Raw genomic sequence first — 55,324 nt, forward strand, 5'->3', positions numbered from 1 at the left:
CCGGCTGCGGCAAGACCACGGTGCTCAACATCCTCGCCGGCCTCGATGCGCCGAGCGAGGGCGCGGTGATCGTCGACGGGCAGGCCATTTCAGGGACGAGCCTCGACCGCGCCGTGATCTTCCAGAGCCATGCGTTGCTTCCCTGGCGCACCGTGCTCGGCAACGTCGCCTACGCCGTGAGCTCGAAATGGCGGAGCTGGGATCGCGCCAGGGTGAAGGCGCATGCGCAGACGTTTATCGATCTCGTCGGTCTGACGGGTTCGGAACACAAGCGACCTTCCGAGCTTTCCGGCGGCATGAAGCAGCGCGTCGGCATCGCGCGTGCGCTCTCCATCACGCCAAAGATGATGCTGATGGACGAGCCGTTCTCGGCACTCGACGCGCTGACGCGGGGCACGCTGCAGGACGAGGTGCGGCGCATCTGTCTCGAGACCGGGCAGACCGCATTCATGATCACCCATGACGTCGACGAGGCGATCTATCTCGCCGACAAGATCTTCCTGATGACCAACGGTCCCGGCGCGGTGCTCGCGGAAGTGGTCGAGAACCCGCTGCCGCGGGACCGCGGCCGCATCGATTTGCACCGCCATCCGCTTTACTACGCGCTGCGCAACCACATCGTTGATTTCCTGGTGATGCGCAGCAAGACTTTCGCCGCCGAGACGCCTGGTCACGATCCGCGCAATGTGCCGGTGGTGCGTATCGGCAAGCCCGGATTGACGATCGCGTCTGACGCCAAGTCGGAGCCGCTCAATGAGACGTCGTGGCCGGGCTTGGCCCGGCCATCCACGTCTTCCTAGTACAGCCAAGAACGTGGATGCCCGGGACAAGGCCGGGCATGACGACAGCCAAGGAGACCCTGACATGAAACGCGAAGACCTCACCGAGAAGCTGCTCGACATCAAGCGCGAGAAGGGCTGGACCTGGAAATACATCTGCGAGCAGATCGGCGGCTATTCCGAGGTGCTGATAACAGGTGCGATCCTCGGCCAAATGAAATTGACCAAGCCGCAGGCCGCCAACGCCGCTGAACTATTCGGCCTGACGAAGGCCGAAACCACGATGCTGAACGAGACGCCGATGCGCGGCATGCCGATGCCGCCGACCGATCCCTTGATCTATCGCTTCTACGAGCTGGTCATGGTCAACGGTCCGGCCTGGAAGGCGCTGATCGAGGAGGAGTACGGCGACGGCATCATGTCGGCGATCGATTTCGACATGGTGATGGAGCGCCTGCCCAATCCGAAGGGCGACCGCGTCAAGATCACCATGAGCGGCAAATTCCTGCCGTACAAATATTACGGCGCCAGCGGCAATGTGCCGGAATATGGCTTCAAGGAGGGATAGCGATCCCTCCGTCATTCCGGACGCCGCGATAGCGGCGATCCGGAATCTCGAGATTCCGGGTTCGGTCCTGTGGACCGCCCCGGAATGACAGTGTGGGCGGATGCCTCTTTCGCCTTATTTCCCGGCCTTCACCTCGGCCGCCGCCACCGCGATCAGCTCGTTCATCTTGGCGCGAATCGCCTGTTCGGTGACGGCCACGTTCTTGGCGGCGAAATCGGCCATGACCTTGCGCAGGACGTCGGCGTCACCGGCTTCCTCGAAATCGGCCGCGACCACCTCCTTGGCATAGGCCGTGGCGGCATCGCCGGTGATGCCGAGCTTTTCGGCCGCCCACAGACCGAGCAGCCGGTTGCGGCGGGCTTCCGCCTTGAATTTCTGCTCCTCGTCGAGGGCGAACTTCTTCTCGAAGCCTTCCTCGCGCTTGTCCAACGTGCTCATGCCTTTTCCAATTCCCTGCTGACTGGACCCGGCTGGCCCTCGTTGCGAGAGCCCCGGTGCATGCCTAGATAGGGGGCACGAATCGGCAAAACAACGAGCCGTTAAGCCGCAGGCAAGGCGGTATAAGTTTGATGCCGGACGGCTGGATCGATTGTGCTGGGGGAGCCAATCGGATAGGTTGCCTCAGGCTGGGTTCCCGTTCTGTTTTCTCGGGTTCCAGGCTGTTCACGGCAGCTCCGCTGTGGGTCGTAGTCTCGTCAACCGGAGCACACCAAATACATGGATTTCAACAAAACACGGTACATCCCCATGAGCCGTCGGCGTCGCATTTATGAAGGCAAGGCAAAGGTTCTTTACGAAGGCCCGGAGCCCGGTACCCTGATCCAGCACTTCAAGGATGACGCCACCGCGTTCAATGCGAAAAAGCATCAGGTGATCGAGGGCAAGGGTGTCCTCAACAACCGGATCTCGGAGTACCTGTTTCAGCACCTCAACGACATCGGGGTGCCGACCCATTTCATCCGCCGCCTCAACATGCGCGAGCAGTTGATTCGCGAAGTCGAGATCGTGCCGCTGGAAGTGGTGGTGCGGAACGTTGCCGCCGGCTCGCTGTCGCAGCGCCTCGGCATCGAGGAGGGCACGCAGCTGCCCCGCTCGATCATCGAGTTCTACTACAAGAACGACCAGCTCAACGACCCCATGGTGTCGGAAGAGCACATCACCGCTTTCGGCTGGGCGACGCCGCAGGAGATCGACGACATCATGGCGCTTGCCATCCGTGTCAACGACTTCCTCACCGGTCTCTTCCTCGGCATCGGCATCCGCCTCGTCGACTTCAAGATGGAGTGCGGCCGGCTGTTCGAGAACGATATGATGCGGATCATCGTCGCCGACGAGATCTCGCCGGATAGCTGCCGCCTGTGGGACATCAAGTCGAACGAGAAGCTCGACAAGGACCGTTTCCGTAGGGATCTCGGTGGGCTGCTCGAGGCCTATACCGAAGTCGCCAAGCGTCTCGGCATTCTCATGGAGAACGAGCGTCCGGCGGGCTCCGGCCCGGTGCTCGTGAAGAGCTAAGAGGGATCTGACGTGAAGGCACGTGTTACCGTTACGTTGAAAACGGGCATCCTCGATCCGCAGGGCAAGGCGATCGAGGGTGCGTTGAAGTCGCTCGGCGTCGACGGCGTCGCCAGCGTTCGCCAGGGCAAGGTGTTCGACATCGAGCTCGCCGGCGCGGACAAGGCGAAGGCGGAGGCGGCGTTGAAGGACGCCGCCGACAAGCTTTTGGCGAACACCGTGATCGAGAATTATCGGGTCGAGCTGATCGGGTGACCGGGATGGCTCACAGCCACCCGACCCGACGAAAACGCCAGTACAGCGAGCCGCAGGCCGTCAGCATCACGCCGAGCAGCGTGTAATAGCCGTACTCCCAGTCCAGCTCCGGCATGTGCTTGAAGTTCATGCCGTAGATGCCGGCCAGCGCGGTCGGGATCGCGATGATCGCGAGCCAGGAGGCAAGCTTCTTGGAGACCGCCGTCTCCTGGGCCTGGCCGACCAGCAGGCTCGCTTCAAAGGCGAAGGCCAGCACCTCGCGCATCGAATCGATCCGTTCCTGGATATTCCTGACATGGTCGGTGACGTCGCGGAACAGCGGCTGCATCGTCGCGCGCACCATCGCCAGCTCGTCATGCTCGAGCCGGCGGCAGACCTCGACCAGAGGGCCGATCGCGGTCCGGAGCCGCAAGAGGTCGCGGCGCAGCATATAGAGCCGTTCGATCTGCGCCTTGCTGATCGCCTTGGAGAGCACGTCATCCTCAATGCTCTCGACTTCTTCGTGAATGCTCTCGAGCACGGGCGAGTAGTTGTCGACGATAAAATCGAGGATGGCGTAGAGGATGTAGTCCTCGCCGCGCGCGAGCGCTCGCGGGCAGCTTTCGCAGCGTTCGCGCACCGGCGTGTAGGACGTCGACGCGCCGTGGCGCACCGAGACCAGATAGCCTTCGCCGACGAAGATGTGCGTCTCGCCGAAGGCGATCCGGCCCTCGATCAGTTGCGCGGTCCGCGCCACGATGAACAGGGCCTCGCCATATTGCTCGATCTTCGGTCGCTGATGGGCGTGGTTGGCGTCCTCGATGGCGAGCTCGTGCAGGTCGAACTGCTTCTGCACCGCGCTGAGCAGCGCCATATCGGGCTCGTGCAGCCCGATCCAGACCACGTGGCCGGGCTTCGCCCGCCAGCTCGAGGCTTCGCTGATGGCGATATTGGCGACGCGCCGGCCATCGACATAGGCACCGGCGGCGATGACGCCCTCGGTGGACACCGGCTCGGAGGGGAATGTGGGCAGCGACGGGACATTCATGGCTTTAATCCCGGGCGAATCGATCGGCCGAATGGCGGGCTATGGCCTGTGCACAACGCTCGCTGCCGAGGCTAGCACTGGTAAAATCCCCGTCAAATGGATATGTCTGCTGGCGATTTGGCAGCCGTGCCAGCCCCATCCAATCCTCGTTCGGAACCTCTGCCATGAAAGCCGCCATCCTCGTCTTTCCCGGAATCAACCGTGAGCGCGACATGGCGCGCGCCTTGAGGCTGATCTCGGGCAGCGAGCCCGCGATGGTCTGGCACGCCGAGACGTCGCTGCCTGATGGCACCGACCTCGTGGTGGTGCCCGGTGGGTTCTCCTATGGCGATTATCTGCGCTGCGGCGCGATTGCGGCGCGGGCACCGGTGATGGACGCGGTGCGCGACTATGCGGCCAAGGGCGGCCTTGTGCTCGGCGTCTGCAACGGCTTTCAGATCCTCTGCGAGTCCGGCCTCTTGCCCGGCGTCCTGATGCGCAATGCGCGGCTGAAATTCATCTGCCACGACGTGCATCTCCGCGTCGAGCGCTCCGACACGCCGTTCACCCGCGGCTACAATGCCGGGCAGGTGATCCGCGTGCCCATCGCGCACGGCGAGGGCAATTATGCGGCGGACGCGGAGACCATCAAGCGGCTCGAAGGTGACGGTCGCGTGCTTTACCGCTATTGCTCGGCCGACGGTGCGATCGACGATATCAGCAACATCAATGGCGCCGCGCAATCCATCGCCGGCATCGTCAACGACAAGGGCAACGTGCTCGGCATGATGCCGCATCCGGAAAACCACGTCGAAGACATTATGGGCTGCACCGACGGCCGCGGCCTGTTCGCCGGCCTCACCGCGCATCTGGAAAAGGCCGCGTGATTAGGTCCGTGCTGAAGCGGCTGTCGGCCGCTGTCGCCGTCGTTACGCTCTCGACGGCCGCGTTCGCGCAGGACTTCCCCAAGCGTCCGGTCACCATGATCGTGCCGTTCGCGGCCGGCGGCACGTCCGACGTGATCGCGCGCACGGTTGCCGAGCAGATGGGCATCGCGCTCGGCCAGACGATCGTGATCGAGAACGTCGCCGGCGCCGGCGGCTCGACCGCACTGGCGCGCGCCTCCCGTGCCGAGCCTGACGGCTACACCATTGCAATCGGCAATGCAGGCACCAACGCCGCGACCTATACGATCTATCCAAAACTGCCGTTCACGCCGGACTCCTTCGTGCCGATCGCCATGGTGGCGAAGACGTTCGGCATCATCGCCGTGCGCAAGGATTTTCCGGCAAAGGACCTGAAAGAGTTCATCGCCTACGCCAAGGCCAACCCGGGCAAGATCAATCTCGGCCATGCCGGCGTCGGCTCTTCGAATTACCTGATCTGCAAGAGCTTCATCACGGCCGCCGGCATCGACGCGACGCTGGTCGGCTATCGCGGCGCCGCGCCCGCGCTCACCGATGCGATCGGCGGCCAGATCGACGGCGTCTGCGATGCGGCAGCCTCGGTCTCGCAGTCGATCAACGAGAAGCTGGCGCGCGGGCTCGTGGTCGGCTCGACCGTCCGGCTCGCCACAGTGCCCGACCTGCCGACGTCAGCCGAAGCCGGCCTGCCCGAATTCGAAGCGCAGGGCTGGAACGGCCTGTTCGCGCCCAAGGGCACGCCTCCGGCAATCATCGCCAAGCTGAATGCAGCTGCACGCACGGCGGTGGAAACCGACGCGGTGAAGAAGCGCTTTGCCGACCTCTCGACCGTGGCCCCCGATGCCGACGAGCACACGCCCGAGGTGCTCCAGAAGCTCGTGACGCGCGACGTCGAGAAGTACCGCAAGATGCTGGCGGACGACGCCAAGCCATAGCTAGCGCCTCTTCAGCCGCTCCGCCGGCACCGTCATCGCGGCGACGCCCGCCATGACCAGCACCAGTCCCAGCGCCAGGTTCGAGGGCACGCTCTCGCCGAGCAGCAGCACGGAGAGGCCCACGCCGATCGGAATGCGCAGATAGCCCTGCGCATTCGTCGTCAGCGTGCCGAGCCGTCCCAGGCACATGTAGAACAGCATGAGCCCCAGGGCGCTGGAGACGATGCCCATGACGATGGTGGCTGTGATCGCGGTCGGCGTCGGGTGCAGCGTCCAGGGCTGGTCGATGATCAGCGAGGGCGGCAGCAGCACGAGGCCGCCGAATAGGAGTGAGCCGGCCGCCACCACCATCGGGTCGTATTCGGACAGCCGCAGGCCGAAGATCGTGGCGCAGGCGAACGAGATGGTGGCGAGCAGGATGGCGATCTCGGCCACGATCTCGCTGCCGAAGCCGCGCAGCGCATCCAGGCCCACGATGACGATGGTGCCGGCAAGGCCGAGGAGCGCGCCCGCGAACTTCAGCAGCGTTGCCGGCTCGTGACGCGTGATCAGCGAGGTGATCAGAAAGGCGAAGATCGGCGTGGTCGAAGCCAACACCACCGTGTTCGACGCCGGCACATATTGCTGCGACCAGGTGATGATCAGGAACGGAAAGGTCGAGTTGATCAATTGCTGGGTTGCGAACAGCTTCCAAGCCTTCCCGTCGGTCGGGATCCTGACGCCGCGCATCCACAGGATCGCGAACAGGAACGCGGCCGCGATCAGCGACCGCGCTGAGATGAAGGTGATGGGCGGGATCGTGTCCAGCGCGAGCTTGGCCAGCGGATAGGTTGAGCTCCAGCAGCAGGCGAGCGCGACGAGCAGCGCATAGTCGCGCCAGTTGCGCGCGCCGGCGGCGGGCATGGATGGCAATGGCGAGGCCGTGGCGCGAGCCGTCGGTGGTGTGCTCTGCGGCACCTTGATGTTGCTCCCCGGCGCGACAGCGCTGGACACAAGTCTGGGCGAGGGGGCACCAAAAGGGAAGGCGGCGAGCTATGCGTTTGGCTGCAGTGCCGGCTTCCGCTTCACCCGCTTGATCGTGCCGGAGAATGTGAACAGGGGCCGCCCGCCTGACGTCAGCTTGCCGCGCAGGAAGATCAGCGAGCCGCCGGCGCGGGAAACTTCGCCGACACACTCGATCAGTTCGCCCTCGCGTGCCGCGTCGAGGAAGTCGCAGGCGAAATTCGTGGTCACGGCTGGTCCATCCAGCTCGTGAGTCGCGATCGCGAACAGGCAATAGTCGGAAAATGCCATGAAGCAGCCGCCATGGACGTTTCCGGAGCCGTTGAGGTGCTTCTTCTCGACCCGGAACGCCGAGCGGACGCTGCCGTCGTCCTCGATCTTGTGCCAGAACGGGCCGATATGGCTCTCAAAACTGTCGCGAATCCAGGTCCGCCAGCCCTGGAATTCTCCATCGGTGGCGACGTGGAGGTCGGGGCGGCGAGGCGGGGGCGCTTTGGTCAATTCATGCAAGGAAATGGGCCTTCAATTGCGGGTCTTTTGCCCTTAAATCCGATCTGTCCGCGCTGTGCAATTCCTGTTCCCGCAGCCCCCGGCCGCAAAACGTGGGACAGCGGGAAAATGCGCCATAAAGGGCTTTTCCAAGCCGTCCGATGTTCCTAAGAACGGCCAACCGCCGTCGAAAGCCTCGAATCCATGAAGAACGAACCCAAGATCACCCCCGAGCTGATTGCCGCCCACGGGCTCAAGCCCGATGAATATGAGCGCATCCTGAAACTGATCGGGCGGGAGCCGACCTTCACCGAACTCGGCATCTTCTCGGCGATGTGGAACGAGCACTGCTCGTACAAATCCTCGCGCCTCCATCTGAAGGGCTTGCCGACCAAGGCGCCCTGGGTGATCCAGGGCCCGGGCGAGAATGCCGGCGTGATCGACATCGGTGACGGCCAGGCCGTGGTCTTCAAGATGGAGAGCCACAACCACCCAAGCTATATCGAGCCGTACCAGGGTGCGACCACCGGCGTCGGCGGCATCTTGCGCGACGTCTTCACGATGGGCGCGCGGCCGATCGCCTGCCTCAACGCGCTGAGCTTCGGCTCGCCCGAGCATGCCAGGACGCGACACCTCGTTTCGGGTGTCGTCGCCGGCGTCGGCGGCTATGGCAATTCCTTCGGCGTGCCGACGGTCGGCGGCCAGGTCCGCTTCCACACCCGCTATGACGGCAACATCCTCGTCAACGCGATGGCGGTCGGCCTCGCCGATACCGACAAGATATTCTATGCGGCCGCCTCCGGCGTGAACATGCCGATCGTCTATCTCGGCTCCAAGACCGGGCGCGACGGCATCCACGGCGCCTCGATGGCCTCGGCCGAGTTCGACGACAAATCCGAAGAGAAGCGTCCGACCGTCCAGGTCGGCGATCCCTTTGCCGAAAAGCTGCTGCTGGAGGCCTGTCTCGAGATCATGGAGAAGGGCTGCGTCATCGCGATCCAGGACATGGGCGCGGCGGGGCTGACCTGTTCGGCGGTCGAGATGGGCGCCAAGGGCGACCTCGGCGTCGATCTCGATCTCGATGCGGTGCCGACGCGCGAGATCGGCATGAGCGCTTACGAGATGATGCTCTCTGAGAGCCAGGAGCGCATGCTCATGGTGCTCAAGCCCGAGAAGGAGAAAGAGGCCGAGGCGATCTTCAAGAAGTGGGGCCTGGATTTCGCCGTGGTCGGCTACACCACGCCGAGCAAGCGCTTTGTGGTCAAGCATGGCGGTGACGTCATGGCCGATTTGCCGATCAAGGAGCTCGGCGACGAGGCGCCGCTCTATGACCGTCCGCATGTCCCCTCCGCCGCCTTGGCGGTCGTGCATGCGCGCGAGGTGCCGGCGCCGATGGGTCTCGGTGCCGCGCTCGAAAAGCTGATCGGCACGCCCGACATGTGCAGCAAGCGCTGGGTCTGGGAGCAGTACGACCACGTCATTCTCGGCAACACCATGCAGCGCCCCGGCGGCGATGCCGCCGTGGTGCGCGTGCAGGACGGCCCGAAGGGCCTGGCGCTGACCGTCGACGTGACGCCGCGCTATTGCGAGGCCGATCCCTATCAGGGCGGCATGCAGGCCGTGGCGGAAGCCTGGCGCAACATCACCGCGGTCGGCGGCAAGCCGCTTGCGATCACCGACAATCTCAATTTCGGCAATCCTGAACGGCCCGAGATCATGGGCCAGTTCGTCGGCTGCCTGAAGGGCATCTCGGAAGCCTGCCGCACGCTCGACTTCCCGGTCGTGTCCGGCAACGTCTCGCTCTACAACGAGACCAATGGCCGCGCGATCCTGCCGACGCCCTCGATCGGCGGCGTCGGCCTGCTCGACGATTTCACCAAGTCAGCCTCGCTCGCCTTCAAGGCGGAGGGCGAGGCGATCCTCCTGATCGGCGAGACTCACGGCTGGCTCGGCCAGTCCGTTTACTTGCGCGACATCTGCGGTCGCGAGGAGGGTGCGCCCCCGCCGGTCGACCTCGCGGCGGAGAAGCGAAACGGCGACTGCGTGCGCGGCATGATCCATGCGGGCACCGCGACCGCCGTGCACGATCTCTCCGACGGCGGCCTGCTGATCGCGCTTGCCGAGATGGCGATGGCGAGCGGCATCGGCGCAAAACTGCTCGCGGCGCCGACCGCGCTGGTGCCGCAGGCCTATTGGTTCGGCGAGGACCAGGCGCGCTATCTCGTCACTGTGCCCGAAACGGAAGCCGGCCGCGTGCTCGCCAAGATGCGCGGCTGCGAGGTGCCCTGTGTGCGGATCGGCACCACTGGCGGCACCGCCGTCGCAATCGCGGGCGAAGCGCCGGTGTCGATCGACACGCTGCGGACCTCGTTCGAGCGCTGGCTGCCGGAATATATGGGCGGCAAGGCGGCGTAGGGCGCTGCCGCACAGTCCGTCATTGCGAGCGCAGCGAAGCAATCCAGAGTCTCACCGCGGACGCAGTCTGGATTGCTTCGTCGCGAGAGCTCCTCGCAATGACGAATGGAAAGAGCTTGGCCTCACAACACGTGCGAGGCCCCCGGAATTTTCCGCAGGGCCGCAGTCAGTCCCCAGCTCAGGATCACCGTGAGCACGAAACCGATCGTGGCTTTCACGATTGCCGGCCAGCTGTAATCGAACAGCGCGTACTGGATCCACAACGCGATCGGGTAGTGCACCAGGAAGATGCCGTAGGCATCCGCCTGCATGCGGTCGAGCAGGTTCGGGCCCGGCGACTTCTGGTGCAGGAAGAAGGCGAGGATCGCGAGCAGGATCCCGGCCGAAAACAGCACGAAGAACGTGCCGTAGATCGCCTGGTACCAGTGCGGCTGCGGGTCTGGATTGCCCAGAACTTCGCGCTTGATGTAGATCATGCCCCACATCAGGCAGTAGGGGATCAGCGTGGCGAGCACCCACAGCCAGCGCCGCTTCGGCAACTGGCCGCCGGCGCTGAGGATACCGCGATCGAAATTCGCAGCTCCAACACTGACGCCGATGAAGAAATAGGCGAAGTAGAGCAGGACGCGGCTCGCCTGCACCGAAAACGGCCCGAACTCGAACCATTTGCTGCCGCCGAAATAGAGCAGCGCCGGCACGTAGGCGATTGTCGCGACGACCACGAGCAGCAGCCAGAATACGGCCGGCTGGTCGAATCCGCGCAGCGACACGCGGTTGCCGGGATCGACCAGATGCGCGGAGACCCGGTAGAGCAGGCTCGCGGTCAGGTCGAACGCCAGCAGCACCCACACGAACCAGATCGGGCCGCTGGGCCACGGGCCGACCGTGATCGTCTTCCACCAGAACGCCGCGAAGCCCAGGCCCGGATCGTGCCGCAGCGCGATTGCGTAATAGGCGAGCGGGATGACCGTGAACGCCGCGATCGCGAACGGCAGCCCGAGCCGCAACAGGCGATCGCGGAGAAAGACTGACGGCGCCTTGCGCGCGATGCCCGGCCAGGTGAACAGGCCTGACAGGAAGAAGAACATCGCCATGAAGAAGCTGTCGGTGGCCAGCACGACGATGTCGAAACCGGCCCAGAAGGCCGGATCGGTGTGCCCGAAATAGGTGTAGGGAATGACGGCGTGGTGCAGCAGCACCACCAGCGTGAGGAAGGTGCGGGCACGATCGAGCGACAGATTGCGCGCCTTGGCCTTCGGCGCCGCGTGCACCTCTGCGCCGATCGTCGCTGAATGTGACATCGTCATCGTGGCCGCCCCGGTCGCGCTTCTATCCCGGCCGGACTTTGCCGCCGGGAACCGGATTCAGCAAGGGTCGTTTGACACGTCTGCAGGTCCCGACACCCCTAGGAACCAGTTCCCTGCGACGAAGTTAGCGTTCGCCAAAACGGCTTGAGGGCCGTGGCAAGGCGGTACAATTTCGGAGCTGGCGATGACGATCCTGAAATGGGCGCTGATCTTCTTACTGGTCTCGATCGTGGCCGGCGTGCTCGGCTTCACCGGCATCTCGGCCGCCTCCGCCGACATCGCCCGCTTCCTGTTCTACGTGTTCGTCGTGATTTTCCTGGTGCTGCTGATCCTGGGGCTCACGATCTTCAGGGCGTAGCGGGGCTCGCGTCAGCCATCGCTGCCGTCATGGCCGGGCTCGTCCCGGCCATCCAGGCCATCCGCGCATGACCAAGAACGTGGATGCCCGGGCCTTCGCCTCGCCGAAGCGGCTTCGGCCGCGCAGGCGGGACAAGCCCGGGCATGACGAACTCTCAGCGGCTACCCCACTTCCTCGATCTTCACCTTATCCGGATAGAAGGCGAGATGACCGGAAATCTCGGTCATGGCGGGGAAGGGCGCCTCATAGGTCCAGATCGCGTTGTCCAGCGTCTGGCCGTCGGCCTTGACGCTGTAATAGCTGGCATCGCCCTTGTAAGGGCAATGGGTGACCCGGTCGGTGCGCTCCAGCAGCGCCATGTTGGCGTCCTGTCGCGGCACATATTGTACCGCCGGATATTTCGCCTCTTTCAGCGTCAGCGCCTTGGTGGTCTCGGCGATCACGATATCGCCGGCCGTGACGCGGACGCGTCGGGGATTTGGGGTGATGGTGATGGGGTGGTCGGGCCCTGGAAGCTTCATGATTTCATGCCTTTTCGATCAGTCTGCCGCGCGCGGCACTTTGTCGTGGCTTTATCGCAATGGGATCACGGATATAGTGCCTCAAGGCGTGACGTAGAAGGCCGTTCACGCTAAGTTTGGCCCCGCCGGCAAGATTGGCTTTGCGGATCCGGACCCCGGCAGCGATTCGACGACAAGGCTGATTGCAGCCGAGACAGGAGCACGACCCGAATGCCAATGGACGCCCACGATATCGAGGCGATGATCAAGGCGGCGATCCCCGATGCCGAGGTGACCATCCGTGACCTCGCCGGGGACGGCGATCACTATGCCGCGACCGTGATCTCGGAATCCTTCCGCGGCAAGTCCCGCGTCCAGCAGCACCAGATCGTCTATCAGTCCCTGCGCGGCCAGATGGGCGGCGTGCTGCATGCGCTGGCGCTACAAACCGGTGTCCCGGGCGCTTAATCTGATCGTGACGAGGGGATGACGATGGCTGCGGACAATCCGCGCGGCGCGATGTTTCGCGTCATCCTGCCGAACCAGCACAGCCGCGTCACCAATGCCGAGCTGTTCTTCGACCTGGTTTTCGTTTTCGCGATCACGCAGGTCTCGCACACGCTGCTGCACCATTTCACGCCGCTCGGTGCGGTGCACGTCGCGGTGCTGTTTCTCGCGGTATGGTGGGTGTGGGTCTACACCGCCTGGGTCACCAACTGGCTCGATCCCGAGCTGACGCCGGTCCGGATCCTCATCTTCCTGATGATGCTGGGCGGCCTCGTGCTGTCGACGACGATCCCGACCGCTTTCGAGGGGCGGGGCCTGTGGTTTGCGATCGCCTACGCAACGATGCAGGTCGGGCGCACCGCCTTCTGGATGTTTGCAACGCCGCGGCATCGAATGGCGGTCCGGCACAATGCGATCCGCATCCTGACGTGGCTCTCGGTCTCCGCGATCTTCTGGATCCTCGGCGGCCTCGCCCATGACGAGGCGCGGCTATGGTTCTGGATCGGGGCGTTGTCGATCGAATACGTCTCGCCGGCGGTGCGCTTCTGGGTCCCGAAGCTGGGCTTCTCGTCGGTCGAGGCCTGGGCCGTCGAGGGCGGCCACATGGCCGAGCGCTGCTCGCTCTTCGTCATCATCGCGCTTGGCGAGGCCGTCGTCGTCAACGGCGCGACCTTTGCCGAGCTGGACTGGACCGCGGACAACATTTCGGCCTTCGTCTCCGCGCTGGTCGGCAGCATCGCGATGTGGTGGGTCTATTTCCACAAGGGCGCCGAGGCCGGCGCCGAGCGCATCTCGAAATCCGCCGAATCCGGCCGTTTGGCGCGGCTCGCCTACACCTATCTGCACATGCCGATCGTCGCCGGCATCATCCTGACCGCGGTCTCCGACGAGCTGGTGCTGAAGCATCCGGTCGGGCATTCCGATATCAGGACCATCGTGAGCACGATCGGCGGTCCCTTGCTGTTCCTGGTCGGTACCATCCTATTCAAGCACGCGATCCGCGGCTTCCTCCAGCTCTCGCACGGGATTGGCATCAGCTTGCTTCTGGTTCTGTCGTGGTTCGCCGCGGAGCTCTCGCCGCTATGGCTGTCGGTCGCCGCGACAGTGATCATGATCGTTGTCGCGGTATGGGAGTCGGTCTCGCTGGGATCGACGCCGGAAGAGGCCGAAGAGCATTGAGCCGGCGCCAATTGGCCCGGAGCCTTTACTCCGCCGCCTCCAGCGCGTGCACCGAGAACATCTTCGCCGCATCCGTCCAGCTCTCGCGCACTCGCCAGCCCGCGCCTTGCGCCAGCGCGGCAAAACGCTCGAGGCTGTATTTGTAGCTGTTCTCGGTGTGGATGCTCTCCCCCGCGCGGAACGAGAAGCTGGTGCCGAGCAGGCGCACGGTCTGGCTCTTTTTGCTGATCAGGTGCATCTCGATGCGGTGCCGCTCGCGATTGTAGATCGCGCGGTGGGTGAAGGCGGAGAGGTCGAAATTGCCGCCGAGCTCGCGGTTGATCCGCACCAGCACATTGAGGTTGAAACGTGCGGTGACGCCGGCGGCATCATTATAGGCGTCGTGGAGCAGGCGCTCCTCCTTCTCGAGGTCGGCGCCGATGATCATCTGCGCGCCGCGGCCCAGGATGGCGCGCGCGCTCTTCAGGAAGGCCTGCGCTTCATGCGGCTCGAAATTGCCGATGGTCGAGCCCGGGAAGAACCCGACCTTGGGCATGGTCGCCACTGCCTTGGGCAGCTCGAAGGGCGTGGTGAAGTCGGCCGCCACCGGGTAGATGCCGAGTGACGGAAAATCCCGCTTCAGGCCGTTCGCCTGCGCCGTCAGGAAGTCGCCGGAGATATCGACGGGCACATAGGCCGCGAACTTGCAGTGGTTGAGCAGCAGCCGGACCTTTGTGGTCGCGCCCGCGCCGAATTCGACGAGGGCCGCGTGCTCCGGAATGATCTTTGCGATCTCGCTGCCGCGCTCCTTCAGGATCGCAAGCTCCGTGCGTGTCGGATAATATTCCGGCAGCCGTGTGATCGCTTCGAACAATTCCGATCCGGCCGCATCGTAGAAATATTTCGGCGACAGCTTTTTCGGCTGCTGCGAGAGGTCCCCGATGGCCTCCCGGGCAAAGGCGGTGGTCTGCTCGTCGGGAAGATGGGCTTCGGCCAAGGCGCTGGCGTGCACATTCATGATACTCTCCTGAACGCGCTGTCCGGCGCGCATTTGTCGTCGGATGAGAATTTTACTCGTAGTCGGCGAGCCGCAGTCCCGTGAATTGCCAGCGGTGGTGCGGATAAAAGAAGTTGCGATAGGTGATACGGCTGTGCCCTTCCGGGGTTGCAAGCGAAGAGCCGCGCAGCACCAGCTGGTTGACCATGAACTTCCCGTTGTATTCGCCGAGGGCGCCTTCGATGGCGCGATAGCCGGGGTAGGGCGAATACGAGCTGCGGGTCCACTGCCAGACGATGCCGAAGGCATCGTTGAGCTGGCCGGCGCGAGCCGCGACCTCCCACTCCATCTCGGTCGGCAGATGTTTTCCCGTCCAGCGCGCGAAGGCGTCGGCCTCGTAATAGCTGACGTGGCAGACCGGCGCGTCGGGATCGACCGGCTTGAGGCCGGCCAGCGTCATCACATGCCATTGGCCGTCGATCTCGCGCCAATGGCCCGGTGCCTGCCAGTCGTCCTTGCTGGCGGCGGCAAAACCGTCCATCAGCCACAGCGTTGCGGTCCGGTAGCCGCCGTCGCGCATGAAGGCGAGCCATTCGCCATTGGTGACGAGATTGCGTGCGAGCTTGACCGGGCCAACGAGGGCACGATGGGCCGGCTTCTCGTTGTCGAAATGAAAACTGTCGTCGACATGACCGACGGTGTGGATGCCTTCGTTCAGCGTCAGCCAATCGTCGCCGGCCGGCGCCGCGGTCGGGAAGCGCCAGTCCGGATCATAGGCCGGCGGGATCGGATTCTGCGCGAAGGCGTGCAGGATGTCGGTGAACATCAATTCCTGATGCTGCTGCTCGTGATTGAGGCCGACCTCGACCAGTGGCGCGATCTCGCGAAGCTTGTCCTCGCCGGCGTCGCCGAAGAATTTCACGACGGCAGCGTCGACATGTTTTCGATAGGCGCCGACCTGATCGGCGCTCGGACGGGTGATATCGCCGCGGTGATTGCGGGAATGGCGCGGGCCGGCGCTGACGTAATAGGAATTGAACAGGAAGGCGAAGTCGGGATGAAAGGGCTGGTAGCCCGCACAGTGCTCGCCGAGCACGAACTGCTCCCAGAACCAGGTGGTGTGCGCCCGGTGCCATTTCGTCGGGCTCGCGTCCGGCATGGACTGGATCTGCTGGTCCTCCGGCGACAGCGGCGCGGCCCGGCGCTCGGTCTCGTGGCGGACGGCGAGAAACGCGTCTTCCAGCCTCTGGGCAAGGCCGCCCAAATCGGCCGACGGTGACGGGGCGGGGGCCGTAGCGGAGACTTGTTTCGTCACGTTTTTCTCCAGACAGGACAAGAGAACGTTGTTGGCGTTGTCGGGTTCCAAAACGCCGGGTTCGTCCTAGATAGGAGCTCCGTGACGGTATGAAAGTCCTCCTCGGCGATGATATTCGTGCCATCATGCAATGGGCCGCTGCTGCCGAGAGCGGTCCGCCCAGGGGCCGCTCGCCGCCATTTTACTTTGGATGCACAACGGTTTGGGCTACATATATGGGGAGGGATCGGGTTAAATCGGCTGAGCCAGCCCGAAGCAATTGGAGTGGGCTCCGCCCCATAAGGACACGGATATGAGCATCGAGGAATTCATCGCTAACGAAGTGAAGTCGAACGACGTGGTTCTGTTCATGAAGGGTACGCCGCAATTTCCGCAGTGCGGGTTCTCCGGCCAGGTCGTCCAGATCCTCGACCACATCGGCGTCGGTTATAAGGGCCTCAATGTTCTCGAATCCGCCGAACTGCGCAACGGCATCAAGGACTTTTCGAACTGGCCGACCATTCCGCAGCTCTATGTGAAGGGCGAGTTCGTCGGCGGCTGCGACATTGTCCGCGAGATGTTCCAGGCCGGTGAGTTGCAGCAGCTCTTCTCCGAAAAGGGCGTCGCTGTCGCGGCCTGATACGTGACCCGGCTGACGCGCCGGATCGGAGGCGCGGAGCTCAAGGTCATCGTTGCTGACATCACCACGCTGAGCGTTGACGCCATCGTCAACGCGGCCAACACGTCGCTCCTTGGTGGGGGCGGCGTCGATGGTGCGATCCATGACGCTGCCGGTCTCGAGCTTCTAGCCGAGTGCCGGAAGCTTGGAGGATGCCCGACCGGCGATGCCAAGATCACGCCGGGCTACCTTCTCCCTGCGCGTCATGTGATCCATGCGGTCGGTCCGGTCTGGCACGGCGGCACTCGTGGTGAGGCTGAGGCGCTGCGCTCCTGCTATCGCCGTGCGCTTGAGCTCTGTGAGGCTAATCAGCTGACCTCCGTGGCGTTCTCCGCGATTTCGACCGGGGTTTACGGCTTTCCCGCCGACCAGGCCGCGACGATTGCGGTCCATGCGGCCATTGAAGCCCTGCCGGCCGCGCCGCTGGTGGTCGAGGTCATATTTTGTTGTTTCTCGGAAAAGAGCGCGGTTCTGCACGCGGACGCTTTGGCGCGGCACAGCAGCCCTTGTGCCGACTGACGTGGTCAGTACACTCCGCCGGGCCATGTTCCGGGGAGGGGATATGATTTCACAGTCTGGACTGCGTGCGCTGGTCTGCGCCGCGCTTGTGTCGTTGGGTACGACGTCGTTCGCGCGGGCGGAGGGCACCTACGAGATTCCGGCCGGCGCGCATTTCAACAAGGACAAGCTCGCCAGGATCACCGAGTTCTTCAAGAACGAGGTCGCGACCGGCAAGATCGCCGGCGCAAACGTGCTCATCAAGCAACATGGCAAGCCGGTCTACCACGAAGTCTTCGGCGTGCAGGACGTGGTCAGTAAGGCGCCGATCACCGACAAGACGATCTTCCGCCTGTTCTCGATGAGCAAGGCGATCACGTCCGTGGTCGCAGTGAAGTTGATCGAGGAAGGTACGATCAAGCTCGACGATCCCGTCTCGAAATACATTCCGTCCTTCGCCAACGTGAAAGTCGGCGTCGAGAAGAAGGCCGAGGACGGCACCAAATCGCTCGAGCTCGTGCCGCCGAACCGGCCGATGACGGTGCACGATTTGATGACGCACACCTCGGGCGTCACCTACGGCTTCTACGGCGACAGTCTGGTCCGCAAGGCCTATCGCGAGGCCAACATCTATGCCGGCGATTTCGACCTCGCGGAGTTCGCCGAGCGCATCGCAAGACTGCCGCTGCACAACCAGCCGGGCGCGCTGTGGCAATACGGCCATTCCACCGATATCCTGGCCCGGGTCATGGAAGTCGCGGCCGGCAAGCCGCTCATCGAGATCGAACGGGAGAAGCTGCTCGATCCGCTCGGCATGGTCGATACCGGCTTCTTCGTCACCGATCCCGAGAAGCAGAAGCTGCTGGCGCAGCCGGTGCCGAACGACAGCGATTTCCGGGTCGGACGGATCAACGATCCGACGGTCGCCAAGAAAATCCAGTTTGCCAGCGGCGGTATGGTTACGACCATGGCGGATTATGAGCGCTTTACGCAGATGCTGCTCAACGGCGGCAGCCTCGACGGCAAGACGATTCTCAAGCCCGAGACGTTCAAGCTGATGGCGACCGACCAGATCGGACCCAAGTCGGGTGTCGATCGCGATTATTTCTACTTCCCCGGCGATGGTTTCGGCTTCGGTCTCGGACTTGCGGTCCGCACCGATCCCGGCAACGCAAAACCGCCGCCGCCCGGCGATCTCGGCGAATTGAAATGGGACGGCGCCTCCGGCTGCTATTTCGTGATCGACCCCAAGCAGGACATGTTCTTCGTGCTGCTGGAGCAGACCCCGACCGAGCGCCAGCGCGTGCAGCGAACATTGAAGCAGCTGGTTTATGAAGCAATGGAGAATTGACATGGTCGGGCGCCGCGCATTGATCGCGGCGCTCGTCCTTCTCGCCGGCGGCATCGTTGCGGAGGCAGGCTCGGAGAGACCTGTCGTCCGCACGCTCTCGCCCGCGGGGCTGGCGAAGGTTTCCGACTACATCCGCAACGAGGTCGCCACCGGCAAGATCCCCGGCGCCATCCTGCTGCTTCAGCAGCACGGCAAGCCGGTGTATTCCCAGAATTTCGGCGTCCGCGACGTCGCGACCGAACTCTCGATGAGCGCGGACACGATCTTCCGCCTCTACTCGATGTCGAAACCGATCACCTCCGTGATGGCGATGATGCTGGTCGAGGAGGGCAGGCTTTCGCTCGACGATCCCGTCTCGAAATACATTCCGGCTTTTTCCGGCATGAAGGTCGGTATCGAGAAAAAGGCCGAGGACGGCAAAGTCGCCCTGGCGCTGGAGCCGCTGGAGCGACCCATCACGATCAAGGATCTGCTGCGCCACACCTCAGGGCTGCCTTACGGCTATTACGGCGGCGGTATGGTGCGCGAGCTCTATGCGGACGCCAATCTCTTCAACAGCAATCTGACCAACGCCGAATTCGCCGCCAAGATCGCCACGCTGCCGCTGGTCGAGCAGCCCGGCACGGTGTGGGATTACGGCTATTCCACCGACGTGCTTGGCCGCGTCGTCGAAATCATCACGGGAAAGACGCTGCTGCAGTTCGAGAAGGAGCGGCTGCTCGATCCGCTCGGCATGACCGAGACGGCTTTCTTCGTCGCCGATCCCGCCAAATTCCCGCGCATCGCCGAGCCGATACCGGAGGATCGCTACATCAATCCATCGACGCAGCTCCGCGACATCAGGCGGCCGGCGACATGGGAATCGGGCGGCGGCGGCATGGTCGGTACCGTCGGCGACTACGCCCGCTTCGCCCAGATGCTGCTCAACGGCGGCACGTATGAGGGCCGGCGCTATCTCAAGCCAGAGACCATCGCGCTGATGGCCTCGGATCATATCGGGTCGGAGACGAAGATCGCGCGCGACCAGAACTATTATCCGGGCGGATCTTCCGGCTTCGGTCTTGGCTTCGCCGTGCGCACCTCGGTTCCCCCTGGAACGGCGTGGCCGCTCGGCGAATATCGCTGGGACGGCGTTGGCGGCACGTTCTTCTTCATCGATCCCGAGGACGATCTGTTCGGGATCTTCATGGTGCAGACCCCGACGCAGCGCGGCCGGATTCAACTGGCGCTGAAGACGCTGATCTACCAGGCGATGGGGCGGTAGCCTTTTCGTCTAGCCCCGCTGTCGTAGCCGAATGGAGCGAAGCGCAATCCGGGACCGCTGCCGATGTCGCCCCGGATTTCGCTGCGCTCCATGCGGGCTACGGGAGTTACGCTCCGCGCACGATCTCGCGGATATATCCGATCGTCTCCTCGATCTGGCTCGCATTGACGTCGAGATGCGTGCAGGCGCGAATGCGGCCGTCCATCATCGCAAGCGTCACGCCGCGCTGGCGCAGCGCCGCGACCATCTTGTCGCCGGGAATGCCGGCACCATCGGGCTTGAAGAACACCAGGTTGGTTTCGGGCTCCTGCACCTCGACGCCTGGGATCTGCGACAGTCCGCGAGCGAGCGCGCGCGCATTGGCATGATCGTCGGCAAGCCGCTCGACATGATGGTCGAGCGCGTAGATGCAAGCCGCCGCGCAGATTCCGGCCTGTCGCATCGAGCCGCCGAGCCGCTGCTTCCACTGCCAGACCGCATCGATGAAGGCGCGCGAGCCCGCCAGCACGCCGCCGATCGGCGCGCCCAAGCCCTTCGAGAAGTCGATCCAGGCCGAATCCCAGCCCGCGGTCATGTCGCGCGGAGAGATGCCGCTCGCGACAGTGGCGTTGAGCAGGCGCGCGCCGTCCATGTGAGTGACGAGGCCATGTTGTTTCGCGATCGCGACGATTTCGTCGAGCGCGGCCTTCTTCCAGATCGTACCGCCGCCGATATTGGCGGTCTGCTCGACGCTGACCACCGTCTGCGGCGGCTGATAGCGGGTGCGTGGATGCAGCGCTTTGCGGAACGTCTCCGGCGTGAACTGGCCGTCGGGTCCCTTCAGCTGCGTGACCTGGAAGCCGCCGATCGCGGCATGCGCGCCGCCTTCGCGCGCGATAATGTGGGCGCTCTCGTGCGCGAGGATCTCGTCCCCGGGACGGCAATGCACCAGCGTCGCGGTGACGTTGCACATCGTGCCCGACGGCATGTACACGGCGGCTTCCTTGCCGAGCAGCTCGGCGACGCGCTCGCGCAGGGCGTTCACGGTCGGATCGTCGCCGACCTGCTCGTCGCCGACCTCCGCCCGCGCCATCGCCTCGCGCATCGCAGGTGTCGGCTTTGTCTGCGTGTCCGAGAGCAGATTGATGCGCACCGGCGGCGCCTTGGGGTCGATCGGGGGAGGGGTGTAGAGCATGGTTGGTCTCGTCATTTCATCTAGTCGAATCGTTGCGACGTATTGCGTGCGTTTCTCAAGGACCTGAACTAGCCACGAGAACGTTGAGTGAAGCGCTGTCGCGCGGCGAGAAGGATTTCGTCTGGCGTGTCGGCCGTAAAGATATTGCAATCAGGCAGAGCGAGCAGCCCCTGATATCGGCAGATCTGCTCGTCGCGGGAGAGGGCATCCCATGCTCGAAGCGCCGCTTTAGTCGGCGCTGCCGAAGGCAGAGTGTTGGCGAACTGGTCGGCCGTGCGAGACATCGAAGGCATGCTATCAAACAAAAAGGCCCCGGAAAACCGGGGCCTTTGAGCGATTGATCTGCCGAACTATCAGCGCGAATAGAATTCGACGACCAGATGCGGCTCCATCTGCACCGGGAACGGCACGTCGGAGAGGTGCGGGATGCGAATGTATTTCGCGATCATCTTGCCGTGGTCGACTTCGAGATAATCGGGGGTGTCACGCTCGGAGAGCTGGCTGGCTTCGAGGACGTGGGCGAGCTGCTTGGAGGCTTCCTTGACCTCGATCACGTCGCCGATCTTGACCAGATAGCTGGAGATGTTGACCTTGCGGCCGTTCACCTTGACGTGGCCGTGGTTGATGAACTGGCGCGCGGCGAAGATCGTCGAGACGAACTTGGCGCGGTACACGACCGCGTCGAGACGGCGCTCGAGCAGGCCGATCAGGTTCTCGCCGGTATCGCCCTTGAGGCGGCTGGCCTCGACATAGATGCTGTGGAACTGACGCTCGGAGATGTTGGCGTAGTAACCCTTCAGCTTCTGCTTGGCGCGCAACTGCACGCCGAAGTCGGAGAGCTTGCCCTTGCGGCGCTGGCCGTGCTGGCCGGGGCCGTATTCGCGGCGGTTCACGGGGCTCTTCGGGCGGCCCCAGATGTTCTGGCCCATACGGCGATCGAGCTTGTACTTCGCCTCACTGCGCTTAGTCATCGCGTCCTCTTCAGGTACATGGTTTGAGGAAACGCGCCCTCCTGTGTGACGGGCTAGCCCGGCACTGACAGGTCCGATCCCAAAGCTTAAGGGACAGGACCACGGGTCGCGAAACGCTTCGCGGGCCGAAATCGGCCCGCGAGCAAGCGGCTTTTAGGGGGATTTGGGGCTCGCTGTCAATGCGAATGGCCCGGAATTACGTCCCGACTGCCCGGATCGGCTTCGACCCGGCCGCCCGTAATTCGGCAGCAATTTCAGTGTTCAGGACCTGTTCCAGCTGGGTCAGGACCCGGGCGATCGGGGCGGCGTCGGTCACCCGGTGATCCCAGCGAATCACGACATGGATGGTCTGGTCGGGCCCGACCACCCCATAGCTGACGATGAAGGGGCCGGGCGTGATGGGGTGAAGCTCGCCGCCGCCATAGGCTGCCACCGAGCTCACCGCGAAGCTGCCGAACCAATTGCCGCGCTGCCGGCCGAATTTCAGCCCGATAGCCCAGGACAGCCGCCGCAGCGGCAGCGGCAGACGGGTCACCCGCATGATCTTGCGGAACATGGGAATTTCGTCGATCGGGGCGGTCTTGGCGCGCCGGATCTCGGCGTCGACCGCAGCCAGCGTCATGGCCTCGGGAGCCACGATTCGCTGTGGGATCACGCATTCCTCGCCGCCCTCGACCCGGGCAATGGCCACCGACGCCACGCTCTTCGGCAGCTCGTAGAGCGACGGCCAGGGCCATTTGGCATAGACGGTACGCAGGACCGGCTCGTCCCTGGCGACGAGGGCAAAAGCCTTGACGAACATGGCCGCCCAGCCGGCTGGCGCGATCGCGCCCGCGCGGGCCGCCAGCAGGGGGCCGACATCGAGCGAACGGGACAGGGACACGAAGGGCACGCCCATCGAGGCGTGCATGAGGTCGACAATCAGGCGACGCGGCAGCGAAATGGTCTTGGGCGTCCCGCGCATCGCTCTTTTGTTTCCCCTGAATAAAGTTTGTGCAGCGAGCGGGGTTCCCGCCCGCCGCCTGCTCTAGCACGAACCAACCCGCGTGGGGCCGGTCGGTTCGCCGCATCAGGGTGCCGGCGAGGCCAGCGGCTTGGTCTTGTCGACGATGTAAACTCCAAGCACTTTCATAGCCTTGTCGCCGTGGGCTTTGGCGTCATGCACGACGCCTGCCGGGATCTGGTAGGAATCGCCGGCTTTCAGCGTCTTTTCCGGCTGCCCGTCGATGAGGAGATTGAGCTCGCCTTCGAGCACGTAGCCGGTCTCGATACCCGGATGGGTATGGCGACCGGCCGCGCCGCCCGCCGGGACCTCCGCGATGGCCGTGATGGTGTTGTAGCCATCCGGAAATTCGACCTTCTGGAGCGGGGTGCGTTTGATGCCGGGCTGCTGGGCGTAGGCCGCAACGGCGAGGCCGGTGAAGGCAAGAGCGAGCAAAGTCTTTTTGAACATGGTTTTTCCTCCCTGGAACGACCGACCCTAGCAGCGCGGTGGTTCCCGGCAAGACTCAATGGCTAGCGCTTGATCCCCTCGAACGCCGCCATGATGCCGCGCTGGAACAACGACCAGTCGAAGCCGAGCGCGATCGCGCGGTAGCCGCGGTCGACCAGAGCGTTGGCCTGGTCTGCGGTCCGCGCCACGCCGCCGATCGGCACGCCGCTTCTGAGGATGCCGGCCTCGGCCCGCGCCACCAGCTCAAGCAATTTCGGATCGTCCATCTGGCCGCGCTTGTTGATGGAAGTGGCGAGATCGCCGGGGCCGATCACGGCTACGTCGATGCCGGGCGTGGCCATGATCTCGTCGATGCGGTTGACGGCGTCGACGTGCTCGATGGTGATCATGCAGATCATTTCGTCGTCGGCGCTGGCCATGTAGTCCGGCATCGACTGGCCCCAGCGGAATGGCGCATGGAACGGACCCCAGAGCCGATCGCCGCGTGGCGGATAGCGCACGCTGCGCACCGCTTTCTCGGCCTCCGCGCGATTAGTGATCATCGGGAAATTGATGCCGAAGGCACCGATGTCCATCGGTGCCTTCGCAAGCCATGGCTCGTTCGCCGCGATCCGCACCAGCGGTGTGCACGGTGTGCCGGTGGTGGCCGCGATCATGGCATGTGCTTCGGTCAGTCCAATCGGACCATGCTCGAGATCGACGATGATCCAGTCGAGTGAGCGCGCCATGATCTGCACGGTCTGCACGCTCGGGATCGTCGCGATCGCGCCGAAGGCGGGGCGACCCTCGCGCCAAAGCTGGCGGAGACGGTTGAGCGGCGTTGCGGAGACCGACATGGGGAGAACCTGCAGGAAAGCGACGACGGGAGCGTAGCAGCGCGCCGTCGAGGCGCAAGGTCAGGCTGGAATGCGGCCGCCGAAGAACGGCGTCAGCATGGCCGAAAGACCATGCACGCGGTTCGAGGTGAAGATCATCTCGGCGCCGGATTGCGCGATGCCATCGGTGTGCGGGCCGAGCAGATCCGAGACGCGGCGGGCGATCGCGGGCGCCGGATCGATCCAGTCGACCGGCCAGGGGGCCAGCTTTCTCAGCCGATCGAGCAGCAGCGGGTAATGCGTGCAGGCGAGTACCACGGTGTCGGTGCGTGCGCCCGCGTCCCCGGCATCACCGACGAAACACGGGGCGAGCTCGGCGAGGATGGCGTCGTCGCTGACGGGAGAGCCGCTGAGCTCTGCTTCGGCCAGCGCGGCCAGCTCGGGCGAGCCGACCAGCGTCACCTCGCAGCCTTGCGCGAAATCGCGGATCAGCGCCTTGGTGTATTCGCGCTTCACCGTGCCCTTGGTGCCGAGCACCGACACCCGCCGGCTCCTCGACTGCGCGCAGGCCGGCTTGATCGCGGGCACCGTGCCGACGAAGGGCAGTGAATAAGCGGCGCGCAGATGCGATAGGACCAGGGTGGACGCCGTGTTGCAGGCGATGACGACGAGGTCAGGATCGTGCGTGCCGATCAATTCCCCCATCAGCGGCACCACGCGGGCGATGATCGCGTCCTCGCTGTGGTGGCCATAGGGGAAGAAGGCGTCGTCCGCGACGTAGACATAATGCGCATCGGAGCGCGCGGCCACGACCTCACGCAGGACCGTGAGCCCGCCAAGGCCGGAATCGAACACCAGAATCGTCGGGGAATTGGTCACGTGATCACTCTAGCCCGACATGGTTACCATTCGGTTTTTGGGGCGGTTTTGCGGCAGGGGCGCTTAGGGCTAATTTGGAGCGATTCGATTTCGCGATTGCCGCATGGTCCCGGTCAGCTGCCGTACTGCGGTGCGGATACGGACAGGCCCGCAAAACTCCGGAGAGCCGACATGATCAGAAATACCAGTCACGGCTGGGGCATCATTTCCCGATGGCTGCACGGGAGTCTGGCGCTGACCATCATCGGCATGATCGGCTTCGGGTGGTGGATGAACCACATCCCGGCGCGTCCCGACCGGTTTTTCTACCGTTCGATCCACGCCGATATCGGCTATGTGATCCTGCTGCTCACCGTGCTGCGCCTGGTGTGGCGCCTCGTCAACCCGACACCGACCATGCCGGCCGAGACCTCGCGCTGGCAGAAGGTCGCGGCCCATGTCAGTCATGGCGCGCGCTATCTCGCCGTCATCGTGGTCACCATGCTCGGCTGGGCGCATTCCGGTGCACACGCACCCGATTATTCGGACTTCTTCGGCATGTTTCACGTGCCGCAATTCACCGCTCCCGACCGCGCGGCGGCGGGCGCCTATGAAGACCGCCACATTCTCTTTGCCTATGTGCTGCTCGCCTTGATCGCGGTTCACGTGATCGCCGCCCTCTGGCACCATTTCATCCGCCGCGACCGCGTCGTGGCGCGGATGGTGACGGACGAGGCGTAGTCGCAACCGCACCTGTGCGTTCTCGTGGCACATCCTACGTTCTGCTTCATGTCTTCAGGAGGCCTCATGCTCACCGTCCATCATCTCGGCAAGTCGCAGTCCGAGCGTATCGTCTGGCTGTGCGAGGAGCTGGGGATTCCCTACGTGCTGAAGCGCTATACGCGCGATCCCGTCACGATGCTGGCTCCGGCCGAGTACAAGGCGCTGCATCCGGCGGGTACGGCGCCTGTGATCACCGACGGCGAGCTGGTGCTCGCGGAATCCGGCGCTGTCGTCGACTACATCGTTGCAAAATATGGCAACGGACGACTCGTGCTCGGTCCCACTGATCCTGCCTTCGCGCAGTTTCTGTATTGGCTTCATTTCGCCAATGGCACCCTGCAACCCGGCATGGGACGGATGATGATCCTGAGCCGGCTCGATCTCGCCAAGGACAATCCGACCCTGCTCGCGATGAAGGGCCGTCTCGATCGGGCCTACGATCTTCTCGACGCAAGGCTTCGCGAGGCTGAATATCTCGCGGGCAGCGCCTTCACGACCGCCGACATCATGACGGTGTTCTCACTCACCACCATGCGCTACTTCCAGCCCTATGACCTCCAGCGCTGTCCCAACGTGGCCAAATATCTCGGCCGCATCAGCGCGCGGGCGGGCTATCGGCGTGCGATGGAGAAGGGTGATCCGGGCATGGCGTTGCTGCTGAGCTGAGCGGCGACGCGCACTCGATCACGCGATCCTGTTCGTGGTCGCCGCGCGCTCCGACGCCAGCTGATTCTGCAATCGATCGATGTTCTGCAGCAGCCGCTGGCTGGTCAGCACCAGGAAGTAATAGCCGAACTGCGGATCCTGGAAGTAGATCTCGAGCAACCGATCATAGGTAATCGTCAGCACCTGCCCGTCTTCGATGCATTCGATCGTTCCGGTGCGCCGGTTGCCCGGCGTGAGGAAGCCGAGCTCGCCCATCAGCGCGCCCGGCATGATCTCGATATTGATCTCCTTGACCAGGAACTTGCCGGTGACCGTGAGGAGCATCTCCTTGGCTGGATCGCCGAGTTTGAAGAGCGTGTCGCCGCGGCGATATTTGCGTTCGGTCATGAACGGCTTGAGCCATTCGATCGACATGTCGCCTTCGGCCGCATGACGCGCCTTCTTGACGAGTTTGAGCATCTGCCGCAGGCGCAAGGCGTTGATGGGTAGCAGCAGGAGATAGAGCAGGAAGGTCGAGACGTTGGCGGAGAGCGCGCCGAAGACGGCGAAGAACGCGCAGCCGATCATGTTGGCGACGCGCAGCGGCACCATCGTCCGCATCAGGAGGGTGGCGACGAAGAAGCCGGCGCCCACCGCGGCGAACATATTGGCCAGTGTGATGTTCTGGACGAAGATCTCCAGCATCCGATTGAAGATCGAATCGTAGGTGACGTTGTTCGGATCGAGGCCCATCTGGACCAGGATCTTCGCGATCCTGAGGTTATCCGTCGCCGCCTCGAGAATGCGGTCGAGGATCGACGAAATGTCTGCGCTGCCGGACGGCATGGTACTATCCCCGGGTAAGGCCTTCAGTCACGGTCGTATTCTCGACACCTATAGCCGAAATCGAACGACGACCGCTTGGATGAAGCTTTCGGCCGCCGTGCCGCAAGAGGCAAATTTTAACCTGATCGGGCGTTTCGGCAATTGCCTGTTTGACGGTGCGTATGGCCGTGGCGCGCCCGCGATTCGGGGCCCACCGGGTACGAGCCTCTGTGTGGTGGATCTCGGCTGCCGACGGGGCGGGGCAGGACCAGGCGTGGGCGTGGGGCGATCCCCCGCCTTAGGGCTTGGCGGGCGGCACGACCTGCTGCTCGACCAGGCCGAGGTGCCCGGGCAGCGAACCGGCGCGCAGCAGCATGGCGACGCTGTTTGCTTCCTCCAGGGTGAAATTGCCGGAGATCTGGCCCGAGCCGCCGGTGATGGGCTCGCGGATCACGGGAGCGGAGATCACCTTGCCGTCGAGCACGATGGCGAAGGGCTTTGCGATATTCTCTTCGGTGATGTGGGCAAATCGTCGCGTGCCGCGGCCGTTGAAGCGGAACGAGGCGATCGGCTCTTTCGTGGCGCTCGCAAACCCCGGGCCCGCATAGCTGATGTCGTCGCCGTCGAGCGCGCTGTCCTTGGCGACCAGATAAAGGCTCTTGTCCTTGAAGCCGGGCAGGACTTCGGTGCCTGCCGGCGGCGTGCCGGATTGCGCCTGCTCAGGCTGCATCGAGAGGTCGATCAGGCGGAAGCCGACCTTGACCCTTCGGGCGAAGACTGTGGTGACGCGCTCGGGCTCCATCACACCGGGCAGGAAGATGCGGATGCGGTCGGTCCCATCCGGCTGGACGCTGGCGAGCTGGACGCCGGCCTCCTTCAGACGCTGCTCGATCATGGCGATGGCATCTTCGACGAGTTCGTGCAGCCGCGCGGCGGATGCTGCATCGGTCGGCGTGAGCCTGACCATTCCGTCGCCGCCGTCGGTCACGGCGAGCGCATGCGACGGCAATCCTTCCGCGGCCGACGCGAGCTTGCGTGCAAGCTGCTCGCGGCCCTTGACGTCGGCGATCTTCAACTCGACGCCGCCGTCGCGGATCGCAAGACCGGAGAAGGCGATCTTGCCCTCGCGCAGGGTCTTGTAGACGTCGTCGCGCAAATCCGTGACGACGCTCTCGCGCAGGCCATCGGTGTCCACCTTGTAGACGATGCGCGATCCGCCAAGCTTCTCCATCTTGTCGCTGATGAAGGCCGAGATCTTGGCGCGCATCTTGTCGATCTGGCCGTCCTCGGCGTGGGCCGCGCGGGGCAGAGCGAACGCCGGTGTCAAGATCGCCGCTGTCACGGCGAACGCGATGAACAGCCGGGTGGCGCAATCCCGCGGGGGCGTAGTCATGATCACCTCAAGTCTTGCGGCAGGACGCTGGCAACGGCTGGCAAGCATGCTGGCATGTGAGTCCGATGCCAGTTCTTGGTCCCCGGATCGGCCGCACAGGTTCAAAGGCTTTGCCGGAGCCCCATCGTCGCCGACGTTAGGTCATGGACGAACGCCAAATCATCGATCATTCTGCCCGTGCTCGGCCGGCTATCGGTCGAGGCCCGCGGGCCCAAAAAGGCAAAAGACAGGGCGCGGGGACATGCATCTGAGGGAGAACGGAATTCCATGGCGGGCATCCATGCGCTCGATCGGTTCATCGGCAACGACTATCCGGAGCTGGCAACGGACGCGGAGGTTCGAGCTTTCGAGCAAGTCCCTTACGCCGATCGCGTCGCGGCCGAGAGCACTTACGATGCCATCAGGCTGGGTGCGGCCCTTAACCCCGACGGGCCGGCGCTCCAGTTCCTGCAAAACGCCGATCCGGCCGACACGCCGGTCGTGGTCACGTACCGCGACTTCATCGCGCGCGTCACGCAGGCCGCCAACATGTTTCACGCGCTTGGCGTCGAGAAGGGCGACGTCGTCAGCTTCATGCTGCCGCTGGTGCCGGACGCCTTTGTAACGCTGTTCGGCGCGGAGGCCGCCGGCATCGCCAATCCCGTCAATCCGCTCCTGGAGCCGCACCAGATCGCGGAGATTCTGGAAGCGGCGAACACAAAAGTCCTGGTGGCGCTCGGGCCGATGCCGGGCACAGACATCTGGCAGAAAGTCGAGCAGATCAGGCCGCAACTCAAGCACCTCAAGGCGATCATACAGGTGTTCGGTGGCGGTGACCCGGGGAAGGGAGTCTTTGCCTTCAGCGACCTGATCAAGCTGCAGCCTTCGGACCGCCTTATCAGCGGGCGCAAGATTCTGGGCAACGACATCGCCGCCTATTTCCACACCGGCGGCACCACCGGCACGCCAAAGCTGGTGCGGCACACCCATGCCAACCAGGTCTATCAGGCCTGGGCGCTCAATCTGCTGCTGAAGTCGAAGCCGGGCGCCAACATGCTGTTCGGCATGCCGCTGTTTCACGTCGGAGGCTCGTTGACGCAGGTGCTAACGACGCTGTCGGCCGGCGGTTCGCTGGTCGTGCTGTCGCCGAGCGGATGGCGCAATCCGAATGCGGTGAAGAACATCTGGCAACTGGTCGAGCGCTTCAAGCCGGAGGCGCTGTCGAGCGTGCCGACGGTACTCGCCGCAACGCTCGCGGTGCCGCCTGGCAATGCCGACATCTCCAGCCTGAAATACGCGGCCGGTGGCGGCTCGGCGATCCCGGTCGCGGTGGGGTCTGCAATTCAGGACAAGCTCAAATTGCCTGTCGTCGAGGTCTACGGCATGACCGAGACCTCGAGCGTGCACACGCTGGCCTATCGGTCGCGGCCGATCCGGCTCGGTTCGGTCGGCCTTCCGATGCCCTACGCGCGGGTCCGCATCGTCCAGCTCGATGGCGAGGGCAAGCTGATCCGCGACTGCGCGCCTGACGAGATTGGCGTCGTCATCATGGCCGGCCCAGGCGTGTTCGGCGGCTATCTCAACGACGAGCACAACAAGGGTGCCTTCGTCGACGAGGTCTGGGTCAATTCCGGCGATCTCGGCCGGCTCGATGCCGACGGCTATCTCTGGATTACCGGCCGCGCCAAGGATCTCGTGATCCGCGGCGGCCACAACATCGATCCGGCGCCGATCGAGGAGATCATGTTCCGCCATCCTGCCGTCGGCTTTGCCGCAGTGGTCGGTCAACCCGACGCCTATGCCGGCGAGCTGCCGGTGGGCTACGTGCAGTTGAAGCCGGGGGCGATTGTCGAACCGGGCGAGCTGGAGACATGGGTGCGCGAGCGTACGCCGGAGCGCGCGGCTGTCCCGGTGCAGGTCATCCCGATCGACCCGATGCCGGTGACGGGCGTCGGCAAAGTGTTCAAGCCGCAGCTGCGCTGGGACGCAGCCCAGCGCGTGTTCACGAAGGTGCTGACACCGCTCGCCGCGCGTGGCATCGACTGCAAGGTCAGGGTCGGCGCTCACGGCAGCCACGGTTCGATCGCCACCGTGACGCTGGCGGGCCTGCCGGCGGATCAGCGCGAGGCGGTTGCGAGCGAGGTGCACGCACTGCTTGCACCGTTCGTGATGCGCCATGAGGTGGTGCAAATGTAACGGACCCAACGGGCGGCTTTGGCGTCAGCCGAAAGCAGAGCGACGCTTCGCCGCATTATCCATACCCCCGATAGAGCCCCTTATGTGACAAGCATCACATAGGAAGCATTGGTAATTGAGCGATGGTCCGAATAGTCTCGTGGAATTGCATCCGGGGGGACGCAAGTGATTCCGTTTCGGATATTTGCTTTGTTGATTTTGGCCATTGGCCTCGCCTGCGGACCGGCCCATGCGGACCGGCGGGTCGCGCTTGTCATCGGCAATTCCGCCTACAAGAGCGCGCCCAAGCTCGGCAATCCCGTCAACGACGCCACTCTGGTCGGCGGTATGTTCAAGAAGGCGGGCTTTGATTCCGTCGATGTCAGGCTGGATCTCAGTGCCAGCGAGATGCGGCGCACGTTGCGTGAGTTCGCCGGCAGGACCCGCGATGCGGACATGGCGGTGATCTATTACGCCGGCCACGGCATCGAGCTGGAAGGCACCAACTATCTCGTTCCGATTGACGCGACGCTGGAGACGGACGGCGACGTGCTCGACGAGACCATCCCGGTGGAACGTGCGCTGTTCGCGGTCGAGCCGGCCAAGCAGCTGCGCCTGATCATCCTGGACGCCTGCCGCGACAATCCGTTTTCCAAGACCATGAAGCGGACGCTGGCCTCGCGCGCGATCGGACGGGGGCTTGCCAAGGTCGAGCCGACCAGCCCCAACACCATGATTGCGTTCGCGGCAAAGGCCGGTTCGACCGCGTCTGACGGCGACTCCAGGAACAGCCCGTTCGCCGTCGCTTTGGTCGAGCACCTGCCGAAGCCGGGACTCGACCTGCGCAAGGCGTTCGGCTTCGTGCGCGACGACGTGCTCAAGAGCACCGGCTACAAGCAGGAGCCCTATGTCTATGGCTCCCTCGGCGGCGACGATGTGCCGCTGGTCGCGACCAAGCCGGCCGCGACCGGTCCGCAGGCCAATCCGCAGGATTCTATTCGCAGGGATTACGAACTCGCGCTGCAGCTTGCCACGCGCGACGGCTGGGAGGCCTTCCTGGCGCAATATCCCGAAGGTTTCTACGCCAATCTGGCCAAGGGCCAGATGAACAAGATCGTCGCTGAAGAGACGCGCGCGTCGGCCGAGCAAAAAGCGAATGCGGCCGAGCAGCAGAAGGCAAGGCTCATTGCCGAACGCGCCCACAAGGCCGAGCAGGACAAGGCGGCCGCGGCGGCCAAAGCCGCCGAAGAGGCGCGGATCGCGGCCGAGAAGCAGAAGCAGATCGAGCAGGCGCGGACTGATGCGGCCGAGCACCAGCGCAAGCTGGCCGAGGCTGCCGCAGCGAAAGCACAGGCAGAGAAGCAGGCCGCGGAGAGGGCCAAGGCCGAGCTTGCCGCCAAGCAGGCCGCCGAAAAGGCGGAACAGGCTGCAAAGCCTGTGGCCGACCGGCAGATTCCTGAGGTCGAGCAAAAAATTGCAGCCCTTTCACCGGCGCCGGCATCCACATTGTCGGCGGCTGATCTGACAAAATCCGTGCAGAGTGAATTGCGCCGCGTCGGCTGTCTGTCCGCCACCGCGGACGGCGACTGGAGCGCCGCCTCGCAGCGCTCGCTGACACTGTTCAACAAATATGCCGGTACACAGTTCGACGCCAAGCTCGCCAGCGTCGACGCGCTCGATGCGCTGAAAGCGAAGCCAGGCCGGGTTTGTCCGCTGGTTTGCAATTTCGGCTCCAAGGCCGACGGCGACCAATGCGTGAAGATCACCTGCCGCGCCGGCTACCGCGTCGGTGACGACAACGAATGCGAGAAGGTACCAGAGAAGAAGCCGGTGGCGACGCGCGAAGATTCGAGGAGGCGGGATACGGACCGGAAGGCAAGCGAATCTTCGCCGTCCAGGCCTGAGGCGAGTGGACAGATCATTTGCAGTTCGACCGGCTGTCGCCCGGTGCAAAAGGGATGTCGGCTTGTTAGCGGCACGATCCCCGGTAGGGTTAGTTCGAATACAGCCACCGGCGGCAACTTCGAGGTCTGCAACTAGGGTGTCACTGGCAATCGCCCGTATAAGGCTCGTTCTTCTATGATCGTCTTGCGATCTCTTTCAATGTTGATTTTCGGTCTTTGGCTGGGGTGCGGATCGGCCCAGGCCGACAAGCGCGTTGCGCTCGTCATCGGCAATTCCGCCTACAAAAACGCGCCGCGGCTCGCGAACCCGGTGAACGACGCCGGGCTGGTCGGCGGTATGTTCAGGAACGCGGGCTTCGATACGGTCGAGATCAGGCTGGACCTCAACGCCAGCGAAATGCGGCGATCGCTACGCGACTTCGCGGCCAGGACGCGCGATGCCGACATGGCGGTGATCTACTATGCGGGCCATGGCATCGAGCTGGACGGCAGCAACTATCTCGTTCCGACCGATGCCATGCTGGAAACCGACGGCGATGTCCTCGACGAGACGATCGCGCTTGATCGCGCGCTGTATGCTGTCGAACCAGCCAAACAACTCCGTCTCGTCATCCTCGATGCCTGCCGCGACAATCCCTTCGCCAAGACGATGAAGCGCACCTTGGCCTCGCGCGCGATTGGTGGCGGGCTTGCCAAGGTCGAGCCGACCAGTCCGAACACGATGATCGCGTTTGCGGCCAAAGCGGGATCGACGGCGTCGGATGGCGACTCCCGCAACAGCCCGTTCGCGGTCGCGCTGACCGATCATCTGCCCAAGCCCGGGCTCGACTTGCGCAAGGCGTTCGGGTTTGTCCGTGACGACGTCTTGAAGAAGACCGGCAACAAGCAGGAGCCGTATGTCTATGGCTCGCTGGGGGGCAGCGATGTGCCGCTGGTGCCGGTGAGGCCGGCCGCCGCAGCCGGCCCGCAGGCAAATCCGCAGGACAGTGTGCGCAAAGACTACGAGCTAGCCCTTCAGGCCGGCCTGCGTGAAGCTTGGGAGGCATTCCTCCAGACCTATCCGGACGGGTTTTACGCCAACCTCGCCCGTGTCCAGTTGAAGAAGATTGCCGCCGAGGAGGATCGCACGGTGGCGACCGAGAAGGCGCGGTTGGCCGAACAGGAGAAGGCGAGGCTCGCTACCGAACGAGCCCAGAAGGCCGAGCAGGAGAAAGCCGCCGCCGCTGCCAAAGCCGCGGAAGAGGCGAGGATCGCGGCGGAGAAGGCCAAGCAGGTCGAGCAGGCCAAGGCGGAGGCGGCCGAACGAGATCGCAAGGCGGCGGAAGCTGCCGCGGCCAAGTCGCTCGCGGAGAAGCGGGCGCTGGAGAAGGCGGCGACCGAGGCGGCTGCGAAGCAGGCGGCTGACAAGCAGGCGGCTGATGCCGAAAGCAGGAAGGTCGCCGCGCTGTCGCCGCCGCCGCCAAACGCTGCGCCACCCGGCGACCTCGCGAAATCCGTTCAGGGCGAACTGCGCCGGGTCGGCTGTCTTTCGTCCGCCGCTGACGGCGACTGGAACGCTGCAACGCAGCGCTCGCTGACTCTGTTCAACAAATATGCCGGCACCCAGGTCGACGCAAAGCTCGCGAGTGTCGACGCGCTCGATGCGCTGAAGGCGAAGCCGGGGCGGGTCTGCCCGCTGGTATGCAATTTCGGCTTCAAGGCCGACGGCGATCAATGCGCGAAGATCACCTGCCGCGCCGGTTATCACGTCGGCGACGACAACGAGTGCGAGAAGATTCAGGAGAAGAAGCCGGTCGCGGCGCGCGAGAATTCGAAGAGGCGCGACAGCGACCGCAGAGATGCTGAGTCTACGGCGCCAAAGTCACAAGCCTCCGGCCAGATGATCTGCAACGGCGCCGGATGCAGACCGGTCGCGAAGGGCTGTCGCCTTGGGCTCGTGCCCAATGCGAACGCCAGCTTAAAAATCACAGGTGAGGTCTGCAACTGAGGTCTAGGCAGCGGTGATGTCCGGCCGGACTAGACACGCCTGCGATTGAGGTGAGGACAGACGACACGAGCCTTGCATGCCTCGCCGCAAGCGATCATCATCCCCAAAAAAATGGGGGAAACCGATGCCACAACTCTCTCGCCGCCACCACCTTCAGCAATTGTCGGCCGTATTCGGATCCGCCGCGTTGTCAGGATGGTCGAGGCCGGTATCGGCTTCGGAGGCAGACATTCCCCCCGAGGGCATCGGCAAGGGCATCAAGCACATCTCGTATAGCGACATCGGCGGACGGCCCGACAGCGTACAGGTGATGTTCAACCGGCAGCACGTCTATGTCGGACATATGTTCAGCGACGGCGTGACGATCCTGGACGCATCCGACCCGCGTGCGCTGAAGCCGGTCAATTTCTTCACCGCAGGACAATACACCCGCACCCACCATTTACAGGTGGCGGAAGATTTGCTGCTGCTTGCGAACGGCGCCAATATTGTCGCGATGCAGTCCTACGACAACATGCGCGGCTATTTCGAGAACACGCTGGTCGACAGCATCACCAAGGCAAAGAAATTCCGCTGCGGCCTCTCGATCCACGACATCTCGAAGCCGAACGAGATGCGCGAGATCGCGTTTCTCGAAATGCCTGGCTTCGGCATCAACCGGCTGTGGTGGCCGGGCGGCCGCTATGCCTATGTGTCGGCGCATCTCGACGGGTTCACCGACCACATCCTTTGCGTGATCGATCTCAGGACCATCACGAAGCCGGAGATCGTCGCGAAATGGTGGCTGCCCGGCATGAACCGCGCGGCCGGCGAGCCGGCGACGCCAAAGGGCAAGCGCTTTGCGCTCCATCACATGATCACGGCTGGTGATCGCGGCTATGCTGCCTGGCGCGATGGCGGCTTCACCATTCATGACATCAGCGATCCCACCAATCCAAAGCTGCTGTCCCACATCAACTGGTCGCCGCCCTTCGCCGGTGGCACGCATACGCCGCTGCCGCTGCCCAAGCGGCAGCTCGCGATCGTCGCGGACGAAGCCAATGCGGACAATTGCGCCAAGGGCCTGTTCCACACATTCGTCCTCGAAGTGCGCGCGCCTGGAAACCCGGTGCCGATCGCAACCCTGCCGACCCCGCGCGAACGCGATTTCTGCACGAACGGTACCTTCGGACCGCATAATCTGCACGAGAACCGCCCGGGCTCGTTCCAGAGCGAGGAGACGATCTTTGCGACCTACAACAATGCCGGCGTCAGGGTGTTCGACGTCAGGGACGCCTTCGCACCGAAGGAGATCGCGTATTGGGTGCCGCCGACACCGAAAAAGCTCATCGACCCCCGCCCGAACGTCGCGCTCGCGGCCAAGACCTGCGACGCCTATGTCCGGCCCGACGGGCTGATGTTCGTCTCCGACTGGAACGCCGGCATGCACGTGCTGCAATATCAGGGATGAGCGGAGGAGCGCGTAGGGTGGGTTAGTCCTGCCGATGCGCAAAGCGCATCTGCTCGGCGTAACCCACCTCTTCTGTTTCCGTGGACAGAGACGGCGGTGGGTTACGCCTTCGGCTAACCCACCCTACGAATCCGACTAACCCGCCGGCATCCGCGTCTCCACTAGACGCGCCCAATACGATGCGCCGTGGCCGAGGATGTTGTCGTTGAAGATGTAGGCCGGGTGGTGGCACTCGTTGCCGTCGCCCATGCCGACCAGGATCATCGCTCCGGGGCGCGCTTCCAGCATGAATGAAAAGTCTTCGGCGCCCATCATGGGAATGAACTTGTCGTTAACGCGCTCGGCACCGACGATGTCGCGGGCGACGTCGGCGGCAAGGCCGGCCTCGCGGGCATGGTTCATCGTCACCGGATACATCCGCGTGTATTTGGTCTCCGCCGAACCGCCATAGGCGCGCGCAACGCTGTTGGCGACCTCGCCGATACGGCGCTCGACGAGATCGCGCACTTCAGGGTCGAGCGTGCGCACGGTGCCGCCGAGCTCGGCGATCTCCGGGATGATGTTGAAGGCCGTGCCGGAGTGGAATTGCGTGATCGAGATGACGGCGGATTTCAGCGGATCGACGTTGCGCGCGACGATCGATTGCAGCGCGTTGACGATCTGCGCGCCGATCAGCACGCTGTCGATGGACTTGTGCGGACCGGCGCCGGCATGGCCGCCCTTGCCGTGGACCGTGATCTGAATGTTGTCGGAGGAGGCGAGCATCGCGCCTGGCGTGGTCGCGAAATGCCCTTCTGGCAGGCCCGGCATGTTGTGCATGCCATAGACCTCCTGGATGTTCCAGCGCGTCATCAGCCCGTCCTCGACCATCGCCTTGCCGCCGCCGCCGCCTTCTTCCGCGGGCTGAAAGATCACGACCGCGGTGCCGTCGAAGTTGCGCGTCTCGGCGAGATATTTGGCGGCGCCGAGCAGCATGGCGGTGTGGCCGTCATGGCCGCAGGCGTGCATCTTGCCGGGGACCTTGGAGGCGTAGGCGACGCCCGAGGTCTCCATGATCGGCAGCGCGTCCATGTCGGCGCGCAGGCCAATGGTCTTGCCCGAGGCGGATTTGCGGCCGCGGATCACACCGACGACACCGGTGCGGCCGATGCCCGTCACCACCTCGTCGCAGCCGAACTCGCGCAAGCGGTCGGCAACGATGCCGGCGGTGCGGTGGACGTCGTATTGCAGCTCCGGGTTCTCGTGGAAGTCATGGCGCCAGGCGGCCATTTCGTCGGAGAGGGCGGCAACGCGGTTGACGATGGGCATGGAGGCTCCGTCTCTGTTGTTGTTGCCGGATGAGCGAAGGGCCATCCGGGATCTTTTGTGAGAGAAGTCCCAGGTATCGCTGCGCTCACCCGGGCTACGAATGACGTTCAGCTTTCGCCGAACACGCGCTTGAAGATCGTGTCGACGTGCTTGAAGTGATAGGCGAGGTCGAACTGCTCCTCGATCTCGGCGTCGGTGAGATACTTCTTCACGTCAGCGTCCTTCTTCAGGAGCTGGAGGAAGTCGCCTTCGCCGCGCCAGACCGGCATGGCGTTGCGCTGCACGAGCTTGTAGGCGTCCTCGCGGCTCGCGCCCTTCTGCGTCAGCGCCAGCAGAACACGCTGCGAATGCACGAGGCCGCCGAGGCGGTCGAGGTTCTTCTGCATGTTGGCGGGGTACACCAGCAGCTTGTCGATCAGGCCGGCGAGGCGGACCAGCGCGAAGTCGAGCGTCACGGTCGCATCGGGGGCCATCATGCGCTCGGCGGAGGAGTGCGAGATGTCGCGCTCGTGCCAGAGCACGACGTTCTCCAGCGCCGGCGTCACATAGGCGCGCACCATGCGCGACAGGCCGGTGAGGTTTTCCGAGAGCACCGGATTGCGCTTGTGCGGCATCGCCGACGAACCCTTCTGCCCTTCGGAGAAGAACTCCTCGGCTTCCAGCACTTCGGTGCGCTGCATGTGGCGGACCTCCACCGCGAAACGCTCGACCGAGGCGGCGATCACGCCGAGCGTCGAGAAATACATCGCGTGGCGGTCGCGGGGGATGACCTGCGTCGAGATCGGCTCGGGGACGAGGCCCATGGCCTTGGCGACATGCTGTTCGACGCGCGGATCGATCTGCGCGAAGGTGCCGACCGCACCTGAGATGGCGCAGGTAGCGACTTCCTTGCGCGCCGCGATTAGGCGCTCCTTGGCGCGAGAGAATTCCGCATAGGCATAGGCGAGCTTGAGGCCGAAGGTCACGGGTTCGGCGTGGATGCCGTGGCTGCGGCCGATGGTCGGCGTCATCTTGTGCTCGAAGGCGCGCTTCTTCAGCGCAGCCAGCACCTTGTCGAGGTCAGCAAGCAGCAGGTCGGCGGCACGGGTGAGCTGGACGTTGAGGCAGGTGTCGAGCACGTCGGAGGAGGTCATGCCCTGGTGCACGAAACGCGCCTCGGGGCCGACGATCTCGGCAAGGTGGGTGAGGAAGGCGATGACGTCGTGCTTGGTCTCGCGCTCGATCTCGTCGATACGGGCGACGTCGAAGGCGGCGTTCCTGGCCTTGGCCCAGACCGTCTTGGCAGCGTCCTTGGGGATAGTCCCAAGCTCGGCGAGGGCGTCCGCCGCGTGCGCCTCGATCTCGAACCAGATCTTGAACCGGGTCTGGGGCTCCCAGATCGAGGCCATTTCCGGGCGGGTATAGCGGGGGATCATTGGACTGCTCCAGGAAGGTGGGCGGGCGACCCACGAGGGGCGACCTGCCAGAATGTTTTTTACGCCGTGATTTAGCAGAGGGGAGAGGGCGAAACAAACGGCGGCGACAAGGTAGCGGGGGATGATTGGGCTGGGCGGTGATCGGCCCGGCCACCCCGGGCGATGGGTGGCCCACGCCCAAGGGGGCAGATATTAACTGTCAATCACGGATCATTGACTGACAGATATTGAAATCTGTCAGCGAGACGTGTATATCCGTTCTCGGACGCTCCGATTGGGCGTCTGGCGGCATCCCGGGAGCCCGACGTCCCAGACAGATGGGGATTGAGGGTCGCAATTGAACAACGGGGACCGCCAATTGATTGGAGACTTACGACAATGACGACCGAAATCATCAATTTGACCGGGGCGATTGGGCATTGGCTCAATTTACTGGTGGCGCGCCAGATCGCGGCGCAGGCTGCAAAACTGCCTCATTAAGGCGAGAGCTTTCCGAAACGACCGGCACGGGCGCTTCGGAAGCAGCTCCGTCGCCGGGTAACTGAGCCCTCAACGGGAACATGGTGCTGGCATGAACGAAGCCGTTATCTTGACGCCGGAGCGGATCCTCGAAGTCACCGAGGACGTGCTGCGGCGTTACGGACTCGCCAAGGCCACCGTGGTCGACGTGGCCCGTGCGCTCGATGTGAGCCACGGCAGCGTCTACCGCCATTTTCCGAGCAAGGCCTCCCTGCGCGAGGCCGTCGCCAAACGCTGGCTGGACCGCATCGACGCGCCATTGCGCCAGCTGGCCGAAGAGCAGGGGCCGGCCCCAGCACGGCTCGACCGCTGGCTGCGCACCCTGTTCGCCGCCAAGCGTTCGCGCGTGCTCGACGACCCCGAGATGTTCGAGACCTATCTGACTCTGGCGCGCGAGGCGTGTGCAGCCGTCAAGTGTCACAAGGACACCATGATCGACCAGATTGCGGCGATCCTGAACGATGGCGTGAAACAGGGCGTGTTCGAGGTGGGCGACGTCAAGACCACCGCACGCGCCATCTTCGATGCCACCGTCCGCTTCCACCATCCGGCCCACGCCGACGAATGGAAGGACGCCGATCTCGCGGCGCGTGTCGATGCGACGCTGGCGCTGGTATTGCGCGGGCTGAAGGCGTAGGCCGAACACCTCCACGCCGTCCCAAAGCCGCTCGATAGCCGGCATGGGCGGCGCTTAGTTATCCTTCGACCTTGTGGGCGAGCGCACCATCGCGGAGCGAACGCGGATGGTGGGCCTTTTTCCGCCCACGAAGAGCGGTACCCGCCAACGGCACGACCGGCGGGCTTTCCGGATACGCATTGACTTCGATTTCGACCAGGTCCTTCGCCCGCTTTCGAAGCCTGTAGAATGCAAGCTCTTGTTCGAGCATGGGGCAGTGGAATCGAATCGTTGCTGTGTCTGGCAAGCGACAGAGTTCATCGATGAGCTCGCCGACAGTGATGAGCGCGGGATAGGTAGCTTCGCGGATAGCCTTACTCATGGCGGAACTCCTTGACTCCGGTACTAACCAGAGTTCGACGGCCTCCGTTCCAATCCGCATCGCAAGGCGGTCGAAATATCCTTGGATGTGCCCCGCATGCGGAGGAGGGCTCCGTGCATTCTACCTCCAGGGAGGGGCGAGCATCTAGATTTTGGTCAGTCCACAATTGGCCGCCAACCGCACAAGCTGCGCATCCGTGCGCGCGCCGGTCTTGGTCTTGATCAGGTAGTGATAGTTCTGCACCGTCTTGACGCTGAGATTGAGATGCGCAGCGATCTGTTCGGTCGTGGCGCCGCCGGCGAACTGGCGCAGGATCTCGATCTCGCGTTCGCCCAGTTGATCCAGCGCAGAGCCCGCCGACAGGCTGTCCTCGGCCAGGATGTGCGCGATGTCGTCGCTCATGGCGCGTTCGCCGCGCGCGACGCTCCGGATCGCGGACACGACCGCGGACGGCTCGCTGCTCTTGGTGACGAAGCCGCTGGCACCGGCACTGAAAGCTGCCTTCACCAGCACGGCCTCATTGTGCATGGTGAAAACGAGGATCCGCGCCCGCGGGCTGCGCGCGCGGATGTTGCGGATGGCTTCCAGCCCGCTCGCGCCCGGCATCGAGATATCAAGTACGACGACATCAGGATCGCGCGCCTTGAAGGCGCTGTAGGCATCCGCGGCGTTGTCGGCTTCCGCCACGACATGCAGATCGCCCTGGCTTTCCAGCACGCGCCGATAGCCTTGCCGTACGATCGGATGATCGTCGACCAGAAGCACGGAGATGCCTGTTGCCGTAATCTCGTTCATCCCGTCCTCACGCGGCGAGCGGGATGGTGGCGGCGACGCTGAGTCCGCGATGGGCGGGTAGGATCGACAATGATCCACCGGCTGCCGCGAGCCGTTCGCGGATGCCGGTGAGGCCGAAGCCGGCCGACTGCTCAACGCGTGCCGCGTCGCCGCCGCCATCGTCCTCGATACGGATCAGCAACGCATCGTCGTCGCCCGCGCGCCGCTCGACGTGCAGAGAAATCTCGCGTGCCGTGCCGTGGCGCAACGCGTTCGTGAGGCATTCCTGCGCAACGCGATAGGCAGTGGTCGCGGCCGGGCCGCTGATGTCGGTGAGGTCGCCCTTAAGATCGAGCTGGATCGTCGGCCGCGCCGAGCTCTGCGAGCGCCAGCTATCCACCAAATTCACGAGGCTCGCCTCCAGCCCAAGCTCGGCGGTCAGGGGATTGCGCAGGCGCTTCAGCGCGTCGCGCAGCGAGGCCATCAGATGATGCGTGGCCTGCGAGATCATCCGCGCGTCCTGCACGATGTCGCTGTGCTTGTCCCCCTTCGTGCTCGCCGTCTCGATGGTGTTGGCGAAGGCGAGGATGGCCGAGAGATTTTGTCCGAACTCGTCGTGCAGCTCGCGGGCGAGCGCGCGGCGTTCGTCGTCGCGGATCTCGATCAGGCGCCGCGTCAGCGCCGCGCGCTGCTCGGTCGCTTCCTCCAGCCGCCCGCCGAGCTCGCCGACGGCGCTGCCGATCATCGCCAGCTCCATCGAGCGGAAGCGCGGCAGTTTCGTGCGATACTGACCGCGCGCCATGCGCTGCAAGGCGGTCACGATGGTGCGCGCCGGCGCCAGCGCATGCGCGATCGCGAGCGAAGCCAGCAGCGCGATCGCCGCCGCCATCAAAAGCGCGACGTCGATTACGTTGAGGATGTATTCCCAAGCGAGCGAGATGGCGGCTGCCGCATCCGGCGTCGCGACCACCGTTCCGGCGGTCGCCGCGCGGGGACTGACCGGCCGTATCACCTCCGCATGGCTGCCAAGGAAGGTCGGCACAATTGACGCGAACCAGCGCGGAGGCGTCTTGCCGAGCCCCTCGCTCTGGCCGCAGAGCGGCTTCTCGAATGCGATAGCGGGTTGGAACTCCACGCAGACGCCGGGTGAGATCAGCTTCATCGTCTCCAGCGTGCGCCACTCCGGAACCGGCAGGAGCTGCTCGCGTGTTCTGCTGCTGCGCAACAGGAATTCGTGCCAATACAGGGCCTGAAGCGCCTGGGCGACCCGCTGCGCCGAGGCCGCGGTCGCCCGGTCGACGCTGCGATAGGCGTCGAACGTCGCCCAGATGGTCGCCGCGCCCAGACAGAGGGCGACGATGAGAAACAGACGGGCGACAAGCTGAAGCACAAGGCGCATGCGATCACCCCAAAGTTTGGTAAGGTCAGCCTAACAACGCCGCCGCGCCTTGCCAATTGCGAGGCACGGCAAGATGGCAGCTCGGGCAAATTTCCCAAGCCGGATTGGGCATGGCTCTTTGGACCGGGCGCGGCGGCTTTGATCTAATGGGCGGGAAATCACGGCAGGCCAATCTTTAAGGGCCAGGAGCAGTGCAGCATGAGTTCGATGACGATTGGGCCGATCGCGGGGCCTGCTGCCGACCCATCCGAGCGCAGCGCGCTCCTGTTCTGGATGATCTTCACCGGGCTTTCGATCTTCGCCGTCGTGCTGTTGTGGCGGTTCGGCCTGATCCGTCTGATGCTGACCTCGGATCGAACCTACATTTCCAGCGTGATCGCACTGCTCTATGTGCTCACCTGCGGCCACTGCTTCCTGCGTACGCGGGCCATTGCCCGTGAGGGCGCGGCGGCCCGGCGCTGCCGGGCGGCGCTCGCGGCACCCGACGGCAGCAAAGTGCTCGATGCGAGCGCGACCGCATTGCCGCGCGGGCTGGTCCGCGACCATATCGACAGCCTTGTGACAAAGGCCGCCGCGCAGGACTACCGCCCGGTGGACCAGACGCTATTGCTGCGGACGCTTGCCGACCGGCTGCGCGGCTCCAATGGCTTTGGGGCCTTCGTCTCGGATACGCTGATGAAGCTCGGCCTGCTCGGCACCATCGTCGGCTTCATCATCATGCTGGCGCCGATCGCGGGGCTGGATGCCGCCGACAAGGTCGCGATGCGATCTTCGATGGGGCTGATGAGCGACGGCATGGCGGTCGCGATGTACACGACACTGGCGGGCCTGGTCGGTTCGATCCTGGTCCGCATCCAGTATTACATGCTGGATGCCGCGACCCAGCGGGTGTTCTCGGATGCGGTGGTGCTGACCGAGACCTATGTGACGCCGGTGCTGGAGCGCAAGGGTTTTGGACTCGAGGGGTCTGGAATCAAGGGCGCCGGAACCCAGTCATGATGGATGATTTCGGTCTCTATCCGCGCGAGGAGCCGTTCGATCCGCTGGGCGTGATGCTGTTCAAGGCGCTCCAGGTGATCGCTTTCCTTTTCTTCCTCGCGCTGCTCGCGGTCTCGCCGGACGCCAAGGACGGCAAGATCGATTCCAAGGCCGAGTTCATGATCACGCTGGACTGGCCGGACAGCCATCCCGACGATCTCGATCTGTTCGTGCAGGATCCCGTCGGCAATATCGCCTGGTATCGCCACCGCGAGGCCGGCTTCCTCACGCTCGACCGCGACGATCGCGGCGGAGCCAACGACTTCATCGTCGTCAACGGCAAGAAGATTGCCTCGCCGATCCGCGAGGAGATCGTCACCGTGCGCGGCATCGTCCCCGGCGAATACACGGTCAACGTCTCACATTTCGTGGCCACGACAGGCGAACCCGTCACGGCCAATGTGAAGGTGCAGAAGCTCAATCCGACGGCGCAAGTGGTCTTCGACAACAAGTTCACCCTCGACCACACCGGCGACGAGAAGACCGCGGTGCGGTTCCGGCTCGATGCCGAAGGCAAGGTCGTCAATGTGGATCAGCGGCCGAAATCGCTGTTGGAGACTTTTCGCAGCAGTTGGCGCAACGGCGCCGATCTCGACCCGAGCACCGGCGTGAGCAAGAACGCTGTGAGGGTGCGCCGTGACTAGCTTGCAGACGGTCATCCTCACGCTATCGATAGCCTATGCCGTCATCGGCGCGCTGCTGCTGGTCGTGCTGGTCTATGCGCGGCTGCACTGGTCGATCAAGGCCGTCGCGGTGATCGTGACCAGCGCTTTCTATATCGTCAGCTTCACGGAAATGCGTGGACTACTCGGCTGGGCGAGCGCCGACCGGCTGCCGGCCTCCTTCAAGCTGCTGAAGGCCCGCATCGTCGAGCCGCATTCGCTGGAGGGCGATCCCGGCTCGATCTATCTCTGGGTCGAGCAGCTCGACGAGGACAATCGCCCGAGCGGCATACCGCGCGCCTTTCGTGTGCCCTATAATGACAGGCTGGCCGACAAGACCCACGCGGCGGAGAACGAGATCGCGCTGGGACATCCGCAAGGCGGCCGGGCCGCCGATTTCGGCGGCGGCGATGGCAGCCTCATCGACATGGTCCGGGAATATGTGACGCCCAAGACCATCTTGGAGACGAGCGGAGGCGATTCCTCGACCGGCGAATTCCTGGCACCACCCGCCGGCGCGCAGGGCGCCGTGTTCACCCCGATTCCGCCGCCCCGGATGCCGCCGAAGGACGAGCAATAGGCTCTTCACCATCGCGACAGGGCACCGCTGGCAAACCGCGCGCCGCTGGCGCATGTTCTTGACCTCCCTCAATTTGGCCTCATCGGCTCCCAATAAGGTTCGGGGGTGGAGGGTGCGTGCTTCTCGCTGTTTTCTCGGATATCCACGGCAACCGGCAGGCGTTCGAGGCGTGCCTGAAAGTCGCGCGGGCGCGTGGCGCCGAGCGCTTCATCTTGCTTGGCGACTTCGTCGGCTATGGCGCCGATCCGGAATGGGTGGTGGATACCGCGATGGAGCTGGTTGCCCAGGGCGCCGTCGCCGTGCGCGGGAATCATGACCAGGCGGTGAATTCCTCGGCCGAGACCATGAATGCCGAGGCGCAAATCGCGATCGAATGGACCCGCGGCCGGCTCGACACCGCGCAGCGGCGGTTCCTGGCGGAATTGCCGATGCTGGTGGAGGACGGCGATCGCCTGTTCGTGCATTCGGAAGCCTCCAGTCCCCGAAGCTGGCACTATGTCCGATCGACGGCGGACGCCGCCAAAAGCCTGATCGCGACGCCAGCTCATGTCACGTTCTGCGGCCACATCCACCGCCCGGCGATCTACTCGATGTCGGTGACGGCGAAGATGTCGGGACTCGTGCCTAAGACCGACGTCTCCGTGCCTTTGCTGCGCGGGCGGCAATGGCTTGCTGTGCTTGGCTCGGTCGGCCAGCCGCGCGATAACGATCCATCCGCGGCTTTCGCGCTGTTCGACACGGTCTCGTGTCTGATCACCTATTGCCGCGCGCCCTACGATGTCGAGACGGCCGCAAGCCGGATCCGCGAGAACGGCCTGCCGCATTGGCTCGCCGACCGACTGTCGCAGGGACGCTAGAGGCCGATGCCGAAACCCCTCGTCAAATCGGGCGCAGAGATCGACGGCTACACGATCGGCGAATGCGTCCATGCCGGCGGCATGGCGACGCTGTGGACGGTCACCCATCCCGCCATCGACGTGCCGCTGCTGATGAAGATTCCGCGGGTATCGGAGGGCGAGGACCCCGCGGCGATCGTCTCCTTCGAAATGGAGATGATGATCCTGCCGCGGCTGGCCGGGCCGCACGTACCCTCATGTTTCGGCACCGGCGATTTCGCCCACCAGGCCTATGTCGTGATCGAGCGCATCTCCGGGACCACGCTCTACAAGCGGCTGCCCGACCTGCCGCTGCCGTATGACGAGGCGCGGCAGCTCGTCGCCAGGATCGCGACGGGGCTCGCGGATTTGCATCGGCAGAACGTGATCCATCACGACATCAAGCCGAGCAGCATCATGTTCCGCGAGAGCGGCGAGGCGGTGCTGATCGACTACGGCTTGTCGCATCACAACCATCTGCCGGACCTGTTGCAGGAGGAATTCCGCCTGCCTTACGGTACTGCGCCCTATATGGCGCCGGAACGGCTGTCAGGGGTGCGAGACGGTCCGCGCAGCGATCTGTTCTCGCTCGGCGTGCTGCTCTATTTCTTCACGACCGGCGAGCGGCCGTTCGGTGAGGGCGAGACTCTGCGTGCGATGCGGCGCCGGCTGTGGCGCGATCCGCACCCGCCGCGCTCGCTTCGCGCCGACTATCCGCCCTGGCTCCAGGAAGTGGTGCTGCGATGCCTCGAGATCGAGCCGGTGCGGCGCTATCCGACGGCGTCCCAGCTCGCCTTCGATCTCACCCACCCGGACCAGGTCAGGCTCACCACACGCTCGGAGCGGATGAAGCGCGATCCGCTAAGCGTCGCTTGGCGGCGCCGCTTCAACCAGGGCGTCATGCAGCCGCGCGCGAAATCGGATGTCGCAGCCCAGATCGCATCAAGCCCGATCCTCGCGGTCGCGCTCGACACCGTGGAAGGCGCCCCCGAGCTGAACGAAGCGTTGCGCGTCACCACCGAGCGCATTCTCGCCACGCTGCCGTCGGCGCGGCTCGCCTGTCTCAACGTGCTGAAGCTCAACCGCATCGCGATCGACAGGACGCTGGATGAGCAGGGCTCCAACAAGCATATCGACCGATTGGTGGCGCTCAGGCACTGGGCCACGCCGCTCAAGCTGGATGAAAGCCGGCTGTCGGCTCACGTGCTGGAAGCCGTCGATCCGGCCGCGGCCATCCTGGAGTTTTGCGAGGTCAACCACGTCGACCACGTCATCATCGGTGCGCGGCAGACCTCGTTCCGCCGCACGCTGCTCGGCAGCGTCTCGGCCAAGGTGGCCTCGGAAGCGGCCTGCACCGTCACCGTGGTACGGCCGCCGCGAATGGCTGCGGATGCGGGCGAGGAGGCCGGCTAGGGCCGCGCTCTGGATTCTGGAAGGTTCAGGCCGCGTGAGCGGTGTGGACGGAGCGTTTGCGGCGGATCGGCCAGGAGAATTGCGGGCCGGGCTCGCCGTGATCCGCGCTGCCGCCGAAGAACTGGATGATCTCGCGGCAGGGCTCGCAATTGAACAGGTTACGCGACGCGGATGCCTTGGTCATTTCCTTCAGGCAGCTCGGGCAATGCGGCTTCATGAGCTTGGTCCAGAAAAAGAATTCAATGCCGGCGCGGTGACCGGAGCGGGTGATCCAGGTCCGTCTCGGGCCCGGTGTCGTCGCGCATCTCGCCTTCGGTGCGTTCGAGCCGACCGAAGAAAAAATCGAGGTCAGGATGCGGGCGCCGCGGGATGCGGCACCGGCGCTTCGGCTGACGTTTCACGAGCGCGATCTGCATGGGGTCAGGCCCGATACCAGTCGCGACGGGCGGTGCGGGTCGAGCGAGCCGAGACCTTCACCGGTCCGGCCGATGGACAAACACAACAAACGCACAAAAACCAAGCCACAACGCCACGCCAGTCCAAACCAGGGTCGTCGTCATGATGTGCTCCCGCGAAAACAGGCAAGAATCACTAGCGGTGATTTGCGCGAATCAGGGAAGCCCGGAGGAGTACGGATCAAGGTTGCAAGTTTAGGCATTGCGCGCCGCAACACCCGTAGAAGCAGCACATCTGTGGAGCTGCGCGCGAGCCTTCAGATCGCCTCGCCGCGCGCGCCCGCGGCAGCGTTGCGGATCGCGGCGATGTTGGTCTTGTAGGCGTCCTGCGTGCCGCCCCTGAACACGGATGTGCCCGCGACGAAGGCGTTGGCGCCGGCCGCGGCCAGCGGACCTGCGACGTCGGAGCCGACGCCGCCATCGACTTCGATATCGATTGGACGGCCCGCTATCATCGCGCGGATGTCGCGGATCTTGCTGATTGCAGAGGGGATGAAGGCCTGGCCGCCGAAGCCGGGATTGACCGACATCACCAGTACGAGGTCGACCAGGTCCAGCACGTATTCGAGTACGCTGATCGACGTGCCCGGATTGAGCGAAACGCCGGCCTTCTTGCCAAGCGCGCGGATCGCCTGGAGCGAGCGGTGCAGATGGGGACCGGCTTCGGCATGCACCGTGATGTGGTCGCAGCCGGCTTTCGCAAAGGCCTCTAGATAGGGGTCGCAGGGCGAGATCATCAGATGCGCGTCGAAGATCTTCTTGGTGTGCGGGCGCATCGCCTTGATGACGTCGGGGCCATACGAGATGTTGGGAACGAAGTGCCCGTCCATGACGTCGAGATGGATCCAGTCGGCTCCGGCGGCGTCCACGGCGCGCACCTCCTCGCCGAGCCTGGAGAAATCCGAGGCCAGGATCGAGGGCGCGATTGCCAGGGGGCGGGGGGCGAAGGCTTGGGTCATGGCGGTTTCCCGTGGCGGCCGTGAAAGATGGACTCGCCTAACATGGGCCTCTCAGCCGGGCAATGCAGGGGCGGCGTGCTTCCTGTGGGCGGAAATTTCTGCCGCGACCGGCACGAATTGCCGGTGTTCCCGGGCCGTGCAAAGCGCGGTGAAAGCGGATTTCATTGACCTTTTTGCGCTGGCACGGCGCTTGCTGACTTCACCTGAACAGAACATTGGCCGCGGCATGCCGCATCGGTTGGAGTTGTGCAATGTTGTTCGCTCTTGGGGCCGTATCGAGCGCGCTCGACGCGATCCAGTCGCTGACGAATTCGAAATCGTCCTCGTCGACGCAGAAGACGGGGTCCTCGCAAAAACCTGCGACCAATCCGTTCGCGATCGACAGCGGCAGCAACAGCACGACCGGCGCGACCTCGTCGGTCAATGCGGGCAAAACCCCGCAGATCTCGCCGGACACGATGAACGCGCTGTTCGCCGCGCAGAGCCAATCCTCGGACAGCACCGGCAGCGCCGCCAGTTCGACCTCGTCGAGTTCGACGTCCTCGTCCTCGACGCGCCGCGACGCCGCCTTGAAGGATCTGTTCTCGCAGATCGATGGGGACGGCGACGGCAACATCACCAAGTCGGAATTCGAGAATGCGCTCGGCGCCGGCGGCACCAACCTCGCGCAGGCCGACGACGTTTTCTCGAAGCTGGATTCGAATACCGACGGCAGCGTCAGCCTCGATGAGATGTCGAAGGCACTGAAGAGCGGTCATCGCGGCCACCATCACGCGCAAGGTGCGGGCGATGCGTCCGGCAGCGGTTCGGATTCCTCCTCGCGATCCACCGGCGGCTCCACCTCGACCTCGACGACGGGCGCCGACGGCTCGACCACCACCACCGTCACCTACGCCGACGGCTTCAAGATGTCGACGACGGTCCCGGGCGCCTCCAGCTCGCGTAATTCAGCCTACGATCTGTTCGCACAGTTGATGCAGCGGCAAGGCGGGCAGGGACAAGGCGCCTCAGCGACTGTCGGTTCATCGATGTCGATGAGCGTGTAGCCTGCTCAGGGCTAACCGGCATATTCGTGAGTGATGTCACGAAAGACATACCGATCACGGATTTCGTGGTTGAAGAACGTACCCTTTGAGCGCGCATTCCTGAACGCCGTGGCGACTTCGGGCGGAACGTCCTCGTAGACATAGAGGCGTCCGCTGACGAAAGTCACCTTCAGTTCGCGCGTGTCGGGTGCATAGCGGAAAAAGCGGATCACGGAAGACGGCATAGCGGTGCACCTTGGCCCGTCAGGGTAACGCTGTGCCCGCCGTTTCGTTTCTAGCCAAACCGATCCTTCCACGCCGGCATCGCGCCGGCAAACGGCAGGGCCGTCGCATTGTAGACGCCGCGAGCGATCGCGCGTGCGACCACGTTGGCGGCGACCGTGCCGAGTTCGGTAAGCCCGACCAGCGGTTCGATCGGCTTTTCGCCCGTTGCGGCGGCGAACAGCACGTCGCCGTCGGTCGGGGCATGCACCGGATAGATCGCACGGGCAAACCCGGTATGCGCGATCATCGCAAGCCGCTTGGCCTGCGCCTTGGTCAGCGTGGCATCGGTGACGACGAGGCCGATCGTGGTGTTCTCACGCGCGCTCGCTGCGGGGCCGCCCTTGATGCGCATCGCCAGCATGTCCGGCGTGAACGCGGACGGCAGACCGCGCCCGCCGAACTCGCCGTTCTCCTCGAATGGCGCAGCCCAGAACCAAGGCCCTTCGCCAACGGTCGTGCTGCCGACCGCGTTGACGACGATGATCGCTGCGACCTTGACGCCGTTGGCCAGGACCGCGGAGGCCGAGCCCAGTCCACCCTTGAAGGTCGCGGTGGTGGCACCAAGGCCGGCGCCGACGCTGCCCAGCGCGAAATCGTCGCTGGCGGCCAATGTTGCGGCGTAGCCGAGATCGCGATAGGGCGCGAAGCGTCCCCAGGCCTTGTCGCCACCGTTGAGCAGGTCGAAAACGATCGCGCCCGGCACGATCGGAATCACAGCCTCGCGAATCCGCAAGCCGCGGCCTTGTTCGGCGAGCCAGGCCTGGATGCCGCCGCCTGCGTCGATTCCAAAGGCGGAGCCGCCGGACAGCGCAATGGCGTCAACGCGATCGACGGTGCTGGCGAGGTCGAGCAACGCATCTTCGCGCGTACCGGGTCCGCCGCCGCGAACATCGATGGCCGCAACCGCGGGGGCGTCGAAGATGATCGCGGTCGTGCCAGTGGCGATTTTCGCATCTTCGGCGTGGCCGACGCGGACGCCGGCGATATCGGTGAGAAGGTTTTTCAAGGCGGCTCCGCAGGCTGAAAGGCGTTCGCTTCAGCGATATCGCAGGGATGCCGCAGGCTCAACCCGCGAGCGCGGTCCTCAGCATCTTGGCGAGCTCGGACTTGCGGTAGGGCTTTGCCAGCAGCAGCACGCCGGAATCGAGCCGCCCGTGATGGACGATGGCGTTCTCGGTGTAGCCCGAGGTGAACAGCGTCTTCAGGTCGGGGCGGCGGCGAGCCGCCTCATCGGCGAGCTGGCGGCCATTCATACTGCCCGGCATGATGACGTCCGTGAACAGCAGGTCGATGTCCTTGTCGGCGTCGATGATGACGAGGGCCTCGGCCGCGTTGGCGGCTTCGAGGGCTGCATAGCCGAGGCTCTTGATCTGGGTCACGACATATTGGCGCACCAGCGCGTCGTCCTCGACGATCAGGATTTTTTCGTGGCCGCCGGTGACGGGTGCGTTCTGGAGCGCCTCGAATTCGGTCTCCTGCACGCCGCTCGAGCGCGGCAGGTAGATCTTCACGCTCGTGCCGTGGCCTTCCTCGCTGTAGATCTTGATGTGTCCGCCGGACTGCTTGACGAAGCCGAACACCATGCTGAGCCCGAGGCCGGTGCCCTTGCCGACCTCTTTGGTGGTGAAGAAGGGATCGAACACCCGGTCGATCAACTCCGGCGGGATTCCGGAGCCGGTGTCGCTGACGGCGATCATGACGTAATTGCCGGCCATCACGTCGGGATTCATGCTGGCATAGCCGTCGTCGAGGAAGATGTTGCGGGTTTCCAGCACCAGCGTGCCGCCGTCGGGCATCGCATCGCGCGCGTTCAGCGCGAGATTGAGGATCGCGGTGGAAAGCTGGCCCGGGTCAATCAGTGCCGGCCACGCATCCTCGGTGAGTTGCGGCATGATGGTGATCTGCTCGCCGAGCGTGGGATGCAGGAGCTTTGCGGCCTCGAGCGTCAATGCGTTGACGTCGATTTCGCGCGGCTGGAGCGGCTGCTTGCGGGCGAAGGCGAGCAGATGCTTGGTCAGTTGCGCGCCGCGCTCGGCGGCGTCGTCGATCAGCTTGGTGATGGCGGCGAGCTCGGGACGGTCAGCGACGGCGTCCGCCAAAATTCCGATCGTGCCGGTGATGACGGTCAGCACATTGTTGAAGTCGTGCGCGACGCCGCCGGTCAATTGACCGATGGAATCCATCTTCTGGACGTGCCTGAACTGCGCCTCGGCGGCCTGCTTCTCGGTGAGGTCGCGGCCGATGAAGAAATGGCGCTTGACCGGCTCGGACCAGGTGCCCATCCAGTTCAGCGTGACCTCGTGACCGTCATAGTGGTAGTAGCGCGCCTCGAAGCTGCGCTTGACCGCGCCACGCCGCGCCGCGCGCATCTCGTCGCGCGTCTTCTGGAGGTCATCGGGATGAATGAACTCGGTGGCGCTGTGCCCGATCATGTCCTCCGGACTCAAGCCGAGAATGGTCTTTACGCTCGGGCTGACCTGGATGAAATTGCCAAAACCGTCGGTAACCAGGATCAGGTCCTGCGAGGTCTCAAAGATCCGCTGCCGCTCCTCGACCTCGCGGCGCAGTTTTTCCCGTGCCTGCTTCTCTTCCGTGATGTCGTGGGCGATCTTGGAAGCGCCGATGATCTGTCCGTTGGCTGATTTGAGCGGAGAAACATTCAGGACGACGTCGACCCGCCGGCCGTCCTTCCGGATCCGGACCGTCTCGTGCTGGGCGATCGTTTCGTTGCCGCCGACTCGGTTCAGGATGCCCCTGACTTCGGCCTTGCGATCCTCAGGCACGATGATGTCGATCGGTTGGCCGACGGCCTCCGCGGCGGCATAGCCGAACAGCTGTTCGGCGGCCTTGTTCCAGCCCGTGATGACACCGTCGAGCGTCTTCGTGATGATGGCATCATTGGCGGATTCGACGACGGCGCCGTACAGGGCAAGGCGCTTGCCATAATAGTCGCGATCCAATGCCGACTGCTGCCGCAGCCTGCCGACGAGACCCAGCGTATGCGCCTGAAGGCGGACATTTTCGATCAAAAGCACCGCGAGCACGAAGGTCGCCGCGCAGAGGCCGTAGAGGCGGCCAGCGTAGAAGCCGAGATCGAAGCGCGCGACGTTGACGATCGCCGACAGCGCGATGTCGAACAGCCATGCGCACATCACCACCATGAGCCAGACATCGATGACCGAATGCGGACGGCGGAACCACAGCGAGACCAGCGCTGCGAAGCTCAAGGACCAGACAAAGGACACCACGCCGATCATGATCTGCGTGTAACGGCCATCGCGCAGCAGGACCGGAAGCAGACCGTGCTGGGCAGTGACGATCCAGGTCAAGACGATCATGACCGCGACGACGCCGACCACGCTGGCGCAGATCGCCTTGCTTGTCGAGCCCGCGATCCGGGCGCCGCCGTCGGCCTCCTTGAGCCAGGCATAGGCCAGCACGCAGAACGGGAAGCCGCCGTGCCAGATCATGTAGAGCCAGACCGTGGTCTGCTGGTTGGCCCCCAGCAGCCCGGTCGGCGAAAAAAGTCCGGGGAAGGTGAGAGCATGGACCACGGCCGCGGCGGCGGTGAACAGATAACCCGTCGCGAGCACGAGCAGCGCGCGGGTCCTGAGCACCGCAAACTGCGACAACAGCAGGACCGCGGTGACGATGTCCGCGACGACGAGGGCGGATTGATAGCTCGCGACGAAGGCTGGCACAGGCAGCAGCGGGATACCTGCAAAGGGCACGGCCACTGCGAACAGGATCGAGGAGACGCCGACGATCGCCAATGCTGCGCTGCGGTCTTTCGGGGTGGCCGGCAACGTCGAAAGGAATGTGTTCCGATCGGTTGTCGCGGACACGTGCAGCTCTCGCAGATCGGTCTTGAGCATTTTTGCCAATCTCATTTGGCCCAATCTATTTCCGCCCATGGTAGCGGGTTCTGGGCACGCATCATGACAAAACCCACTGCGACTCAACCGAAGGTTACAGCTTACTTAATTTTATGGGGAACGCGCACGGGGGATTGGGTAAGATGCGCTTTACTGGACGGTGCCATAATGCTCTCCCGCCGCTACGGGTTCCAGGTTTGAATCAGGCATTTTGATTTCAGGATCCGGGAGTTGTTCCCTATGCCCCGCGTTCTCATCATCGACGACCAGAAGGACGTCCGTGCGATGGTCGCGATCGTGCTGCGCGTCAACCGTTATGACGTCGTTGAGGCCGATAGCGGCGCAGCCGGGGTGAAAGCCTTCACCGAGGCCTGCTTCGACGCGGCAATCGTGGACATTTTCCTCGGCGATACCAACGGCGTCGAGGTCATCGCGACCCTGCGCGAGCTTGCACCGAGCCTCCCGGTCGTTGCCGTGTCGGGGATGACGGCGCTGGATTTCATGGAACAATCACCCCACCTCGCCAACGTGGTCTGCCTGCAAAAGCCGTTTCGGCCGAACGATCTTCTTCAAGCCCTACGGAAGGCCCAAGCCGCGGCTGACACCGCGCTGCCTGCAGCCGTCTGACCCTGACGCAGGAAGAAACGCCCCGGGGCAAGCCGGGGCGCGATGATGATGGGACGAGGCCTTCAGGCCCCCCGGCACGCGTGCTTAGGTGCCGTTGCCGCTGATCGCGGCGTAGCCGCCCTTGGCGTCCCATTTGTAGACGACGTAGTCGAGCTGCTTGATGTCGCCCTTGGCGTCATACTCGATTGGCCCGATTACGGTGTCCCACTTGCCGGCCTTGATGGCCGCCATGACCTTCTTGGCGTCGGTGGTCCCGGCCTTCTTGGCCGCCTGCGACCAGACCTGCATCGCCGCGTAGGTGTAGAGCGTGTAGCCTTCAGGGTCGATGTTCTTGGCCTTGAAGGCCTCGACGATCTTCTTCGCGGTCGGCTTGTTGCGCGGATCGGGGCCGAAGGTGAACAGCGTACCTTCGCCGGCCGGGCCGGTGATGGAGGCATATTCCTTGTCGGCGAGGGCGTCGCCGGCCATCAGCACGGTCTTGAGGCCCTGGTCGCGCATCTGGCGCAGGATCAGGCCGCTCTCCTGATGGTAGCCTCCGACATAAACGAGATCGATGTTGTCGCGCTTCAGCCGCGAGACGATCGCGTTGAAGTCCTTGTCGCCCTTGTTGTAGGACTCGTACATCTTCTCGGTGACGCCAGCCTTGTTGAGCGCCTTCTTGGTCTCGTCCGCAAGACCCTTGCCGTAGGTGGTCTTGTCGTTGAGGATGGCGATATTCTTGCCCTTATAGTTCTTGGCGATGTACTGGGCGGCGACCAGGCCCTGCTGGTCGTCGCGGCCGCAGACGCGCGCCACGTTCCACAGGCCGCTGTCGGTGAACTTCGGATTGGTGGAGGCGGGAGTAATCTGGAGCACGTTGCCGTCGGCATAGGCTTCCGACGCGGGGATCGACGACGACGAGCAAT

At 64.1% G+C, this 55,324-nt stretch carries 56 protein-coding genes (2 of these 56 cut by a window edge); 28 read left to right on the plus strand and 28 right to left on the minus strand.

Annotation, left to right across the window (positions count from 1 at the left end; translation table 11 throughout):
• Together GWG67_RS15000 and cynS are read left to right on the plus strand one after the other, a co-directional pair.
• On the plus strand, positions 1-800 hold the 3' portion of the coding sequence (locus tag GWG67_RS15000; protein WP_275170068.1) for an ABC transporter ATP-binding protein. Its footprint begins 133 nt before the window's first position; 800 of the gene's 933 nt are visible here — the last part of the coding sequence; the start codon falls outside the window, past its left edge; it ends in the stop codon at positions 798-800.
• Positions 801-864: 64 nt separating this feature from the next.
• Entirely contained in the window at positions 865-1,347 is a 483-nt protein-coding gene (cynS, locus tag GWG67_RS15005) for a cyanase (RefSeq protein ID WP_007612142.1), read from the plus strand.
• Positions 1,348-1,461: 114 nt separating this feature from the next.
• On the opposite strand, the gene GWG67_RS15010 is transcribed toward cynS, so the two are convergent.
• Entirely contained in the window at positions 1,462-1,785 is a 324-nt protein-coding gene (locus tag GWG67_RS15010; RefSeq protein ID WP_018455521.1) for a DUF1476 domain-containing protein, read from the minus strand.
• A gap of 309 nt (positions 1,786-2,094) precedes the next feature.
• Here GWG67_RS15010 and purC point away from each other — a divergent pair, with 309 nt between their 5' ends.
• Positions 2,095-2,862, plus strand: a complete 768-nt coding sequence (gene purC, locus GWG67_RS15015; RefSeq protein WP_171944915.1) for a phosphoribosylaminoimidazolesuccinocarboxamide synthase — start codon at positions 2,095-2,097, stop codon at positions 2,860-2,862.
• Between the two features lie 12 nt (positions 2,863-2,874).
• Complete coding sequence (gene purS, locus GWG67_RS15020; RefSeq protein WP_007602264.1) at positions 2,875-3,117, plus strand: phosphoribosylformylglycinamidine synthase subunit PurS; 243 nt, start codon at positions 2,875-2,877, stop codon at positions 3,115-3,117.
• Positions 3,118-3,127: 10 nt separating this feature from the next.
• Here purS and GWG67_RS15025 read toward each other — a convergent pair whose 3' ends face one another.
• A complete protein-coding gene (locus GWG67_RS15025) occupies positions 3,128-4,144 on the minus strand; it encodes a magnesium and cobalt transport protein CorA (protein WP_275170069.1) in 1,017 nt (338 codons plus the stop codon).
• Positions 4,145-4,308: 164 nt separating this feature from the next.
• Between GWG67_RS15025 and purQ the strand changes: the two genes are divergently transcribed.
• Complete coding sequence (gene purQ, locus GWG67_RS15030; protein WP_247362452.1) at positions 4,309-5,010, plus strand: phosphoribosylformylglycinamidine synthase subunit PurQ; 702 nt, start codon at positions 4,309-4,311, stop codon at positions 5,008-5,010.
• A complete protein-coding gene (locus GWG67_RS15035; RefSeq protein ID WP_275170070.1) occupies positions 5,007-5,981 on the plus strand; it encodes a tripartite tricarboxylate transporter substrate binding protein BugD in 975 nt (324 codons plus the stop codon). Before purQ ends, GWG67_RS15035 begins: the two co-directional genes overlap by 4 nt.
• Here GWG67_RS15035 and GWG67_RS15040 read toward each other — a convergent pair whose 3' ends face one another.
• Together GWG67_RS15040 and GWG67_RS15045 are read right to left on the minus strand one after the other, a co-directional pair.
• Complete coding sequence (locus GWG67_RS15040; protein ID WP_275170071.1) at positions 5,982-6,938, minus strand: DMT family transporter; 957 nt, start codon at positions 6,936-6,938, stop codon at positions 5,982-5,984.
• Positions 6,939-7,013: 75 nt separating this feature from the next.
• The gene (locus GWG67_RS15045; RefSeq protein WP_275170072.1) at positions 7,014-7,493 is read right to left on the minus strand and encodes a PaaI family thioesterase; all 480 of its coding nucleotides are present in this window, start codon (positions 7,491-7,493) and stop codon (positions 7,014-7,016) included.
• Positions 7,494-7,676: 183 nt separating this feature from the next.
• Between GWG67_RS15045 and purL the strand changes: the two genes are divergently transcribed.
• Complete coding sequence (purL, locus tag GWG67_RS15050; protein ID WP_275170073.1) at positions 7,677-9,887, plus strand: phosphoribosylformylglycinamidine synthase subunit PurL; 2,211 nt, start codon at positions 7,677-7,679, stop codon at positions 9,885-9,887.
• Positions 9,888-10,009: 122 nt separating this feature from the next.
• Here the strand turns inward: purL and GWG67_RS15055 are convergent, their stop codons facing one another.
• A complete protein-coding gene (locus tag GWG67_RS15055) occupies positions 10,010-11,188 on the minus strand; it encodes an acyltransferase (RefSeq protein WP_275170205.1) in 1,179 nt (392 codons plus the stop codon).
• A gap of 190 nt (positions 11,189-11,378) precedes the next feature.
• On the opposite strand from GWG67_RS15055, the gene GWG67_RS15060 reads away from it, so the two are divergent.
• Positions 11,379-11,552 (plus strand): DUF1328 domain-containing protein, encoded by a 174-nt coding sequence (locus tag GWG67_RS15060; protein ID WP_007612121.1) that lies wholly within the window; start codon positions 11,379-11,381, stop codon positions 11,550-11,552.
• A gap of 161 nt (positions 11,553-11,713) precedes the next feature.
• Here GWG67_RS15060 and GWG67_RS15065 read toward each other — a convergent pair whose 3' ends face one another.
• Positions 11,714-12,073, minus strand: coding sequence for a DUF427 domain-containing protein (locus GWG67_RS15065; RefSeq protein WP_275170074.1), 360 nt, complete (start codon positions 12,071-12,073; stop codon positions 11,714-11,716).
• 210 nt (positions 12,074-12,283) lie between these two features.
• Here GWG67_RS15065 and GWG67_RS15070 point away from each other — a divergent pair, with 210 nt between their 5' ends.
• Positions 12,284-12,520 (plus strand): BolA family protein, encoded by a 237-nt coding sequence (locus tag GWG67_RS15070; RefSeq protein WP_018316584.1) that lies wholly within the window; start codon positions 12,284-12,286, stop codon positions 12,518-12,520.
• 24 nt (positions 12,521-12,544) lie between these two features.
• Positions 12,545-13,738, plus strand: a complete 1,194-nt coding sequence (locus GWG67_RS15075) for a low temperature requirement protein A (protein WP_275170206.1) — start codon at positions 12,545-12,547, stop codon at positions 13,736-13,738.
• 25 nt (positions 13,739-13,763) lie between these two features.
• On the opposite strand, the gene egtD is transcribed toward GWG67_RS15075, so the two are convergent.
• Both egtD and egtB read right to left on the minus strand, forming a co-directional pair.
• Entirely contained in the window at positions 13,764-14,735 is a 972-nt protein-coding gene (gene egtD, locus GWG67_RS15080; protein WP_275170075.1) for an L-histidine N(alpha)-methyltransferase, read from the minus strand.
• Positions 14,736-14,787: 52 nt separating this feature from the next.
• Complete coding sequence (egtB, locus tag GWG67_RS15085) at positions 14,788-16,080, minus strand: ergothioneine biosynthesis protein EgtB (RefSeq protein WP_275170076.1); 1,293 nt, start codon at positions 16,078-16,080, stop codon at positions 14,788-14,790.
• A 241-nt stretch (positions 16,081-16,321) separates the two neighbouring features.
• On the opposite strand from egtB, the gene grxD reads away from it, so the two are divergent.
• Genes grxD through GWG67_RS15105 form a run of 4 tightly spaced genes read left to right on the plus strand, consistent with a single transcriptional unit; the run spans position 16,322 to position 19,800 of the window.
• Entirely contained in the window at positions 16,322-16,648 is a 327-nt protein-coding gene (gene grxD, locus GWG67_RS15090; protein WP_063995769.1) for a Grx4 family monothiol glutaredoxin, read from the plus strand.
• Between the two features lie 3 nt (positions 16,649-16,651).
• Entirely contained in the window at positions 16,652-17,206 is a 555-nt protein-coding gene (locus GWG67_RS15095; RefSeq protein WP_275170077.1) for an O-acetyl-ADP-ribose deacetylase, read from the plus strand.
• Positions 17,207-17,249: 43 nt separating this feature from the next.
• The gene (locus tag GWG67_RS15100) at positions 17,250-18,536 is read left to right on the plus strand and encodes a serine hydrolase (protein WP_275170078.1); all 1,287 of its coding nucleotides are present in this window, start codon (positions 17,250-17,252) and stop codon (positions 18,534-18,536) included.
• Between the two features lies 1 nt (position 18,537).
• Positions 18,538-19,800: a serine hydrolase gene (locus tag GWG67_RS15105; protein ID WP_275170079.1), complete on the plus strand. Its 1,263-nt coding sequence runs from the start codon at positions 18,538-18,540 to the stop codon at positions 19,798-19,800.
• A 106-nt stretch (positions 19,801-19,906) separates the two neighbouring features.
• On the opposite strand, the gene GWG67_RS15110 is transcribed toward GWG67_RS15105, so the two are convergent.
• The 6 genes from GWG67_RS15110 to murI all read right to left on the minus strand — a co-directional run bounded on the left by GWG67_RS15110 (position 19,907) and on the right by murI (position 25,092).
• On the minus strand, positions 19,907-20,974 hold the full coding sequence (locus GWG67_RS15110; protein WP_275170080.1) for a low specificity L-threonine aldolase: 1,068 nt from the start codon (positions 20,972-20,974) through the stop codon (positions 19,907-19,909).
• Positions 20,975-21,327: 353 nt separating this feature from the next.
• Positions 21,328-21,945, minus strand: a complete 618-nt coding sequence (gene rpsD / locus GWG67_RS15115) for a 30S ribosomal protein S4 (protein ID WP_275170081.1) — start codon at positions 21,943-21,945, stop codon at positions 21,328-21,330.
• A 196-nt stretch (positions 21,946-22,141) separates the two neighbouring features.
• Entirely contained in the window at positions 22,142-22,909 is a 768-nt protein-coding gene (locus GWG67_RS15120; protein ID WP_275170082.1) for an acyltransferase, read from the minus strand.
• Between the two features lie 105 nt (positions 22,910-23,014).
• The gene (locus GWG67_RS15125) at positions 23,015-23,398 is read right to left on the minus strand and encodes a cupin domain-containing protein (protein WP_275170083.1); all 384 of its coding nucleotides are present in this window, start codon (positions 23,396-23,398) and stop codon (positions 23,015-23,017) included.
• 62 nt (positions 23,399-23,460) lie between these two features.
• Positions 23,461-24,234: an HpcH/HpaI aldolase/citrate lyase family protein gene (locus tag GWG67_RS15130; protein ID WP_275170084.1), complete on the minus strand. Its 774-nt coding sequence runs from the start codon at positions 24,232-24,234 to the stop codon at positions 23,461-23,463.
• A 60-nt stretch (positions 24,235-24,294) separates the two neighbouring features.
• Positions 24,295-25,092 carry a glutamate racemase gene (gene murI, locus GWG67_RS15135; protein ID WP_275170085.1) on the minus strand — a complete coding sequence of 266 codons (798 nt, stop codon included), beginning with the start codon at positions 25,090-25,092 and terminating at the stop codon, positions 24,295-24,297.
• Between the two features lie 171 nt (positions 25,093-25,263).
• On the opposite strand from murI, the gene GWG67_RS15140 reads away from it, so the two are divergent.
• Both GWG67_RS15140 and GWG67_RS15145 read left to right on the plus strand, forming a co-directional pair.
• On the plus strand, positions 25,264-25,812 hold the full coding sequence (locus GWG67_RS15140; RefSeq protein ID WP_275170086.1) for a cytochrome b: 549 nt from the start codon (positions 25,264-25,266) through the stop codon (positions 25,810-25,812).
• 66 nt (positions 25,813-25,878) lie between these two features.
• The gene (locus GWG67_RS15145; RefSeq protein WP_275170087.1) at positions 25,879-26,520 is read left to right on the plus strand and encodes a glutathione S-transferase family protein; all 642 of its coding nucleotides are present in this window, start codon (positions 25,879-25,881) and stop codon (positions 26,518-26,520) included.
• A gap of 18 nt (positions 26,521-26,538) precedes the next feature.
• On the opposite strand, the gene GWG67_RS15150 is transcribed toward GWG67_RS15145, so the two are convergent.
• Both GWG67_RS15150 and GWG67_RS15155 read right to left on the minus strand, forming a co-directional pair.
• Entirely contained in the window at positions 26,539-27,345 is an 807-nt protein-coding gene (locus tag GWG67_RS15150) for a Crp/Fnr family transcriptional regulator (RefSeq protein WP_275170088.1), read from the minus strand.
• A 277-nt stretch (positions 27,346-27,622) separates the two neighbouring features.
• Positions 27,623-28,717 (minus strand): preprotein translocase subunit SecD, encoded by a 1,095-nt coding sequence (locus tag GWG67_RS15155; protein ID WP_275170089.1) that lies wholly within the window; start codon positions 28,715-28,717, stop codon positions 27,623-27,625.
• Positions 28,718-28,984: 267 nt separating this feature from the next.
• On the opposite strand from GWG67_RS15155, the gene GWG67_RS15160 reads away from it, so the two are divergent.
• From GWG67_RS15160 to GWG67_RS15175, 4 genes are all read left to right on the plus strand, one after another.
• Positions 28,985-30,892, plus strand: a complete 1,908-nt coding sequence (locus tag GWG67_RS15160; protein WP_275170090.1) for an acyl-CoA synthetase — start codon at positions 28,985-28,987, stop codon at positions 30,890-30,892.
• 165 nt (positions 30,893-31,057) lie between these two features.
• Positions 31,058-32,911, plus strand: coding sequence for a caspase family protein (locus GWG67_RS15165; protein ID WP_275170091.1), 1,854 nt, complete (start codon positions 31,058-31,060; stop codon positions 32,909-32,911).
• Between the two features lie 63 nt (positions 32,912-32,974).
• The gene (locus tag GWG67_RS15170) at positions 32,975-34,762 is read left to right on the plus strand and encodes a caspase family protein (RefSeq protein WP_275170092.1); all 1,788 of its coding nucleotides are present in this window, start codon (positions 32,975-32,977) and stop codon (positions 34,760-34,762) included.
• 124 nt (positions 34,763-34,886) lie between these two features.
• Positions 34,887-36,212 carry an LVIVD repeat-containing protein gene (locus GWG67_RS15175; protein WP_275170093.1) on the plus strand — a complete coding sequence of 442 codons (1,326 nt, stop codon included), beginning with the start codon at positions 34,887-34,889 and terminating at the stop codon, positions 36,210-36,212.
• A 135-nt stretch (positions 36,213-36,347) separates the two neighbouring features.
• On the opposite strand, the gene GWG67_RS15180 is transcribed toward GWG67_RS15175, so the two are convergent.
• Positions 36,348-37,520 (minus strand): M20 aminoacylase family protein, encoded by a 1,173-nt coding sequence (locus GWG67_RS15180; protein WP_275170094.1) that lies wholly within the window; start codon positions 37,518-37,520, stop codon positions 36,348-36,350.
• Positions 37,521-37,627: 107 nt separating this feature from the next.
• Positions 37,628-38,935, minus strand: coding sequence for an adenylosuccinate lyase (gene purB, locus GWG67_RS15185; protein ID WP_275170095.1), 1,308 nt, complete (start codon positions 38,933-38,935; stop codon positions 37,628-37,630).
• Positions 38,936-39,506: 571 nt separating this feature from the next.
• On the opposite strand from purB, the gene GWG67_RS15190 reads away from it, so the two are divergent.
• Positions 39,507-40,091 (plus strand): TetR family transcriptional regulator, encoded by a 585-nt coding sequence (locus GWG67_RS15190; RefSeq protein ID WP_275170096.1) that lies wholly within the window; start codon positions 39,507-39,509, stop codon positions 40,089-40,091.
• A gap of 58 nt (positions 40,092-40,149) precedes the next feature.
• Here GWG67_RS15190 and GWG67_RS15195 read toward each other — a convergent pair whose 3' ends face one another.
• From GWG67_RS15195 to GWG67_RS15205, 3 genes are all read right to left on the minus strand, one after another.
• Positions 40,150-40,452, minus strand: coding sequence for a hypothetical protein (locus tag GWG67_RS15195; RefSeq protein WP_275170097.1), 303 nt, complete (start codon positions 40,450-40,452; stop codon positions 40,150-40,152).
• 144 nt (positions 40,453-40,596) lie between these two features.
• On the minus strand, positions 40,597-41,247 hold the full coding sequence (locus GWG67_RS15200) for a response regulator transcription factor (RefSeq protein ID WP_085396093.1): 651 nt from the start codon (positions 41,245-41,247) through the stop codon (positions 40,597-40,599).
• A gap of 7 nt (positions 41,248-41,254) precedes the next feature.
• Positions 41,255-42,625 carry a sensor histidine kinase gene (locus tag GWG67_RS15205; protein WP_275170098.1) on the minus strand — a complete coding sequence of 457 codons (1,371 nt, stop codon included), beginning with the start codon at positions 42,623-42,625 and terminating at the stop codon, positions 41,255-41,257.
• Positions 42,626-42,823: 198 nt separating this feature from the next.
• Here GWG67_RS15205 and GWG67_RS15210 point away from each other — a divergent pair, with 198 nt between their 5' ends.
• From GWG67_RS15210 to GWG67_RS15230, 5 genes are all read left to right on the plus strand, one after another.
• On the plus strand, positions 42,824-43,624 hold the full coding sequence (locus GWG67_RS15210; protein ID WP_275170099.1) for a MotA/TolQ/ExbB proton channel family protein: 801 nt from the start codon (positions 42,824-42,826) through the stop codon (positions 43,622-43,624).
• On the plus strand, positions 43,621-44,307 hold the full coding sequence (locus GWG67_RS15215; RefSeq protein ID WP_275170100.1) for a hypothetical protein: 687 nt from the start codon (positions 43,621-43,623) through the stop codon (positions 44,305-44,307). The genes GWG67_RS15210 and GWG67_RS15215 overlap by 4 nt, the downstream gene beginning before the upstream one ends.
• Positions 44,300-44,905, plus strand: coding sequence for a hypothetical protein (locus tag GWG67_RS15220; protein WP_275170101.1), 606 nt, complete (start codon positions 44,300-44,302; stop codon positions 44,903-44,905). The genes GWG67_RS15215 and GWG67_RS15220 overlap by 8 nt, the downstream gene beginning before the upstream one ends.
• A 116-nt stretch (positions 44,906-45,021) precedes the next feature.
• Positions 45,022-45,762 carry a metallophosphoesterase gene (locus tag GWG67_RS15225; RefSeq protein ID WP_275170102.1) on the plus strand — a complete coding sequence of 247 codons (741 nt, stop codon included), beginning with the start codon at positions 45,022-45,024 and terminating at the stop codon, positions 45,760-45,762.
• A 6-nt stretch (positions 45,763-45,768) separates the two neighbouring features.
• On the plus strand, positions 45,769-47,193 hold the full coding sequence (locus GWG67_RS15230; RefSeq protein ID WP_275170103.1) for a bifunctional serine/threonine-protein kinase/universal stress protein: 1,425 nt from the start codon (positions 45,769-45,771) through the stop codon (positions 47,191-47,193).
• Positions 47,194-47,218: 25 nt separating this feature from the next.
• On the opposite strand, the gene GWG67_RS15235 is transcribed toward GWG67_RS15230, so the two are convergent.
• The 3 genes from GWG67_RS15235 to rpe all read right to left on the minus strand — a co-directional run bounded on the left by GWG67_RS15235 (position 47,219) and on the right by rpe (position 48,607).
• Positions 47,219-47,410 carry a hypothetical protein gene (locus GWG67_RS15235; protein ID WP_275170104.1) on the minus strand — a complete coding sequence of 64 codons (192 nt, stop codon included), beginning with the start codon at positions 47,408-47,410 and terminating at the stop codon, positions 47,219-47,221.
• Between the two features lie 22 nt (positions 47,411-47,432).
• Positions 47,433-47,609 (minus strand): hypothetical protein, encoded by a 177-nt coding sequence (locus tag GWG67_RS15240; protein ID WP_198034867.1) that lies wholly within the window; start codon positions 47,607-47,609, stop codon positions 47,433-47,435.
• Between the two features lie 296 nt (positions 47,610-47,905).
• Positions 47,906-48,607: a ribulose-phosphate 3-epimerase gene (gene rpe, locus GWG67_RS15245; RefSeq protein WP_275170105.1), complete on the minus strand. Its 702-nt coding sequence runs from the start codon at positions 48,605-48,607 to the stop codon at positions 47,906-47,908.
• Positions 48,608-48,858: 251 nt separating this feature from the next.
• Between rpe and GWG67_RS15250 the strand changes: the two genes are divergently transcribed.
• Positions 48,859-49,653 carry an EF-hand domain-containing protein gene (locus tag GWG67_RS15250; RefSeq protein ID WP_275170106.1) on the plus strand — a complete coding sequence of 265 codons (795 nt, stop codon included), beginning with the start codon at positions 48,859-48,861 and terminating at the stop codon, positions 49,651-49,653.
• Positions 49,654-49,664: 11 nt separating this feature from the next.
• On the opposite strand, the gene GWG67_RS15255 is transcribed toward GWG67_RS15250, so the two are convergent.
• The 3 genes from GWG67_RS15255 to GWG67_RS15265 are packed head-to-tail and all read right to left on the minus strand — an operon-like array spanning position 49,665 to position 53,792.
• Complete coding sequence (locus tag GWG67_RS15255; protein WP_275170107.1) at positions 49,665-49,877, minus strand: KTSC domain-containing protein; 213 nt, start codon at positions 49,875-49,877, stop codon at positions 49,665-49,667.
• A gap of 50 nt (positions 49,878-49,927) precedes the next feature.
• Positions 49,928-50,923, minus strand: coding sequence for a P1 family peptidase (locus tag GWG67_RS15260; protein WP_275170108.1), 996 nt, complete (start codon positions 50,921-50,923; stop codon positions 49,928-49,930).
• Between the two features lie 58 nt (positions 50,924-50,981).
• Positions 50,982-53,792 carry a PAS domain S-box protein gene (locus GWG67_RS15265; protein WP_275170109.1) on the minus strand — a complete coding sequence of 937 codons (2,811 nt, stop codon included), beginning with the start codon at positions 53,790-53,792 and terminating at the stop codon, positions 50,982-50,984.
• Positions 53,793-54,032: 240 nt separating this feature from the next.
• Between GWG67_RS15265 and GWG67_RS15270 the strand changes: the two genes are divergently transcribed.
• A complete protein-coding gene (locus GWG67_RS15270) occupies positions 54,033-54,419 on the plus strand; it encodes a response regulator (RefSeq protein WP_275170110.1) in 387 nt (128 codons plus the stop codon).
• A gap of 84 nt (positions 54,420-54,503) precedes the next feature.
• Here the strand turns inward: GWG67_RS15270 and GWG67_RS15275 are convergent, their stop codons facing one another.
• Positions 54,504-55,324, minus strand: the 3' portion of a protein-coding gene (locus GWG67_RS15275) for a branched-chain amino acid ABC transporter substrate-binding protein (RefSeq protein WP_275170111.1). Its footprint extends 298 nt past the window's final position; only the last 821 of its 1,119 coding nucleotides appear in the window; its start codon lies beyond the right edge, outside the window; its stop codon occupies positions 54,504-54,506.

Source organism: Bradyrhizobium sp. CSS354 (assembly GCF_029051725.1).
Lineage (GTDB): Bacteria > Pseudomonadota > Alphaproteobacteria > Rhizobiales > Xanthobacteraceae > Bradyrhizobium.

What these genes read in the sequence shown, in the direction of transcription:
- cynS (WP_007612142.1), top strand. Translation starts at nt 865, where the DNA reads ATGAAACGCGAAGACCTCACCGAGAAGCTGCTCGACATCAAGCGCGAG.
- GWG67_RS15010 (WP_018455521.1), bottom strand. Translation starts at nt 1,785, where the DNA reads ATGAGCACGTTGGACAAGCGCGAGGAAGGCTTCGAGAAGAAGTTCGCC.
- purC (WP_171944915.1), top strand. Translation starts at nt 2,095, where the DNA reads ATGAGCCGTCGGCGTCGCATTTATGAAGGCAAGGCAAAGGTTCTTTAC.
- GWG67_RS15025 (WP_275170069.1), bottom strand. Translation starts at nt 4,144, where the DNA reads ATGAATGTCCCGTCGCTGCCCACATTCCCCTCCGAGCCGGTGTCCACC.
- purQ (WP_247362452.1), top strand. Translation starts at nt 4,309, where the DNA reads ATGAAAGCCGCCATCCTCGTCTTTCCCGGAATCAACCGTGAGCGCGAC.
- purL (WP_275170073.1), top strand. Translation starts at nt 7,677, where the DNA reads ATGAAGAACGAACCCAAGATCACCCCCGAGCTGATTGCCGCCCACGGG.
- GWG67_RS15055 (WP_275170205.1), bottom strand. Translation starts at nt 11,188, where the DNA reads ATGTCACATTCAGCGACGATCGGCGCAGAGGTGCACGCGGCGCCGAAG.
- GWG67_RS15060 (WP_007612121.1), top strand. Translation starts at nt 11,379, where the DNA reads ATGACGATCCTGAAATGGGCGCTGATCTTCTTACTGGTCTCGATCGTG.
- GWG67_RS15065 (WP_275170074.1), bottom strand. Translation starts at nt 12,073, where the DNA reads ATGAAGCTTCCAGGGCCCGACCACCCCATCACCATCACCCCAAATCCC.
- GWG67_RS15070 (WP_018316584.1), top strand. Translation starts at nt 12,284, where the DNA reads ATGCCAATGGACGCCCACGATATCGAGGCGATGATCAAGGCGGCGATC.
- GWG67_RS15075 (WP_275170206.1), top strand. Translation starts at nt 12,545, where the DNA reads ATGGCTGCGGACAATCCGCGCGGCGCGATGTTTCGCGTCATCCTGCCG.
- egtD (WP_275170075.1), bottom strand. Translation starts at nt 14,735, where the DNA reads ATGAATGTGCACGCCAGCGCCTTGGCCGAAGCCCATCTTCCCGACGAG.
- grxD (WP_063995769.1), top strand. Translation starts at nt 16,322, where the DNA reads ATGAGCATCGAGGAATTCATCGCTAACGAAGTGAAGTCGAACGACGTG.
- GWG67_RS15100 (WP_275170078.1), top strand. Translation starts at nt 17,250, where the DNA reads ATGATTTCACAGTCTGGACTGCGTGCGCTGGTCTGCGCCGCGCTTGTG.
- GWG67_RS15105 (WP_275170079.1), top strand. Translation starts at nt 18,538, where the DNA reads ATGGTCGGGCGCCGCGCATTGATCGCGGCGCTCGTCCTTCTCGCCGGC.
- GWG67_RS15110 (WP_275170080.1), bottom strand. Translation starts at nt 20,974, where the DNA reads ATGCTCTACACCCCTCCCCCGATCGACCCCAAGGCGCCGCCGGTGCGC.
- rpsD (WP_275170081.1), bottom strand. Translation starts at nt 21,945, where the DNA reads ATGACTAAGCGCAGTGAGGCGAAGTACAAGCTCGATCGCCGTATGGGC.
- GWG67_RS15120 (WP_275170082.1), bottom strand. Translation starts at nt 22,909, where the DNA reads ATGCGCGGGACGCCCAAGACCATTTCGCTGCCGCGTCGCCTGATTGTC.
- GWG67_RS15125 (WP_275170083.1), bottom strand. Translation starts at nt 23,398, where the DNA reads ATGTTCAAAAAGACTTTGCTCGCTCTTGCCTTCACCGGCCTCGCCGTT.
- GWG67_RS15130 (WP_275170084.1), bottom strand. Translation starts at nt 24,234, where the DNA reads ATGTCGGTCTCCGCAACGCCGCTCAACCGTCTCCGCCAGCTTTGGCGC.
- GWG67_RS15140 (WP_275170086.1), top strand. Translation starts at nt 25,264, where the DNA reads ATGATCAGAAATACCAGTCACGGCTGGGGCATCATTTCCCGATGGCTG.
- GWG67_RS15145 (WP_275170087.1), top strand. Translation starts at nt 25,879, where the DNA reads ATGCTCACCGTCCATCATCTCGGCAAGTCGCAGTCCGAGCGTATCGTC.
- GWG67_RS15150 (WP_275170088.1), bottom strand. Translation starts at nt 27,345, where the DNA reads ATGCCGTCCGGCAGCGCAGACATTTCGTCGATCCTCGACCGCATTCTC.
- GWG67_RS15155 (WP_275170089.1), bottom strand. Translation starts at nt 28,717, where the DNA reads ATGACTACGCCCCCGCGGGATTGCGCCACCCGGCTGTTCATCGCGTTC.
- GWG67_RS15160 (WP_275170090.1), top strand. Translation starts at nt 28,985, where the DNA reads ATGGCGGGCATCCATGCGCTCGATCGGTTCATCGGCAACGACTATCCG.
- GWG67_RS15170 (WP_275170092.1), top strand. Translation starts at nt 32,975, where the DNA reads ATGTTGATTTTCGGTCTTTGGCTGGGGTGCGGATCGGCCCAGGCCGAC.
- GWG67_RS15175 (WP_275170093.1), top strand. Translation starts at nt 34,887, where the DNA reads ATGCCACAACTCTCTCGCCGCCACCACCTTCAGCAATTGTCGGCCGTA.
- GWG67_RS15180 (WP_275170094.1), bottom strand. Translation starts at nt 37,520, where the DNA reads ATGCCCATCGTCAACCGCGTTGCCGCCCTCTCCGACGAAATGGCCGCC.
- purB (WP_275170095.1), bottom strand. Translation starts at nt 38,935, where the DNA reads ATGATCCCCCGCTATACCCGCCCGGAAATGGCCTCGATCTGGGAGCCC.
- GWG67_RS15190 (WP_275170096.1), top strand. Translation starts at nt 39,507, where the DNA reads ATGAACGAAGCCGTTATCTTGACGCCGGAGCGGATCCTCGAAGTCACC.
- GWG67_RS15195 (WP_275170097.1), bottom strand. Translation starts at nt 40,452, where the DNA reads ATGAGTAAGGCTATCCGCGAAGCTACCTATCCCGCGCTCATCACTGTC.
- GWG67_RS15200 (WP_085396093.1), bottom strand. Translation starts at nt 41,247, where the DNA reads ATGAACGAGATTACGGCAACAGGCATCTCCGTGCTTCTGGTCGACGAT.
- GWG67_RS15205 (WP_275170098.1), bottom strand. Translation starts at nt 42,625, where the DNA reads ATGCGCCTTGTGCTTCAGCTTGTCGCCCGTCTGTTTCTCATCGTCGCC.
- GWG67_RS15210 (WP_275170099.1), top strand. Translation starts at nt 42,824, where the DNA reads ATGAGTTCGATGACGATTGGGCCGATCGCGGGGCCTGCTGCCGACCCA.
- GWG67_RS15215 (WP_275170100.1), top strand. Translation starts at nt 43,621, where the DNA reads ATGATGGATGATTTCGGTCTCTATCCGCGCGAGGAGCCGTTCGATCCG.
- GWG67_RS15230 (WP_275170103.1), top strand. Translation starts at nt 45,769, where the DNA reads ATGCCGAAACCCCTCGTCAAATCGGGCGCAGAGATCGACGGCTACACG.
- GWG67_RS15235 (WP_275170104.1), bottom strand. Translation starts at nt 47,410, where the DNA reads ATGAAGCCGCATTGCCCGAGCTGCCTGAAGGAAATGACCAAGGCATCC.
- GWG67_RS15240 (WP_198034867.1), bottom strand. Translation starts at nt 47,609, where the DNA reads ATGCAGATCGCGCTCGTGAAACGTCAGCCGAAGCGCCGGTGCCGCATC.
- rpe (WP_275170105.1), bottom strand. Translation starts at nt 48,607, where the DNA reads ATGACCCAAGCCTTCGCCCCCCGCCCCCTGGCAATCGCGCCCTCGATC.
- GWG67_RS15250 (WP_275170106.1), top strand. Translation starts at nt 48,859, where the DNA reads ATGTTGTTCGCTCTTGGGGCCGTATCGAGCGCGCTCGACGCGATCCAG.
- GWG67_RS15255 (WP_275170107.1), bottom strand. Translation starts at nt 49,877, where the DNA reads ATGCCGTCTTCCGTGATCCGCTTTTTCCGCTATGCACCCGACACGCGC.
- GWG67_RS15265 (WP_275170109.1), bottom strand. Translation starts at nt 53,792, where the DNA reads ATGCTCAAGACCGATCTGCGAGAGCTGCACGTGTCCGCGACAACCGAT.
- GWG67_RS15270 (WP_275170110.1), top strand. Translation starts at nt 54,033, where the DNA reads ATGCCCCGCGTTCTCATCATCGACGACCAGAAGGACGTCCGTGCGATG.